Source organism: Nocardioides sp. Z22_16 (genome assembly GCF_058134365.1).
In genome coordinates, this window is the sequence record NZ_JBYTTI010000004.1 from 509,756 (window position 1) to 565,539 (window position 55,784).

The 55,784-nt window shown below is 69.6% G+C and carries 54 protein-coding genes (2 of these 54 running past the window's edge); 18 read left to right on the top strand and 36 right to left on the bottom strand.

Going from position 1 to position 55,784, the window contains the following annotated elements; genetic code table 11:
* From AC3X7R_RS14545 to AC3X7R_RS14575, 7 genes are all read right to left on the bottom strand, one after another.
* Nucleotides 1-256, bottom strand: partial view of a hydantoinase/oxoprolinase family protein gene (locus tag AC3X7R_RS14545; RefSeq protein ID WP_489966377.1) — the start only. Its footprint begins 1,859 nt before the window's first position; 256 of the gene's 2,115 nt are visible here — the first part of the coding sequence; it begins with the start codon at nt 254-256; its stop codon lies beyond the left edge, outside the window.
* Nucleotides 243-731 carry a Zn-ribbon domain-containing OB-fold protein gene (locus AC3X7R_RS14550; protein WP_489966378.1) on the bottom strand — a complete coding sequence of 163 codons (489 nt, stop codon included), beginning with the start codon at nt 729-731 and terminating at the stop codon, nt 243-245. The genes AC3X7R_RS14545 and AC3X7R_RS14550 overlap by 14 nt, the downstream gene beginning before the upstream one ends.
* A 1-nt stretch (nt 732) precedes the next feature.
* Nucleotides 733-1,932, bottom strand: coding sequence for a thiolase C-terminal domain-containing protein (locus tag AC3X7R_RS14555; RefSeq protein WP_489966379.1), 1,200 nt, complete (start codon nt 1,930-1,932; stop codon nt 733-735).
* Between the two features lie 133 nt (nt 1,933-2,065).
* The gene (locus tag AC3X7R_RS14560; RefSeq protein ID WP_489966380.1) at nt 2,066-2,620 is read right to left on the bottom strand and encodes a nuclear transport factor 2 family protein; all 555 of its coding nucleotides are present in this window, start codon (nt 2,618-2,620) and stop codon (nt 2,066-2,068) included.
* 30 nt (nt 2,621-2,650) lie between these two features.
* Nucleotides 2,651-3,955: a TRAP transporter substrate-binding protein gene (locus tag AC3X7R_RS14565; RefSeq protein ID WP_489966381.1), complete on the bottom strand. Its 1,305-nt coding sequence runs from the start codon at nt 3,953-3,955 to the stop codon at nt 2,651-2,653.
* A 40-nt stretch (nt 3,956-3,995) separates the two neighbouring features.
* Nucleotides 3,996-4,676 carry an SDR family NAD(P)-dependent oxidoreductase gene (locus tag AC3X7R_RS14570; RefSeq protein ID WP_489966382.1) on the bottom strand — a complete coding sequence of 227 codons (681 nt, stop codon included), beginning with the start codon at nt 4,674-4,676 and terminating at the stop codon, nt 3,996-3,998.
* 118 nt (nt 4,677-4,794) lie between these two features.
* Entirely contained in the window at nt 4,795-6,042 is a 1,248-nt protein-coding gene (locus AC3X7R_RS14575; RefSeq protein ID WP_489966383.1) for a TRAP transporter substrate-binding protein, read from the bottom strand.
* A gap of 467 nt (nt 6,043-6,509) precedes the next feature.
* On the opposite strand from AC3X7R_RS14575, the gene AC3X7R_RS14580 reads away from it, so the two are divergent.
* Nucleotides 6,510-7,253: an SDR family NAD(P)-dependent oxidoreductase gene (locus AC3X7R_RS14580; RefSeq protein WP_489966384.1), complete on the top strand. Its 744-nt coding sequence runs from the start codon at nt 6,510-6,512 to the stop codon at nt 7,251-7,253.
* Nucleotides 7,254-7,321: 68 nt separating this feature from the next.
* Here AC3X7R_RS14580 and AC3X7R_RS14585 read toward each other — a convergent pair whose 3' ends face one another.
* Together AC3X7R_RS14585 and AC3X7R_RS14590 are read right to left on the bottom strand one after the other, a co-directional pair.
* Nucleotides 7,322-8,842 carry a TRAP transporter large permease gene (locus AC3X7R_RS14585; protein ID WP_489966385.1) on the bottom strand — a complete coding sequence of 507 codons (1,521 nt, stop codon included), beginning with the start codon at nt 8,840-8,842 and terminating at the stop codon, nt 7,322-7,324.
* Entirely contained in the window at nt 8,839-9,426 is a 588-nt protein-coding gene (locus AC3X7R_RS14590; RefSeq protein WP_489966386.1) for a TRAP transporter small permease, read from the bottom strand. Before AC3X7R_RS14590 ends, AC3X7R_RS14585 begins: the two co-directional genes overlap by 4 nt.
* Before the next feature lie 278 nt (nt 9,427-9,704).
* Here AC3X7R_RS14590 and AC3X7R_RS14595 point away from each other — a divergent pair, with 278 nt between their 5' ends.
* The 6 genes from AC3X7R_RS14595 to AC3X7R_RS14620 are packed head-to-tail and all read left to right on the top strand — an operon-like array spanning nt 9,705 to nt 15,437.
* Complete coding sequence (locus AC3X7R_RS14595; RefSeq protein ID WP_489966387.1) at nt 9,705-10,313, top strand: MaoC family dehydratase; 609 nt, start codon at nt 9,705-9,707, stop codon at nt 10,311-10,313.
* The gene (locus AC3X7R_RS14600) at nt 10,306-11,229 is read left to right on the top strand and encodes an HpcH/HpaI aldolase/citrate lyase family protein (protein ID WP_489966388.1); all 924 of its coding nucleotides are present in this window, start codon (nt 10,306-10,308) and stop codon (nt 11,227-11,229) included. Before AC3X7R_RS14595 ends, AC3X7R_RS14600 begins: the two co-directional genes overlap by 8 nt.
* The gene (locus AC3X7R_RS14605) at nt 11,226-12,464 is read left to right on the top strand and encodes a CaiB/BaiF CoA transferase family protein (protein WP_489966389.1); all 1,239 of its coding nucleotides are present in this window, start codon (nt 11,226-11,228) and stop codon (nt 12,462-12,464) included. The genes AC3X7R_RS14600 and AC3X7R_RS14605 overlap by 4 nt, the downstream gene beginning before the upstream one ends.
* Complete coding sequence (locus tag AC3X7R_RS14610; protein ID WP_489966390.1) at nt 12,457-12,945, top strand: MaoC family dehydratase; 489 nt, start codon at nt 12,457-12,459, stop codon at nt 12,943-12,945. The genes AC3X7R_RS14605 and AC3X7R_RS14610 overlap by 8 nt, the downstream gene beginning before the upstream one ends.
* Nucleotides 12,942-14,297 carry an MmgE/PrpD family protein gene (locus tag AC3X7R_RS14615; RefSeq protein ID WP_489966391.1) on the top strand — a complete coding sequence of 452 codons (1,356 nt, stop codon included), beginning with the start codon at nt 12,942-12,944 and terminating at the stop codon, nt 14,295-14,297. The genes AC3X7R_RS14610 and AC3X7R_RS14615 overlap by 4 nt, the downstream gene beginning before the upstream one ends.
* A 39-nt stretch (nt 14,298-14,336) precedes the next feature.
* Nucleotides 14,337-15,437 (top strand): pyridoxal-phosphate-dependent aminotransferase family protein, encoded by a 1,101-nt coding sequence (locus AC3X7R_RS14620; RefSeq protein WP_489966392.1) that lies wholly within the window; start codon nt 14,337-14,339, stop codon nt 15,435-15,437.
* A gap of 226 nt (nt 15,438-15,663) precedes the next feature.
* On the opposite strand, the gene AC3X7R_RS14625 is transcribed toward AC3X7R_RS14620, so the two are convergent.
* The 7 genes from AC3X7R_RS14625 to AC3X7R_RS14655 all read right to left on the bottom strand — a co-directional run bounded on the left by AC3X7R_RS14625 (nt 15,664) and on the right by AC3X7R_RS14655 (nt 22,004).
* Complete coding sequence (locus AC3X7R_RS14625; RefSeq protein ID WP_489966393.1) at nt 15,664-16,755, bottom strand: acyl-CoA dehydrogenase family protein; 1,092 nt, start codon at nt 16,753-16,755, stop codon at nt 15,664-15,666.
* Entirely contained in the window at nt 16,752-17,930 is a 1,179-nt protein-coding gene (locus AC3X7R_RS14630) for an acyl-CoA dehydrogenase family protein (RefSeq protein WP_489966394.1), read from the bottom strand. The genes AC3X7R_RS14625 and AC3X7R_RS14630 overlap by 4 nt, the downstream gene beginning before the upstream one ends.
* Complete coding sequence (locus tag AC3X7R_RS14635) at nt 17,927-18,379, bottom strand: MaoC family dehydratase (RefSeq protein WP_489966395.1); 453 nt, start codon at nt 18,377-18,379, stop codon at nt 17,927-17,929. The genes AC3X7R_RS14630 and AC3X7R_RS14635 overlap by 4 nt, the downstream gene beginning before the upstream one ends.
* The gene (fabG, locus tag AC3X7R_RS14640; RefSeq protein WP_489966396.1) at nt 18,376-19,143 is read right to left on the bottom strand and encodes a 3-oxoacyl-ACP reductase FabG; all 768 of its coding nucleotides are present in this window, start codon (nt 19,141-19,143) and stop codon (nt 18,376-18,378) included. Before fabG ends, AC3X7R_RS14635 begins: the two co-directional genes overlap by 4 nt.
* Before the next feature lie 66 nt (nt 19,144-19,209).
* Complete coding sequence (locus AC3X7R_RS14645) at nt 19,210-19,965, bottom strand: SDR family oxidoreductase (protein ID WP_489966397.1); 756 nt, start codon at nt 19,963-19,965, stop codon at nt 19,210-19,212.
* Between the two features lie 133 nt (nt 19,966-20,098).
* Nucleotides 20,099-21,229: a thiolase family protein gene (locus AC3X7R_RS14650; RefSeq protein WP_489966398.1), complete on the bottom strand. Its 1,131-nt coding sequence runs from the start codon at nt 21,227-21,229 to the stop codon at nt 20,099-20,101.
* Between the two features lie 103 nt (nt 21,230-21,332).
* Complete coding sequence (locus AC3X7R_RS14655) at nt 21,333-22,004, bottom strand: hypothetical protein (RefSeq protein ID WP_489966399.1); 672 nt, start codon at nt 22,002-22,004, stop codon at nt 21,333-21,335.
* A gap of 132 nt (nt 22,005-22,136) precedes the next feature.
* On the opposite strand from AC3X7R_RS14655, the gene AC3X7R_RS14660 reads away from it, so the two are divergent.
* From AC3X7R_RS14660 to AC3X7R_RS14670, 3 genes are all read left to right on the top strand, one after another.
* Nucleotides 22,137-23,345: an acyl-CoA dehydrogenase family protein gene (locus tag AC3X7R_RS14660; protein ID WP_489966400.1), complete on the top strand. Its 1,209-nt coding sequence runs from the start codon at nt 22,137-22,139 to the stop codon at nt 23,343-23,345.
* A 55-nt stretch (nt 23,346-23,400) separates the two neighbouring features.
* Nucleotides 23,401-24,039, top strand: a complete 639-nt coding sequence (locus tag AC3X7R_RS14665) for a TetR/AcrR family transcriptional regulator (RefSeq protein WP_489966401.1) — start codon at nt 23,401-23,403, stop codon at nt 24,037-24,039.
* A 100-nt stretch (nt 24,040-24,139) separates the two neighbouring features.
* Nucleotides 24,140-25,237 (top strand): CaiB/BaiF CoA transferase family protein, encoded by a 1,098-nt coding sequence (locus tag AC3X7R_RS14670; protein ID WP_489966402.1) that lies wholly within the window; start codon nt 24,140-24,142, stop codon nt 25,235-25,237.
* On the opposite strand, the gene AC3X7R_RS14675 is transcribed toward AC3X7R_RS14670, so the two are convergent.
* The 5 genes from AC3X7R_RS14675 to AC3X7R_RS14695 all read right to left on the bottom strand — a co-directional run bounded on the left by AC3X7R_RS14675 (nt 25,209) and on the right by AC3X7R_RS14695 (nt 31,706).
* Nucleotides 25,209-26,504: an MFS transporter gene (locus AC3X7R_RS14675; RefSeq protein WP_489966403.1), complete on the bottom strand. Its 1,296-nt coding sequence runs from the start codon at nt 26,502-26,504 to the stop codon at nt 25,209-25,211. The two genes, AC3X7R_RS14670 and AC3X7R_RS14675, sit on opposite strands and share 29 nt — an antisense overlap.
* Before the next feature lie 151 nt (nt 26,505-26,655).
* On the bottom strand, nt 26,656-27,801 hold the full coding sequence (locus AC3X7R_RS14680) for a sugar ABC transporter substrate-binding protein (protein ID WP_489966404.1): 1,146 nt from the start codon (nt 27,799-27,801) through the stop codon (nt 26,656-26,658).
* Nucleotides 27,802-27,860: 59 nt separating this feature from the next.
* Nucleotides 27,861-28,919, bottom strand: a complete 1,059-nt coding sequence (locus AC3X7R_RS14685) for an ABC transporter permease (protein ID WP_489966405.1) — start codon at nt 28,917-28,919, stop codon at nt 27,861-27,863.
* A complete protein-coding gene (locus tag AC3X7R_RS14690) occupies nt 28,897-30,459 on the bottom strand; it encodes a sugar ABC transporter ATP-binding protein (RefSeq protein ID WP_489966406.1) in 1,563 nt (520 codons plus the stop codon). Before AC3X7R_RS14690 ends, AC3X7R_RS14685 begins: the two co-directional genes overlap by 23 nt.
* 122 nt (nt 30,460-30,581) lie before the next feature.
* A complete protein-coding gene (locus AC3X7R_RS14695; RefSeq protein WP_489966407.1) occupies nt 30,582-31,706 on the bottom strand; it encodes an NDMA-dependent alcohol dehydrogenase in 1,125 nt (374 codons plus the stop codon).
* Nucleotides 31,707-32,025: 319 nt separating this feature from the next.
* On the opposite strand from AC3X7R_RS14695, the gene AC3X7R_RS14700 reads away from it, so the two are divergent.
* Nucleotides 32,026-33,483, top strand: coding sequence for an aldehyde dehydrogenase family protein (locus AC3X7R_RS14700; protein ID WP_489966408.1), 1,458 nt, complete (start codon nt 32,026-32,028; stop codon nt 33,481-33,483).
* A gap of 34 nt (nt 33,484-33,517) precedes the next feature.
* Nucleotides 33,518-34,324, top strand: coding sequence for an SDR family NAD(P)-dependent oxidoreductase (locus tag AC3X7R_RS14705; protein WP_489966409.1), 807 nt, complete (start codon nt 33,518-33,520; stop codon nt 34,322-34,324).
* Nucleotides 34,325-34,354: 30 nt separating this feature from the next.
* On the opposite strand, the gene AC3X7R_RS14710 is transcribed toward AC3X7R_RS14705, so the two are convergent.
* From AC3X7R_RS14710 to AC3X7R_RS14765, 12 genes are all read right to left on the bottom strand, one after another.
* On the bottom strand, nt 34,355-35,218 hold the full coding sequence (locus AC3X7R_RS14710) for an LLM class F420-dependent oxidoreductase (protein WP_489966410.1): 864 nt from the start codon (nt 35,216-35,218) through the stop codon (nt 34,355-34,357).
* Nucleotides 35,219-35,271: 53 nt separating this feature from the next.
* Nucleotides 35,272-36,324 carry an acyl-CoA dehydrogenase family protein gene (locus tag AC3X7R_RS14715; protein ID WP_489966411.1) on the bottom strand — a complete coding sequence of 351 codons (1,053 nt, stop codon included), beginning with the start codon at nt 36,322-36,324 and terminating at the stop codon, nt 35,272-35,274.
* Nucleotides 36,321-37,472, bottom strand: a complete 1,152-nt coding sequence (locus AC3X7R_RS14720; protein WP_489966412.1) for an acyl-CoA dehydrogenase family protein — start codon at nt 37,470-37,472, stop codon at nt 36,321-36,323. Before AC3X7R_RS14720 ends, AC3X7R_RS14715 begins: the two co-directional genes overlap by 4 nt.
* A 25-nt stretch (nt 37,473-37,497) precedes the next feature.
* Nucleotides 37,498-38,289 carry an enoyl-CoA hydratase/isomerase family protein gene (locus tag AC3X7R_RS14725; RefSeq protein ID WP_489966413.1) on the bottom strand — a complete coding sequence of 264 codons (792 nt, stop codon included), beginning with the start codon at nt 38,287-38,289 and terminating at the stop codon, nt 37,498-37,500.
* Between the two features lie 9 nt (nt 38,290-38,298).
* Nucleotides 38,299-39,081: an enoyl-CoA hydratase/isomerase family protein gene (locus AC3X7R_RS14730; protein ID WP_489966414.1), complete on the bottom strand. Its 783-nt coding sequence runs from the start codon at nt 39,079-39,081 to the stop codon at nt 38,299-38,301.
* Between the two features lie 9 nt (nt 39,082-39,090).
* Nucleotides 39,091-39,855, bottom strand: coding sequence for an SDR family NAD(P)-dependent oxidoreductase (locus tag AC3X7R_RS14735; RefSeq protein WP_489966415.1), 765 nt, complete (start codon nt 39,853-39,855; stop codon nt 39,091-39,093).
* Nucleotides 39,856-39,948: 93 nt separating this feature from the next.
* A complete protein-coding gene (locus tag AC3X7R_RS14740) occupies nt 39,949-41,079 on the bottom strand; it encodes a thiolase family protein (protein ID WP_489966416.1) in 1,131 nt (376 codons plus the stop codon).
* 84 nt (nt 41,080-41,163) lie between these two features.
* Nucleotides 41,164-41,919 (bottom strand): SDR family NAD(P)-dependent oxidoreductase, encoded by a 756-nt coding sequence (locus tag AC3X7R_RS14745; protein WP_489966417.1) that lies wholly within the window; start codon nt 41,917-41,919, stop codon nt 41,164-41,166.
* A gap of 104 nt (nt 41,920-42,023) precedes the next feature.
* Nucleotides 42,024-42,818, bottom strand: a complete 795-nt coding sequence (locus AC3X7R_RS14750; RefSeq protein WP_489966418.1) for a crotonase/enoyl-CoA hydratase family protein — start codon at nt 42,816-42,818, stop codon at nt 42,024-42,026.
* Nucleotides 42,819-42,860: 42 nt separating this feature from the next.
* Complete coding sequence (locus tag AC3X7R_RS14755) at nt 42,861-43,664, bottom strand: amidohydrolase family protein (protein WP_489966419.1); 804 nt, start codon at nt 43,662-43,664, stop codon at nt 42,861-42,863.
* Entirely contained in the window at nt 43,661-44,812 is a 1,152-nt protein-coding gene (locus AC3X7R_RS14760; protein ID WP_489966420.1) for an acyl-CoA dehydrogenase family protein, read from the bottom strand. The genes AC3X7R_RS14755 and AC3X7R_RS14760 overlap by 4 nt, the downstream gene beginning before the upstream one ends.
* Nucleotides 44,812-46,215, bottom strand: a complete 1,404-nt coding sequence (locus tag AC3X7R_RS14765; RefSeq protein ID WP_489966421.1) for an aldehyde dehydrogenase family protein — start codon at nt 46,213-46,215, stop codon at nt 44,812-44,814. Before AC3X7R_RS14765 ends, AC3X7R_RS14760 begins: the two co-directional genes overlap by 1 nt.
* A 233-nt stretch (nt 46,216-46,448) precedes the next feature.
* Here AC3X7R_RS14765 and AC3X7R_RS14770 point away from each other — a divergent pair, with 233 nt between their 5' ends.
* The 3 genes from AC3X7R_RS14770 to AC3X7R_RS14780 are packed head-to-tail and all read left to right on the top strand — an operon-like array spanning nt 46,449 to nt 49,178.
* Nucleotides 46,449-47,666 (top strand): acyl-CoA dehydrogenase family protein, encoded by a 1,218-nt coding sequence (locus tag AC3X7R_RS14770; protein ID WP_489966422.1) that lies wholly within the window; start codon nt 46,449-46,451, stop codon nt 47,664-47,666.
* A gap of 3 nt (nt 47,667-47,669) precedes the next feature.
* Nucleotides 47,670-48,689 (top strand): acyl-CoA dehydrogenase family protein, encoded by a 1,020-nt coding sequence (locus AC3X7R_RS14775; protein WP_489966423.1) that lies wholly within the window; start codon nt 47,670-47,672, stop codon nt 48,687-48,689.
* A 54-nt stretch (nt 48,690-48,743) separates the two neighbouring features.
* On the top strand, nt 48,744-49,178 hold the full coding sequence (locus AC3X7R_RS14780; RefSeq protein ID WP_489966424.1) for a universal stress protein: 435 nt from the start codon (nt 48,744-48,746) through the stop codon (nt 49,176-49,178).
* 92 nt (nt 49,179-49,270) lie between these two features.
* Here AC3X7R_RS14780 and AC3X7R_RS14785 read toward each other — a convergent pair whose 3' ends face one another.
* A complete protein-coding gene (locus tag AC3X7R_RS14785) occupies nt 49,271-50,422 on the bottom strand; it encodes an MsnO8 family LLM class oxidoreductase (RefSeq protein ID WP_489966425.1) in 1,152 nt (383 codons plus the stop codon).
* Nucleotides 50,423-50,524: 102 nt separating this feature from the next.
* Nucleotides 50,525-52,168 carry an FAD-binding protein gene (locus AC3X7R_RS14790; protein ID WP_489966426.1) on the bottom strand — a complete coding sequence of 548 codons (1,644 nt, stop codon included), beginning with the start codon at nt 52,166-52,168 and terminating at the stop codon, nt 50,525-50,527.
* Between the two features lie 105 nt (nt 52,169-52,273).
* Between AC3X7R_RS14790 and AC3X7R_RS14795 the strand changes: the two genes are divergently transcribed.
* The gene (locus AC3X7R_RS14795; protein ID WP_489966427.1) at nt 52,274-52,879 is read left to right on the top strand and encodes a TetR/AcrR family transcriptional regulator; all 606 of its coding nucleotides are present in this window, start codon (nt 52,274-52,276) and stop codon (nt 52,877-52,879) included.
* Nucleotides 52,880-53,131: 252 nt separating this feature from the next.
* On the opposite strand, the gene AC3X7R_RS14800 is transcribed toward AC3X7R_RS14795, so the two are convergent.
* Nucleotides 53,132-54,484: a carotenoid oxygenase family protein gene (locus AC3X7R_RS14800; protein WP_489966428.1), complete on the bottom strand. Its 1,353-nt coding sequence runs from the start codon at nt 54,482-54,484 to the stop codon at nt 53,132-53,134.
* A gap of 290 nt (nt 54,485-54,774) precedes the next feature.
* Between AC3X7R_RS14800 and AC3X7R_RS14805 the strand changes: the two genes are divergently transcribed.
* Together AC3X7R_RS14805 and AC3X7R_RS14810 are read left to right on the top strand one after the other, a co-directional pair.
* Complete coding sequence (locus AC3X7R_RS14805) at nt 54,775-55,425, top strand: VanZ family protein (protein WP_489966429.1); 651 nt, start codon at nt 54,775-54,777, stop codon at nt 55,423-55,425.
* Between the two features lie 248 nt (nt 55,426-55,673).
* On the top strand, nt 55,674-55,784 hold the 5' portion of the coding sequence (locus AC3X7R_RS14810; RefSeq protein WP_489966430.1) for a beta-glucosidase family protein. Its footprint extends 2,646 nt past the window's final position; the window shows 111 of its 2,757 coding nt (coding positions 1-111); its start codon is at nt 55,674-55,676; its stop codon lies off the right edge, out of view.

The window sequence follows — 55,784 nt, forward strand, 5'->3', positions numbered from 1 at the left end:
CGAACCGCTCCACCCGGGCGAGGAACTCGTCCAGGGGCAGCCCGACCTGCTCCGCCACCAGTCGACAGGCGCCCAGGACACCACGACCGAAGTTGGCGGGGTCCGTCGGCGACTTCGCGCGCCACAAGGACTCCCCGTCACCGCAGGCGAGGTCGGTGAACGTCCCGCCCACGTCGATACCGATCGAGAACCCACCCGACCCCGACACGCCACTGGCGTCCATCACGAACTCCTTGCTCTCGTCATTCACAGTCATGGACGAATCCGTACACAGTCGCTCCGTCGAGCGCGTCCAGCAGGACGGCCCGGACCGGCGTACCGGGCGTCAACGCCTCGTTGCACCGGCAGATGATCCGGCCGGGGAGGCGCACGCCGGCCTCCATCTCCACCGAGCCCGTCAGGTACGGCGTCATCCGCCGCCAGGGCTCGGGCAGGCTCACGCCGCTGGCGGGGAGCTTCCCGATCGACTCGTGGGCCCGCACTGCCACGTCCACGGTGCCTCGCGGCTCGATGGGCTCCCACGCGTAGTCGTCGCTCAGGCACTCGTGGCAGTGCGTCGAGAGCGGGAACCGGAGAGTCTGGCACTCGCCGCACCGCTGGAGGGAGAGGTGACCGCCCTGCAGCGACTCCCAGAAGCCGGCGGTGTCGGGGTGGACGTTCGGTGCGCTGCCCGGAGCCGCGGTCACGCGCTCCAGGACGGGCACCTCAGCGATGCTCTCGACGTCAGCCATCTCAGTTCGTCCTCTCGTTCGTGAACACCAGGGCGTCGCCCCAGGCGGCCCCCCACTGGAGGACCTTCGCGTCCTGGATCTGGCGTGCGCCGGCCTCGCCGCGCAGCTGCCTGACCATCTCGATCATGTGCCCGTAGCCGTACATGTGCCCCTCGGCCAGGCTTCCCCCCGAGGTGTTCATCGGCAGGGGCGAGTCGAGCCCGATCCCCTTCTCGCGGACGTAGGCGGCGGCCTCGCCGGCGCCGCAATAGCCCCAGCGCTCCAGCGCCATCCAGATCATCTGCGAGTACGGGTCGTAGGTGTAGAGGCCGTCGACGTCGTCGCGGGTGATTCCTGCCATCCTGAACGCGGGGAAGGTGTCGGGCGCGACGTAGTCGTACCTTCGGCTCACACCAGCACCCATGCCGGGCCGGGAGAAGAAGGCGTAGCCGTCGCGCGAGGACTGGATCCCCTGCACCCCGGTGAGGTGCACCATCGGGCGTCCCAGGTCGGCCGCCCGCTCCGGCGTCGTGACCAGCAGGCAGGTGGATCCCTCGACCATCTGGCAGATGTCGGACTCGCGAAGCGACCCGATCAGCTCCGGCTCCGCCAGGTACTGCTCGACGGTGAGCTCCCTGTCACGCAGCAGCGCCTTCGGGTTGTCCCGCGCGAAGCGACGCAGGGCCACGGGGACCTCCGCCATGTCCTCGACGGTCGCTCCGTAGCGGTCCATGTACTGCTGGAGCGCCAGCGCGGCACCGGCGCTGGCGCCGGGAGAGCCGTGCACCGTCCAGTTGGCGTACGGGCCGCCGCCGTCGCGGAACGCCTCGTCCACGGCGCCCAGCGAGGTCGCCATCTGCGGCAGGTGGCGGTAGTAGCCGGTCCCGGTCGTGAAGCTGTTGACCACGGCAACGACCTCGGCCACGCCCGTCGTCACAGCCATCGCAGCCTGCTGGACCGCCGTGGCGGTCCAGCGTCCGTGCGTCCACAGCTGGCTGACCCAGGACAGGTCCAGTCCCGCCGCCACGACGAACTCGTCGTAGTCGACGCCGCGCCAGGCACCCCAGTTGGTGACCAGGCCATCGACGTCGGCCTTGGTCAGGTTCGCGTCACCGAGGGCGGACCGGAACGACTCGAACTGCAGCCGCAGCGGGCTGCGGGCCGCATCGGGGCCGATCACGTCGCTGGTACCCACACCCACGACACAGGCGTTCAAGCTCATCAAGGTTTCCTCTCGCCATCTTCCGGCTCATCGTCGTCAGATGGGCCGGCGCCAAGACTAACTAGACAACTAACTATTCTTTCTGTCAAGGGTCGCCTCCCTCCAGACGGCGCCGACCCCGGTGCGCGTCAGATCACCACGCGGTGTCGTAGATCGGGTCGTCCGGGTACAGGCCCCCGCGAGGCGCGCTCTCCGGCATCCCGCCAAGGATCCCGTCGTAGTCGTCGGACGAGGGGAACTCTGCGACGTGGTCGTGGATCACCAGCCTCCGCAGCACCTTCCACTCCCCACCGCGACGTTCACACAGGTCCCGGTAGCGACCACCCAGGATCTTCGTCGTCCCGCCGCGGGTCACCATCACGAAGGTGAAGGCGGTCTCGCGCTTGGCCTGCTCTCCGTCCAGCTCCACCAGGACATTGGTGATGTAGTGGTGGGAGCGGTGTCGGGACGTCTTCTGGTTCCGGTGGGCCCATTCGCAGAACTCGTGGGCCGATCCGACGAACGCCCCGTGGTTGTCCGTCGCCTCCGGCCAGAAGGTGGACTTCATCAGGTTGAGGTCCTTGCGGTCCTGGCCGCGGCAGTAGAGGGCGATGTTCTCGTACAGCTCCTGCTTCGCCACCAGCTCGGACAGGACGCTGCCTGCGACCCCGGCGTCCGGGGTGGTCGACTGACGCTGCTCTGAACTCATCTCGTGTCCCTTCGTCGGGTGGTTGGGTCGCTACTCAGGCCGGTGGGCGGCCAGCACGTCCTGAGCCACGCGATCGAAGAACGGCTCGAGATCAGGCATCTCGCTCTCGACCCACGCAGGGAACTCGTCCCAGGTCACGTCCTGGGAGTAGCCCAGCTCCTCGATGACTCCGCGCCACGTGTCGAGGGCCTGTCGAGCGTCGTCGACCAACGCCTGACCATCGACCCCGGCCGACGAGCGCTGTGCGATGTCGGCCAGCTTGGCCTCCTGGTGGTCTCGCAGCGCCCCGAGGTCGTCCGTCTCCCAGAGGTGGAGCTCCACGCCCTCCTCCTGCGCGACGGTGAGGGCCTCGGCGGCCGCCCGGAACTGGGTCTCACCGCTGTAGCCGACCAGGAAGTCCTCGAGCCGGTCGACCAGCAGCTGCTGGGCCGCCAGCGGCAGGCTCTCCCACGTCTCCAGGCTCATGTCGAAGGCAGCCGGAGCCGCCGTCAGGGATGCGGTGTCGCTGAAGGTCAGGTGGTCGCCGACCTCGAGGAGGCCGGCCACGAGCTGCCCGACGATCGGTGTCGCGTCGCAGTCCGTCACGCCACGCTGCATCGCGTCGTACGCCTCCCCGAACGGCACGTCCACAGGGGTGAACCCGAGCGCCTTGACCTCGTCGGCCGCGCCGGACCCGCCCGACGCGCGGATCGTCCTGCCGTCGGCGTCCGAGGTGGACGTGACCGGCTCGTCCTTGCACAGGATCACTGGACTGATCTCCGGGAGCAGGGGGAGCAACGGCTTCAGCCCCCGCTCCTCGTGCTCCGCACGCAGGTCGTCGCGCGCGGAGAGCGCGACCGCGGAGCTCAGGAGCTCCAGGCTTCCCGCGACCGGGGACGGCTCGTGAAGGAAGAACGTCTCCTGCGTCGCCGCGGCGACCGGGAAGGAGTCCAGCACCGCGCCGTAGCTCCAGACCCCCATGTCGAGGAGCCCGTCCTCCATCGCCTGCGCCACCTCCGTGATGGGTGCCACGGCACCGGAATAGCTCACCTCGAAGGTGATCTTCCCACCCGACCAGTCCTCGACCGCTTCGACGTAGTTCTCCACCGCCACTGAGTGGGACCGGTTCGGGGGCTGGTTGGAGCTGATCCTCAGCTCGACCGGTTCCATGTCCGCCAGGGCCTCGACGAACGCCTCCTTCGAGGCCCCCGCGGGCACGGACTCCCCCGTCCCACCGGCCTCGGACGAACCGCCGCATCCGGCAAGGAGCATCCCCAGCACGGAGCCGGAGGCCGCGAAGGCGTAGCCGCGAGCCCTCGCCCGGCCGGCCTGGGTTCGTGTCGTGATCTGTCGCATCTGTTCTTCCCTCATCTGGTCGGCGGTCGAGGTCGGTCGGTCAGTACGTGGCGCGGCCGCCGCTGAGGTCGTAGACGGCGCCGGTGGAGAAGGAGACGCTCTCCGAGCAGAGGAAGGCGATGAGCTCCGCCGCCTCCTCGGGCCGCCCCGCACGCCCCATCGGAATGGTCTCGACGATCCGGCGCAGCACCTCAGGAGGTGACTCCACGTTCATGCCGGTCGAGATGAGTGCGGGCGCCACGGCGTTCACCAGCACCCCTGAGGTGGCGAGCTCCTTGCCCACCGCCTTCGTGAGCGCGATGACGGCGCCCTTCGAGGCGGAGTAGGGCGCGAGGGTCGGCTGACCGTCCTTGCCGGCCATGCTCGCGATGTTCACCACGCGCCCCCACCCGCGGTCGCGCATGGCCGGGATGAAGGCCTTCATGGTGTGCACGGTCCCCAGCACGTTGACCGCGAACAGCTTCTCCCACTCCCCCGTGCCGACCTCGAGGAAGGGTGAGCTGGCGCCCATGATCCCCGCCGAGTTCACCAGGATGTCCACCGGTCCGACTCTCTTCGCGACCGCGGCGACCGCGGCCTCGTCGGACACGTCGACCTCGTGGTCGGCACCGCGCAGGTCGAGGGTGACCACGCGGTACCCCTCCTTCCGGAGGCGTTCCACCGTGGCCGCCCCCAATCCGCTGGCAGCCCCGGTCACCAGAGCCGTTCTCGTCTTGCTCATGCCACTTCCTCCTAGGGTGAGGGAAAGGGACCAGGCCTCACGGCCGGCCCCGGAGGACGGCAGGACCGGCGCGACCCCATGGATCGCGCCGGACCCTGCCGTCAGGACAGGCCCGGCCTCACTCCGGTCGGTGCTCCCCGAGGGCGTCCTGCACGACCTTCTCGAACAGGGGCTGAAGGTCGACGTCGTTCTCCTCCAGCCACGCCGGGTAGTCCTCCCAGCTGACGCCCGAGTCGTCGTAGCCGAGGTCGGCGATGATCCCGCTCCACTTCTCCTGAGCCGCCTGCGCCTCGTCGACGATCGTCTGGCCGTCGAGGCCGCCGAACGTCTCCCCGGCGATCCCCTTGAGCATCGCCGCGTGCTGCGCCTCGAGCTCGTCGAGGTCCTCCGCGCTCCAGGTGTGGAACTCCACACCGTGCTCCTTCGCCACGTCGAGCGCCTCCGCCGGGGCGTCGAGCTGTCCGTCCTGGCTGAATCCCACGAGGAAGGCGTCGAGCCTGTCGAACAGCACCTGCTGGGCTGCGAGCGGCAGCTCCTCCCAGACCTCGAGGCTCATGTCGAAGGCACCGGGCGACGCGGTGAAGGGCGTCCCCTCGGAGAAGGTGAGGTGGTCGGCGATCTCGAGCTGACCGGTCGCCAGCACACTGGTGATCGGCGCCCCCTCGCAGTCGGTGACGCCGCGCTGCATCGCGTCGTAGGCCTCCGCGAACGGCACGTCGACCGGAGTGAAGCCGACGGCGCCGAGCTCGTCTGCGAGTCCCGAGCCACCGGCCGCGCGGATCGACTTGCCCTTGGCCTCGGCGGAGGAGGTGACCGGGTCACCCGTGCAGAGGATGACCGCGCTGGAGATGGGGAGCAGGGGGAGCATGGGCTGCAGGCCCTGGCTCTTGATCTCCTCCCGCAGGTCCTCGTTGGCTCCCTGCTCTACGGCAGCGGCCAGGAGGCCCAGCGCGCCGGTCAGGGGGGTGGTGTCGTGCAGGAAGAACGTCTCCTGCGTCGCCGCGGCGATCGGGAAGGTGTCGAACAGCGCCCCATAGCTCCACATGCCCATGTCCATGAGCCCGTCGGCCATCGCCTGGGAGGCCTCGGTGATCGGGGCGACGGCGCCGGAGTAGATGATCTTGAAGGTGATCTTTCCGCCGGACCACTCCTCCACGGCCTCCGCGTAGTTCTCCACGGCGACGGAGAATCCCTGACCGGGAGCCTGGTTGGAGCTGATGCTCAGCTCGACGGGGTCCATGTCGGCGAGGGCGTCGATGAACTTCTGCTTCTCCGCGCCCGCGGGCACCGACTCACCCGATCCGCCCGAGGAGCTGCCCCCGGCTCCGCATCCTGCCAGCAGCGCGACTGCCAGCGTCGCGGCCACCCCGGCCGCGTAACGGCGAGACCGCGTGACGGCCCCGCACCTCCAAGTGTCGTTCCACATCTTCTTCTGTCCCTCTTTCGATTGGTTGCAGCGCCGCTCGACAAGAACACGACGATCGCCTCGTCTCGCCACGCGCACGACACCGAGAACGCGTACGACGCGACGCGTCGGACCCGTCTCCCCAGCCGCGACCTCGTCGCCCCGGACGTCCGACGGACAGCAGGACGTGCTCGATTCACTGGGAAGCCGATGGCCCAACGCACGGTTGGTAGTTGTTGTTCGGTCAGCAAGTAATATTCCCTGTGACCTGGCGCACGTCAAGCCCCTGCCCCGGTCCTGGATACAAAATTTGTTACGCGTCCAGTTAGTGTCGGAGCAGAGTGACGTCGGGCCCGGCTTTCCGGGTCCTTCCGGCCTCGACCAGCACCCAAGCCCCTGCAGGGCCACAGCGCGAGAAGGAGCTCAGGATGGACAAGAAGATTATCGTCGTGGGGGGTGCGAGCGGCGTGGGCGCGGCCTGCGTGCGCTCCCTGGCGGCAGCAGGCGCTTCAGTCGTCTCGCTGGACGTCTCGGAGGACGCCGGCAGGGAGGTGGCCGCCAGCGTGGGGCAGCACTTCCTCCGCTGTGACGTCACCGACCGGGACGAGGTCGGCCGCGTCGTCGACGAGGCGGTCGAGCGCCTGGGCGGACTCGACGCGCTGGTCCACGTGGCAGGAATCCTGCTCCAGGGCCCCGCTGCGGAGCTGTCGGCCGCCGACTGGACACGGGTGATGGACGTCAACGCCCGCGGACCGGTCTTCACCAACCAGGCCGCGCTGCCGCACCTGAAGAACTCCGAGCGGGGCAGCATCACCAACTTCGCGTCCTCGTCGGCGCTGACCGCCTACCCCAACGGTGCCGCCTACGCGGCCTCCAAGGGCGCGGTGACGGCCTGGACGCGAACGATCGCGGTCGAGTGGGCGCCGTACGACGTCCGCGCCAACGTGGTGCACCCCTCTGCCGCGACGCCCATGCTGGAGAACCACCGCAACAAGCTCTCGGACGAGGAGAAGATCGCCTACGACGAGCTGCTGCGCCAGAAGGTGCCGCTCGGGGGCAAGTTCGGGGACCCGGACCGGGACATCGCACCCGTGATCACCTTCCTGGTCAGCGACGCGGCTCGCTTCATCACCGGCCAGAACATCGCCATCAACGGTGGCTACTACATCTGACGCCGGACACAGAAGAACCCTCAGGGCCTCGGCCCTGAGGGTTCTTCTGTGTGGTCCGCGTCGGCGACCTACGGTCCCGACATGTTGTCCGGGATCCAGGTGACGAACCCCGGCGCCGCGATCATGATCCCGATCAGCAGGAGCGGGATCGGCACGACCCAGCAGGCCGCCACGAGGACGGAGGACAACGGGATCTTGTGGCCGACGTTGACAGCCGCGTCCTGCACGATCCCGTGGATGATGTAGGACATGACGCCGACGGGTGGGGTCAGCATCGCCAGCTCCATCAGGATCACCACGAACACCCCGAACCAGATCGGTGAGATCGAGAGCGGCTCCAGCAGCGGAAGCAGCAGGGGGACGGTCAGCAGCATGATCACCAGCGACTCCATGAACATGCCGAGCACCAGGTAGACGACGGTCACCAGCATCAGGAACTGGACCCGACCGAGCTCCAGGTCGATCACCATCTCCACGAACCCGTCGGCCAGACCGCTCAAGGACAGCAGTCGGCTGAACATGTGCGCCCCGATGAGGAGGAAGAAGAGGGCGCCGACGGTGGAGACCGTCGCCCTCGTCGCCTCCGCGACCGCCGCGAACGGCCGGTCCTTGCGTCGCATCGCGAGTCCGATGACGACGGCCCCCAGCGCGCCGACCGCACCAGCCTCGGTGGCGGTGAGCACTCCCCCGTAGATGCCGCCGACGATGACGATGATCAGGATCGGGGCGGGCCAGATGGGGCCCAACGAGCCGAACCTGTCGGACCAGCTGGACGACACGCGCGCCTTGCCGCGGCCACCCATCGCCGGCCTGATGATCGAGAGCCCGACGAACGTGGCGATGTAGAGGCCCGTCAGGACGACGCCCGGCAGCAGCCCCGCCATCAGCTGCGGACCCACCGCCGTCTGCGCCACCCCGGCGTAGATGACCATCAGCAGGCTCGGCGGGATGAGGTGGGCCAGCGTGCCGGCCGCCATGACGGACATGATGGCGAGGCGCTTGTCATAGCCCGCCCGGAGCATCTCAGGGATCCCGGCCCGGGCCAGGGGGAAGATGCTGCCCAGGGTCGATCCCGAGAGCGAGGCGAAGCCGGCACCGGCAAGCCCGGTGCCCGCCGCCAAGCCTCCCGGCAGCCAGCCGACCCAGTGCCTCGCCGCCGTGTAGAGGTGCCGCGTGATCCCGGACTCGAAGAGCATCACGCCCATGAACACGAACATCGGGATGACCGTGAGGGACCAGGACGCCGAAGTGTCGAACGGCATCCGGCTGAGCGTGCCCTCCACCGCCCGTTCCCCCGTCAGCGCCCACAGCCCCAGAAGTCCGGGCGCGGCCAGGGCCACCGCCACGGGGATCTTCATCGCCAGGAACGTGAGCATCATGAGGATCGCGAACGTGCCGATCATCCCCGGCGACACGTCGAGCCACATGCCCACGCCGGTGGCTGCCACGAGCCCCCAGAGCACGATCCGCCAGGCCCAGAGGGAGCCAGCCCGCGGCGCGGGCGGCGCGGGCGGCACGGGCGCGCTCGCCACCACACCGCCCGTCACGTCGTCAACGGGGGGCGTCTTCTCCTGCTCGTACAAGCTCACGGCGTTGCTCCTTCGAGGTCAGTGGGCCTCTTCGCGTCGTCGGGCTCTCCGCTTCCCGGGTCCGCGAGCAGCCCGACCGACCGGAGCAGGTCACGCGCGAGCTGGAGGCAGAAGATCGCGAAGCCCAGGGGCACTATGAACATGAGCGGCCAGATCGGCACCCAGGACGTAGGTGAGCTGCGACCGACCTCCCTGGCCTCCATCGCCTCGAGCCAGCCGAACCACGCGCACGCCAGGCAGAAGACGAGGACCAGCAGGTCGCCGGCGAACGTCACCTCGCGACGGATCTGCGCAGGCATGCGGGTGTACACCAGGTCCGCCGCGATGTGCTCTCGCTTGCGGTGCGCCACATTGATGCCGAGGAACACCAGCACCGGCATGAACCAGTAGGTGCTCAGCTCGATGCTCCCTGCGATCGGCTTGCCAGCGGTGCGTGACAGGGCGTTGGCGACGGCGACGACCATCAGCCCGCCCACGGCGATCCCAGCCGGGATCGTCAGCACGTCGACCGCGGCGTCCAACCGGCTGCGCTGGCGACTCCGGGCGCTCACCGGCGGCACCCCCTGGTCCTCGTGCGCTGGCATGACATGCCTGCGCGGAGCCCCCCGGCCTCCGCGGTTCCGGCACCGCCCTCTAGTACTCGCATGACACTTCCTGGGTTCTCGGGGAAAGTTTGTCGGTTAGACAACTATCGCTGATGCAACCACAGAGGTGACCCCTGCCACAAGAACCCGGGAGTGACAATTTGGACCCCGGAGCGGCCGGGCAAATCGACCGCTCGTCGAGGGCAAGGCCGGGCACCGGGGCCACGCCACAAAACTTGTTCGTTGACAAACTTCAATTTTGGGCAATGATGGTCGTCATGGAAACCGAGAACGGTCAAGCGACGTGGCGGCCGCGCGAGGTCGCGCCGGCCGGCACACGTCCGGCCCCCAGGCCCGAGCAGGACCGAGGTGGCCCCGACCTCGACTCCTTCCCGTTGATGAGCAAGGGGAACAAGTACGAGGACTTCTCCGTGGACCAGGAGCTGGTCCACCACTGGGGCCGGACCTTGACCGAGGCCGACAACGTCGCGTTCTCGACCGCGACCTGCGCATGGCTGCCTCTCCACCTCAACGCCGAGTACGCCAGGTCGTTGGGCCACCCCGACGCCGTCGTGAACCCCATGCTGGTCCTGTGCACGGCTGTCGGGCTGTCGGTCGAGGACCTCAGCGAGGCCGGCGGGCCCTTCCTGGGCATCGACGAGTGCGTGTTCCGCCGCCCGGTCTACCCCGGGGACACGATCTCCGCCACCTCCCGCGTCGTCGAGATGCGGACGTCGGCCAGCAAGCCGGGCGTCGGGATCGTCACCTGGCACACCAGCGCACGTAACCAGGACGGGGAGCTCGTCCTGGAGTTCGACCGAACGAACCTGGTCGTCGCTCGCGGCGACAACCCCAACCCTCCCAACAGAAGGAACGACCATGCCTAGCAACCGGCTGCGACGTAGCGAGCTCTCGACCCCCGGGCACAGCCCGAAGATGATCGCGAAGGCAGCGGCCAGCGACGCGGACCTGGTCTTCCTCGACCTGGAGGACTCGGTGGTGGCCTCGGAGAAGGTCCCCGCCCGGAGCAACATCATCGAGGGCCTCAACACCCTCGACTGGGGCATCAAGACCCGGGCGGTCCGCATCAACCCGGTCAGCACCGAGTGGTGCCACGGAGACCTGATCGACATCGTCACCCAGGCCGGACAGAACCTGGACGTGGTCATCATCCCGAAGGTGATGAGCCCTCGGGACGTGTGGTTCGTCGACGACCTCCTGACCCAGCTCGAGACGCGGCTCGGCCTCGAGGCCGGCCGCATCGGCCTGGAGGCGCTGATCGAGGAGACGCAGGCGCTCGCGTGCGTGGAGGAGATCGCGGCGAGCTCGCCGCGGCTCGAGGCCCTGATCCTCGGTGTCGGAGACCTCTCTGCCAGCCAGGGCATCCGCCTGGGACACATCGGTGCGTCGGCCGAGGGCAAGAACGGCTACCCGGGCGACGTGTGGCACTACGCCCGCAACCGGATGATCGTCGCCGCGCGGGCCCACGGCCTGGACGCCGTCGACGGACCCTTCGGTGGGATCGCCAACCCCGAGGGCTACGAGCGCGAGGCCAACTGGGCCGCGACGCTGGGCGCGGTCGGGAAGTGGGCCATCCACCCCAGCCAGATCGCCATCGCCAACGAGGTCTTCGCACCCACGCCGTCTGAGATCGAGCGGGCCACCGCCGCCGTGCAGGCCGTCCGGGAGGCCGAGGAAGCGGGACTGGGGGCCGCCTCGTTCAATGGAATGATGATCGACGCCGCGACCGCCCGCATCTTCGACGCCGTGCTGGAACGTGCACGGCTGTGCGGTGTCGCATGAGCGGTGCACCCGCGCCCGGAGCGCTGGACGGAGTGAAGGTCCTCGACCTCACCGCGATGCTCGCCGGTCCGTTCGCGACGATGCTGCTCGTCGACATGGGCGCGGACGTCGTCAAGGTCGAGCCCGCCACGGGTGACCGCACGCGAAAGCTCGGCCCTTTCCGCGCTGACGACGACCGGACCGTGGCCCTGGGCGGCTACTTCCAGTCGGTCAACCGGGGCAAGCGCAGCATCGTCCTCGACCTGAAGGACGAGGCGGGCGCCGCGCAGTTCCTGGACCTCGTGCGGGTCGCCGACGTGGTGGTCGAGAACTTCTCCTCCGGGGTGATGGAGCGCCTGGGGCTCGGCTACGAGGTGCTGTCGCAGGTCAACCCCCGGCTCGTCTACGCGGCCCTGCGAGGCTTCGGCGACGCCCGGTCCGGGCAGAGCCCCTACGAGCAGTGGCCTGCGTTCGACATCGTCGCGCAGGCCATGGGCGGGTTCGCCGGCATCACCGGGCCCGTCGGGGGCCCGCCGCTGAAGTCCGGCCCCGGGATCGGGGACATCTTCCCCGGAACCCTGCTCGCGCTGGGCGTCACCGCGGCCGTCCGGCACGCGGAGCGCACCGGCGAAGGGCAGTTCGTCGACGTCGGGATGTACGACGCCGTGCTCGCGCTGTGCGAGCGCATCGTCTACCAGCACTCCTACACGGGGATCACCCCCGAGCCGATGGGGAACGGCCACCCGCTCCTCTCCCCCTTCGACATCATGCAGACCGCGGACGGCTGGATCGCCGTGGCCGCACCCAGCGACAACCACTGGCGCATCCTGGTCGAGGCGATGGGCCGGCCGGAGCTCGCCGACGACCCGCGCTACCTCGACAACGTGGCACGCGTCGCCCACGGGGACGAGGTGCGCGAGATCCTCGGCGGTTGGCTCGCCGGGCACACCACGGCCACCGTGATCGGTCTCCTGGGCGGGCGAGTGCCCATCGGTCCCGTGCACACGGCCGCCGACATCTTCGCGGACAAGCACGCAGGCATCCGGGAGATGCTCGTCGAGGTCGAGCAGCCCGGTTCCGACCGGCCGGTGACGATCGCCGGCTCCCCCGTCAAGTTCAGCGCCACGCCGTCGCGCGTCCGGGGGCGAGGCCCCTCGCTGGGCCAGGACGATCCGGCCACCGTTCTGGACGCATGGTCCACTCCCCCGCACGAGGCAGACACCCGCGACACGACAGGTGGTGAAAGCAGTGACTGATCACGACACCGTGCTCGGACCCTGGGGCTGGTTCGAGGACTTCTACCCCGGTCAGCAGATGCGCCACTCGCGCGCCGCCACCGTCGGCGAGCTCGAGGGGAGCGGGCCGGCCAAGCAGGTGATGAACACCGCGCAGGCGCACTTCAACGACCACTTCATGAAGGGCTCCTCCCTCGGCGACGACCGCCTGGTCTTCGGGCTGGCCACGGCCTCCCTGGTCTACGGGCTCTCGTCGCAGGACACCGCCGAGCACGCTGCCGCGGAGCTAGGCTGGTCCAAGCTGCGGTTCAAGGCGCCCGTCCACCATGGCGACACGATCGAGGCGTTCACGGAGGTGGTCTCCGTCGAGCCAGGCGAGGACGACCGAGCGCCCGGGACGGTGGTCTTCCGGCACTGGGGACGCCGGCAGGACGGCGTCGTGGTGTTCGAAGGCGAGCGGTCGACGCTGGTGCGACGCCGTCCCGCCGGGGTCGGCGCGTGACCGGAGCACCCGGACCCACCCTCACTGAGCAGGTGGTGGTCCGCGCCCGTGGCGTCGACCTGGATCGGGCAGACGTGGTCGCGGGCGCCCTGCACTGCATCCTGGACACGCTCGGCGTCGCGATCGGCGCCGTGCGGGAGCCGGTCACCGACCTGGTCCGCAGCGAGGCCCTGGAGGAGGGAGCCGCCCCAGCGGCGACCCTGTGGGGCACCGGCGAGCGCGTGTCCCGCGCCCAGGCCGCCCTGGTCAACGGCACCGCCGCCCACGCACTGGACTTCGACGACGTGAGCGCCCTCATGGAGGGCCACCCCTCCGCCCCCGTTCTCCCCGCCCTGCTCGCGGTGGCGGAGGGGACCGCCGCGAGCGGCAGGGACCTGGTCTCGGCGTTCGTCACGGGGTTCGAGACCCAGGCACTGGTGGGGCGCCTGATGTCGCCCTCGCACTACGCCAGGGGCTTCCACACCACCGCGACCGTCGGCGCCTTCGGGGCGGCCGCGGCCTGCGCCCGGTTGGCGGGGCTGGACGACGCGCACTGGGCACAGGCGTTCGGCATCGTCGGGACGCGCGCTGCGGGGCTCAAGTCGATGTTCGGCACCATGTCCAAGCCCCTGCAGGTGGGGGCGGCCGCGGAGTCCGGCGTCCGGGCCGTCAACCTGGCCAGGCGGGGAGTCACGGCCCATCCCGACGTGCTGGGCGCGCCGCAGGGCTTCCGGGACACCCAGTCCGAGGCCTCGGGACAGGCTCCCGAGTGGGGGTGGCCGACGCCGGCCGTGACGGCGGTGCTCTTCAAGTACCACGCCGCCTGCTACCTGACGCACTCCGCCATCGAGGGCATGCTGTCCCTGCGCGAGGCTGGCCTGACCCCCGACCAGGTCGAGAGCATCGAGGTCCGGGTGCCTGCGGGGCACCTCAGCGTGTGCAACATCGCCGAGCCCACGAGCCCGCTCGAGGGGAAGTTCAGCCTGCGGTTCACCACCGCGATGGCCCTCGCCCGCGGCGACCTCAGCGAGCAGGCGTTCTCGGAGGAGTCCGTGCAGGCGCCGGAGGTGGTCGCGTTGCGCGACCGTGTCCAGGTGGTCGCCCGTTCGGGCCCGAGCCGTTCCTCGGCGCTCAGGGTCACCCTCACGGACGGGACCGAGCGTGTGGCCGAGGTCGACGTCAACAGGCCGACCCCGGCGGACGAGCTCGACAGGCGGTGGCAGTCCCTGGTCTCCAAGTTCCACTCCCTGGTGGATCCGGTGCTCGGGACGGAGGCTGCCGACCGCATCGTGGCGGCCGTCTCCGAGCTGCCCTCGGCGCCGGACGTCCGGACGCTCCTGACCGCCCTGGCCGGTGGCGGCACGCCCGGCTGAGCCCGGCCCTGGCCCGTAGTCCCTCGAAGGAGGCACCGCATGCTGCACGACAGGCACCTGTTCGGTCCTGGACCGTCCAACCCCTATCCGGAGGCGACGGCGGCGCTGGGCCTGCCCCTCCTCGGACACCTCGACCCCGTCTTCCTGGCCATGATGGACGAGACCTGCGAGATGCTGCGCGAGGTGTGGGGAACGACCAACCAGCGCACCCTTCCCCTGAGCGGCACCGGGTCTGCCGGCATGGAGGCGTCCTTCGTGAACACCGTGCACGAGGGCGACGTCGTCGTGGTCGCGGTGAACGGGCTCTTCGGGCAGCGGATGTGCGAGGTCGCCGAGCGCTGTGGTGCCCAGGTGGTGCCCGTCGAGCACGAGTGGGGCCACCCGATCGACATCGAGCGCGTCCTCGACGCGCACCCGGAACCCACGATCGTCGCGGCGGTGCACGCCGAGACGTCGACCGGAGTGCGCTCGGACATCGCCGCCCTGGGCGCCGCACTGGCCGCCGAGCGCCCTGACACCCTCCTGCTCGTCGACGCCGTCACCTCCCTCGGCGGGATCGAGCTGCGGACCGACGACTGGGGCGTCGACATCGCGTACGCCGGCACCCAGAAGTGCCTCGGGGTGGCCCCCGGGCTCGCCCCGTTCACCATCAGCGAGCGGGCCTTCGAGCGCCGGGTCGAGCGCCCTCGCTCCTGGTACCTGGACCTCGGGCTGCTGGGCGGCTACGTCGGCGAGGCGAGCGGGGCGGTCGGCCGCACGTACCACCACACGGCGCCGGTGGCGATGGTCGCGAGCCTGCACGCCGGCCTTCGACGGATCCTGGACGAGGAGCTGCCCCTCGTGTGGGCCCGCCACGCGGAGGCGGGAGCCCTTCTCCAGCAGGGCCTGCAGGAGATGGGGCTGGAGCTCTTCGCCGCGGAGGGGCACCGGCTTCCAGAGCTCACCACCGTCAGGGTGCCCGAGGGCGTGGACCCGGCCGGCGTGCGCCGCCGGCTCCTGGACCGTCACGGTCTCGAGATCGGGGGCGGAGCCGGGCAGTACGCCGACACGGTCTGGCGCATCGGCCTGATGGGTCACAACGCCCGCCCCGACACCGCCCTGTTCGTACTGGCCGCCTTGCGCGACGTGCTCGGCCGGTAGCCCGGCGACCGCCTCCACGTCCTCCGGGCTGACCAGCTCGTTGCTGTTGACGCCCCCGATCCGGTTGGCCCGACGGGTGGAGCCCCCTGGTGGCCCCACCCGTCGGGCACGCTCACGACACCCCGCCGGATCGTGTCGACGACGGCGACGGGGACCGTGATCTCCCCGGACGCCGACCGCAGACGCACCTCGACGCACGACGCGTCGCGCCTCGGCCTCCTCGTGGTCAGGCCGGCAGCCCGACGAGGTCGCCCAGGTGGTGCCGGTGCTGGCCGGGTGAGCCGAGGCCGATCTGGTCGGCCTTGGCGCGCTTGAGGTAGAGGTGGGTGGGGTGCTCCCACGTCATCCCGGTGCCGCCGTGGAGCTGGACCGCCTCCTCGGCAGCCTGGACCGCGAGATCCCCGCAGCAGGCCTGGGCGAGCGCCGCGGCCACGGCCGCGTCCTCGTCGGCCGTCGCGACCGTGACGGCGGCGTAGCGGGCCGCGGCGGCGGCCGACTCGACCGCGACGTAGAGGTCCGCCAGACGGTGCTTCAGGGCCTGGAAGCTGCCGAGCTGGCGCCCGAACTGACGCCGTTCCTTGAGGTGGTGGAGGGTCGACTCCAGGCACCACCGGGCGATTGCGACCTGCTCCGAGGCGAGAAGGGCGGCCCCGGTCACCAGGCCGCTCCGCACCGGAGCCTCGGCCTTCGCCAGGAGCCGCTCGGCGGCGGCCCCGGAGAACGTCACGTCTGCCAGCTGCCGGGTCATGTCGAAGGAGGTCACCGGCTCGACGACCGCCTCCGCCGACGCGACGGCCCACAGCTCCAGGGAACCCTCCGCCGATGTCACCGGCACCAGCAGCAGGTCGGCCTCGAGAGCCCCCGCCACGTTCCGTACCGTTCCCCGGACCCGGTCGCCCTCGACCGCGAGAGCCGGGATCTCCGCGTCGGGTGCGAGCGACCAGGGCACGACGAGCGCGGCGGTGCGCTCACCGGCGGCGAGCGGGAGCAGCAGGTCCGAGCCGCTGTGCAGCAGCACGGTGGTCGCGATGACGGCACTGGTGAGGAAGGGTGCCGGCGCCACTGCGCGTCCCAGCTCCTCGAGCACCACCGCCGCCTCGCGGGCGGACGCACCGAGCCCGCCCTGGGCCTCGGGCACGAGCAGGCCTGCCAGGCCGAGCTCGGTGACCAGCGTCTTCCACAAGGCCTCGGCGGCAGAGCGGTCGCCCTCGTACATCGCCATCACCGCGTCCACGGGACAGCGGTCGCGCAGCACCGCGCGGACGGTGGCGCGCAGGTCTTCTTCCAGCTCGGAGTGGAGCAGGTCCACCTCGGTCATCGTGGGATCTCCTTCCAGGGGACGTCCTTGTCGTTGCGCTGCTCGCCGGGAAGTCCCAGGACGCGCTCGGCCACGATGTTGCGCAGGATCTCGGAGGTGCCCCCCTCGATCGAGTTGCCCTTCGCCCGCAGGTACCGGTAGCCGACGTCGCGGCCGGTGAAGTCGACGCGCTCGGGGCGGACCATCGTCCAGTCGGAGTAGCGGAGACCGTCACCACCGAGCATCTCCATCTCCAGCCCGGCGAGCTGCTGGCTGACCCGGGCGAAGACGAGCTTCATCCCGGCGCCCTCCGGCCCGTCCTGACCCACGGCCTGACGTTGCCGCAGCCGGAGTCCAGCCAGGCGCGCCACCTCGGCCTCGACCCACAACCGCAGCAGACGGTCGCGGAGCTCCGCCGTGCGGACCTCGGGCCGGGTCCGCCAGGTCTCGGCGACGACGCCGATCATGCCGCCCTCCCGGGGCGTGGCCTTGCCGCCGATCGCGACGCGCTCGGTGTTGAGCGTGGCGTTGGCCAGCGCCCATCCCTGGCCCACCTCGCCCAGCCGCATGTGGTCGGGGATGCGGACGTCGGTGAGGAAGACCTCGTTGAACTCGGCCTCACCGGTGATCTGCCTCAGCGGTCGCACCTCGACGCCGGGGTCCGACATGTCACAGAGGAAGTACGTGACGCCACGGTGCTTGAAGGCGTCGGGATCGGTGCGTGCGAGCAGGATCGCGAACCGGGCCTTGTGCGCCCCGGACGTCCACACCTTCTGGCCGTTGACGACCCACTCGTCACCGTCGCGGACGGCTCGGGTGGCCAGCGCGGCAAGATCCGAGCCCGCACCCGGCTCGCTGAACAGCTGACACCACTTCTCCTCCCCCGTCCAGAGTGGCCGCAGGAAGCGCCGCTTCTGCTCCTCCGTCCCGTACTGCGCGATGATGGGGGCCGCCATGCCCAGCCCGATGCCGTTGGATCGTGGGTCGTTGTCGGGCGCGCCCGCCTCGGCGAACAGCCTGTCCACCTCGGGCTGCAGCGCCCGGCTCGCGTCGAGCCCACCGCAGCCGGCAGGGAAGTGCACCGTGGCCAGGCCGGCGTCGAACCGCGCCCGCAGGAAGTCCATGCGATCCATGGCGGACGGGTCGTTCGCCGCCAGGAAGTCGGCGACGAGTCGTCGCAGCTCCTCGGGGCTCATGGCACCAGCACGCTGACGATCTCGGCCACGCAGGCGGGCTTGTCGCCCCCCTCGCGCTCGATGACCACCTTGGTGGTCACCTGGTACCCGTTGCTCGCGGCGGCGACCTCCAGCACCTCCGCGCCGGCCCGGAGCCGCGAGCCGACGGGCACGGGAGACGGGAAGCGGACCTTGTTGGTGCCGTAGTTGACCCCCATCCGGACGTTCTCAACGCGATAGATCTCCCGAGCGAACATCGGGATCAGGCTGAGGGTGAGGTAGCCGTGGGCGATGGTCGTGCCGAACGGTCCTTCGGCGGCCCGCACCGGGTCGACGTGGATCCACTGGTCGTCCCCGGTGCTCTCCCCGAAGGAGTCGACCTGCTCCTGGGTGATCGTGTGCCACTCCGAGAGGCCGAGCGGTTCCCCGGTCGCCTCCCGGAGCTCGTCGATGCTCGAGAAGACCCTCATGCCTTCGGCCCTCCTGCCACGTAGATCACCTGTCCCGACACGAAGCCGGCGCCGTCGCTGACGAGGTAGGAGACGGCGTGCGCGATGTCCTCCGGGGTGCCCACCCTGGCGACGGGGATCCGCTCGGCGGCCGAGGCCTTGAAGTCCTCGAAGGACATCCCCATCCGGACGGCGGTCGACTCCGTCATCTCGGTGGCGATGAATCCCGGGGCGATGGCGTTGGCAGTCACCCCGAACTTGCCGAGCTCGAGCGCCAGGGTCTTGGTGAAGCCCTGCAGCCCCGCCTTCGCGGCCGAGTAGTTGGCCTGGCCGCGGTTGCCCAGGGCGGAGGCGCTGGACAGGTTGACGATCCGGCCCCAGCCGGCCTCGGTCATGTGCTTCTGGGTCGCCCTCGCCATCAGGAACGAGCCACGCAGGTGCACGTTCATCACCGCGTCCCAGTCCGCGACGGACATCTTGAACAGCAGGTTGTCCCGCACGATGCCGGCGTTGTTGACCAGGACCGTCGGCGGGGCCAGCTCCGCGGCGACCCGGGCGACCGCCGTCTCCACGGCCGCCTCGTCCGCGACGTCCACGCCCAGGGCGATCGCGCGGCCTCCGGACGCGTTGATCTCGGCCGTGACCTTCTCGCAGGCCGCCTCGTCCAGGTCCAGCACGGCAACGGCCATGCCGTCGGACGCGAGGCGCCGCGCGACCTCCGCGCCGATGCCGCGAGCGGCGCCGGTGACGATCGCGGCGCGTGTGGACTCAGTGGGGGTGTTCACAAGTGGACTCCTGTCAGTGGGGTGGGTAGCCGGGACTTCCGGCTCCTTGGTGGTGGGAGGGCGCGCTCATCCGCTTCCGGCCAGAGTGAGGCCGCCGTCCACGACGAGCAGCTGCCCGGTCGTCCAGGCCGCGTCCTCGGAGAGCAGGAACGCGACCACGCCGGCGATGTCCTCAGGCAGTCCCAGGCGCTTCAGCGGGTACCTCGCCGCCACCGCTTCCTCGTCACCCTCGTAGAGCGAGGTCGCGAAGCGGGTCTTCACCACGGCGGGGGCGACGGCGTTGACCCGCACGCCGGGCCCCAGCTCGACCGCCAGCTCCGCCGTCATGTGGCCGAGCATGGCCTTGCTCGCGCCGTACATCCCGATGCCCGGAGCCGGTCGGGTCCCGGCGACGGACGAGACGTTGACGACGGCTCCCCCGTGCTCGCCCATCCACGCCCGGTGCACGTGCTGGGTCCACGACAGGGCGGCGAAGCAGTTCACCTCGACGATCTTCCGGGCGGCGGCGAGGTCCACCTCGATCATGGGTCCGTGGATGGGATTGATGCCCGCGTTGTTGACCAGGAAGTCGATGCTGCCGAACGCGTCGATGGCCCTCTCGACCACCTCGCTCTGGTGCCCGGGGTCGTCGGCCTTGCCCGCTACGGCCAGCGCGTGTGCCGGACCTCCGAGGACCTCGACCGCCTCGTCGAGCGCTTCCTGCTTCCGCGCGGTGATCACCACCTGGGCACCGTCGGCGACCAGTCGCTGGGCGATGCCCAGGCCGATCCCCCGGCTGGCGCCGGTCACGATCGCGGTACGACCTTCGAACCTCTTGGACATGCGACTCCTACTCGTTCGGGGCGCCGTCGGCGCGCCGGGACCCGAAACCGGGCCCGACGCGGTCGAGCTGGGCACGTTGCCGGCGTCCTGCGTGTGATGCGGGGGTGTAGCTCGTTTCCGCTGTGGACGACCGTCAGAGGAGCTCGAGGATGGTGGCGTTCGCCATGCCGCCGCCCTCGCACATGGTCTGGAGGCCGTAGCGGATCCCGTTGTCACGCATGTGGTGGACCAACCGCGTCATCAAGATCGCCCCAGACCCACCCAGCGGGTGACCCACCGCGATCGCCCCACCCAGCGGGTTGAGCCGCTCCTGCTCGGCCCCGGTCTCCACCAACCACGACAACGGCACCGGCGCGAACGCCTCGTTGACCTCGAACGCCCCGATCTCCTCGATCGAGAGCCCCGACCTCTTCAACGCCAGCTCCGTGGCCCGGATCGGACCGGTCAACATGATCACCGGGTCATCACCGGCCACCACCGAGGTGTGGATCCGCGCGATCGGCGTCAACCCGTGGGCCCGCGCGACCTCCGAGGACGTCACCAGCACCGCCCCGGCACCATCGGAGATCTGCGAGGCATTGCCCGCCGAGATCACCCCGTCGGCCTTGAACGGCGTCGCCAACGACGCCAGCTTCTCCACCGTGCCACCACGACGGATCCCCTCATCGGCCACCAGCCCACCGGTCGGCACCAGCTGCGAGGCGAACGCCCCCGCATCCGTGGCCGCCGCCGCCAGCTCGTGCGAACGCAGCGAGTACTCATCGAGGAACGTGCGCGAGAAACCCCACCGCTCCGCGATCATCTCCGCCCCCACACCCTGGTTGAAACCCTGGATGCCGTAGTGCTCGAGGACCGAGTCCGGTACCACCTGCGCACCTTCTGCCGCGCTGCCGAGCGGCACCCGGCTCATCGACTCCACACCACCGGCGACCGCGAAGTCGTAATGCCCAGCGATCACCCCCGCCGCAGCGAAGCTCACCGCCTGCTGGCTCGACCCGCACGCCCGGTTCACCGACGTCCCCGGCACACTCTCAGGCCACCCCGCCGCCATCACCGCGTTCCGCCCGATGTTGCTCGCCTGCTCCGAGACCTGGGAGACACACCCCCAGACCACGTCATCGACCATCCCCGCATCCAGCCCCGTGCGCTCCACCAGAGCCTTCAGCACCACCGCCGACAGATCAGCAGGATGAAACCCCGCCAACGCCCCGTTGCGCTTGCCGATCGGTGTCCGAACAGCATCGACGATGACCGCGTCCCTCATGTGTGACTCCCGCACGTGTGTGTGATGTTATTTGTCGGCTGACCAACTATTTCTCCATCGAACCACAGGTACCTCACGGGCACAAGGGGTGTCAGCCGACGAGTCAGCCAGCCCGTCCGTGAGCCCGACTCGAAGGCTGGGGACGACCGCGGGACGAGCCCCTGCCGGAGCCGGTCCGCAGCCCGAGTGGCGCGCCGATCGCCTCGACATACCCCAGCCGGCGGTGCATGGACGCCGAGTGGCGCCCGAACCCGATGCCCGGCAGGACCGCTGCGCCATGGATCAGGGTCGTCGCGAGGTCACCCAGCGGGTCAGCGACGAACAGAGCGCTCTCGCGCTGCCCCCTGAAGATCCGCAGGAGCGCCTCGAGGTCCTCCGACCGCAGGTGGGGAAGCTCCCCGAGCATGATGGCGACGGGCCCGTCGGGGTTCAGGTCCAGGGCACGCCGGCGACCCACGGCTGCGGCCGGATTGGCACCGGCACGCCGCGGCTCGACCAGCACCTCCACCCCGATGCTTCGCGCGTCGCGGGCAGCCGCGACATCGCTCGTCACGAGAACGACGCGCCCCACGCAGGACGCTTGACGTGCCACGCTGGCCACGTGCAGACCGAGCCACCCACCGGAGTCGTTCGCCGCGCCGCACTGTGCACGTCCGCGAAGCGACGTGCACCCCGGTTCGATCCCGACGACGACCACCGAAAGCCGCCCGTCAGGGCTGCTGCTGCCCTGGCGGCTCGCCGAGGTGCGGAACGGTCCACTCGCGGTCCCGGTCACGACGGCCCCCTGTCTGCTCATACGCGGACCAACATAGTAGTTGGTTAACTAACAACTGTCTATTGCGTTTCCCTCGATCGCCGGGATACGGTGGATGGGTTGCTAGTCGACAATCTATGAATTGAGGCTCCGGTGAACCGACCATTGGTGGACCCGCGTCCGTCGATCCCTTCCGCCCACCGCACGGACGAGCGCGTCGCGATCCAGGAGATGGCGCGGGACTTCGCCATGCGCGAGGTGCTGCCGGTGGCCAACGAGCTCGACCCCGAGAAGGGACTCATCCCCGAGTCCCTCCGGCGCAAGATGGCCGATCTGGGCTTCTTCGGCATCACGATCCCCGAGGAGCACGGCGGTCTGGGGCTCGGCGTCTTCGAGTACGCGTTGATCACCGAGGAGCTGGCCCGTGCCTGGATGAGCGTCGCCAGCATCATCGTGCGCTCGGGCGTCGCCCGGACCCTCGACCCCACGCAGCGCGCGGAGATCCTGCCCAAGGCGGCCCGCGGCGAGTGGCTGGGCGCCTTCGCCATGAGCGAGCCCGGCGCGGGATCCGACATCGCCTCGATCCGCACCCGCGCCGACAAGGTGGACGGCGGCTGGGTGATCAACGGCCAGAAGATGTGGTGCACCTTCGCCGACCAGGCCGACGGCATCATCATCGTCGCGCGCACCACGCCGTACGACCCGCAGAAGCGGCACGAAGGCATTCGCCGGTTCATCGCGTACAAGAACCCCGGGGAGTTCCCCGAAGGGTGCACCGGCACGCCCGTGCGCAAGATCGGCTACCACGGCTGGAACACCTTCGAGCTGTCCTTCGACAACTGCTTCATCCCCGACGACGGCCTGCTCGGCTACGAGACCAGCGGCGTCCCGGACGGCGGCTTCAAGCGCGTCGCCGAAGGCATGCTGACGCCACGCATCCACACCGCGGCGCGCTCCATCGGCCTGGCCCGCGGTGCTCTCGAGGACACGATCAAGTACGTGCAGGAGCGCGAGCAGTTCGGTCACGCCATCGGCGACTTCCAGAACACCCGCTTCAAGATCGCCACCATGGCCTCCGAGATCGAGCTGTGCAGGGCGCTGATGTACGAGGTCGCTGCCGACGTCGATGCCGGCGAGGCATCCGACATGCGTGCTGCGATGGTCAAGTACATGGCTGCCGAGATGTCGGAACGCGTCACGTCCGAGGCCCTTCAGCTCCACGGGGGTGCCGGCTACACCACGGACTTCCCGATCGAGCGTTACTGGCGCGACGCTCGCCTGACCAAGATCTTCGAGGGCACGTCCGAGATCATGCAGCGCCTCATCTCCGACCGTCTGCTGCCCCCCACGCCGTTCCGCTGAACAAAGTGCTCCGAATCCGTAGCCTTAATGCTTGTCATCTATCTAGGATCGGGCAATGACGACGAAGCAGACGCTCAACGGCCACCAGGTCCGGTCGGAGAAGTCCACTCGCCTCCTCCTCAGGGCCGCCGGCGACCTCGTGGCGGAGGGCGGGTACCAGTCGATGACGCTCGCCACGGTCGGCGAGAGGGCCGGCTACAGCCGCTCCCTGGCCACGGCGCGTTTCGGCTCGAAGGCGAAGCTTCTGGAGGCCCTGGTCGACGAGATCGTCATCCGGTGGGACGTCGAGACGGTCGAGCCGGAGCAGCGGGGGCGCACGGGTCTCGACACTCTGCGCGTGCTGCTCACCGAGATCAAGAAGTCCTACGTGAAGCACCCCCGTTCGCTCAGCGTGCTCTACGCGCTGATCTTCGAGGCGACCGGTCCTGTCCCGGAGCTGCACGATCGGTTCGTCGCGTTCCACAGGAACCAGCGCGCCCGGATCGCGACCTACATCAGGAACGGCCTCGAGGACGGGTCGATCGTGCCCGGGATCGACCCGGAGCACCAGGCAGCGGTCATCGTCGCTCAGCTCCGTGGCGTGGGCTACCTGTGGAAGCTGGACCCCGACAGCATCGACGCCGATCCTGTGCTCACCGCCTTCATCGACCAGGTCTGCTCCCACCTCGCCGGCACGGAGGCACCGGCCGACTAAGCCGGTCCCGCCAACCCTCGGGCCGCACCTCCCGACACATCGAGCCTCGCCACCTCCGCGGTTCGCGGAGGTCCTTGGCGCGCCCAGATTGGAGAACGACATGTCAGGACCTCTCACGGGTCTCCGGGTGGTCGAGCTGGCCAGCATCGGACCCGGTCCACACGCTGCCATGATCCTGGCCGACCTGGGCGCGGACGTCGTGCGGGTCGAGCGTCCAGGTCCCCTGGGGCTGGGCCCCCAGGGACGCAACGAGCAGCTGCGCGGCCGCCGCATCGTGACCGCCGACCTCAAGTCGGCCACGGACCGTGAGCGCGTGCTGAGCCTCGTGGCCGGCGCCGACGTGCTGATCGAGGGCTATCGCCCGGGGGTGGCCGAACGTCTCGGGCTGGGGCCCGAGGACTGCCTGGCGGTGAACCCCGGGCTGGTGTACGGACGCATGACCGGGTGGGGACAGGACGGCCCCCTGGCGCAGCGCGCCGGCCACGACATCAACTACCTGGCGGTCTCCGGCATCCTGAACGCCGTCGGCCGTGCCGGCGAGCGCCCCGTGGTCCCCCTGAACCTCATCGGCGACTTCGGTGGCGGCTCCATGCTCCTCCTCACCGGGCTGATGGCCGCGCTCTGGGAGCGCCAGCGCACCGGCGTCGGCCAGGTGGTCGACGCCGCGATGGTCGAAGGAGCGAGCCTGCTCGCGCACATGCACTGGTCCATGTACGGCGGCGGCGCCTGGAGCGCGCAGCGCGGCGACAACCTCTTCGACGGCGGCGCCCCGTTCTACGACACGTACGAGTGCGCCGACGGCGGCTACATGGCAGTCGGCGCGGTCGAGCCGCAGTTCTACCAGCTGCTGCTGGAACACCTGGGAGTGGACGGCGAGGGCCTGCCCGCACAGCGTGACAAGTCCGGCTGGCCCACGCTTCGCGCGCGGTTCACCGAGGTGTTCCTCAGCCAGCCCCGTCGGCACTGGGAGAAGGTCTTCGCCGACGTGGACGCGTGCGTGACCCCGGTGCTCTCCTTCGACGAGGCCAGCCGGCACGAGCACCTCGTCGAGCGCCAGGTGGTCGCCGAGATGAACGGCATCGTGCAGCCGTCCCCGGCCCCCCGGTTCTCCCGCACGGTGGTGGGACCGCCCACCCCTCCCCCGACCACTGCGGTCGACGTGGAGCTGGTCATCGCGGAGTGGGAACGCCCCGCCTGAACCAGGTGCCGTCCCGTCGATGACCGAGGACCGCGAACAACATCGCGAGCAGCACCACCGCGAGTCCCATGCCGCCCAGGGTCCAGCGCAGCCCCACCAGGTCCGCCAGCACGCCCAGCGGGAGTGCCGCGATCCCGAACGCGCCGAAGCTCAGCATGAGCAGGCCCTGGACGCGACCGTGGTAGTCGCGGTGCGACCCGGCCAGCAGCAGGGACTGGTTGGTCGTCTGGAACGCCATCATGGCTCCCCCGACGATGAGCAGGGCAACTGTCGCCACGGCGAAGCTCGGCGCTACTGCCAGCGCACCCAGGGCCAGGCCGAAGAGTGTCCCGGCCATCACGAAGACAGTCGTCTCCGACCAGATGGTCGTCCATCGGCGCAGGAGCAGACCGGCGGTGACGGCACCTATGGCCGAAGAGGCGGACAGGATCCCGTAGCCGGCCGATCCCAGAGCGAAGAGGTCACTCGCCACCGTGGGCAGGAACGCCAGGTAGGGCAGGCCGACCATCGTCACGCTGATGCCGCACCAGAGCAGCGCCAGGAGCTCGGGGTCTCGCCGCACGTATCGGACGCCGTCCGCCAGCTCGTTCACCGGTGACCGGTCCGCCACCTCGCTCGCTCGGCGCCCGGGAGGCAGCCACACGGTCAGGGCCAGGCCGATCAGCGACAGGGCGCCGGTCCCGAGAAAGACCGCGCCCGTGCCGAAGCTGAGATAGCCGATGACGAGGCCCGCGGCCGCCGGGCCGACGACTCGGGCGACCTCTGCGTTGACGAGCAGGAGAGAGACGGCCGTGGAGAGCGAGGCGGGCGGCACAACTTCTGAGATGAAAGCCATGCGCGCCGGGTTGAACAGCGCGAGGCCGATGGCCTGCAGGCCTCCGGCCACGAGCAACATCCAGTACGCGACTACGTCGGCGAGCACGGCGAGCCCGATTCCTGCGCTGCTCACCGTGAGGAAGAGCAACGAGAGTTGCAGGACTATTCGTTTCGGGAATCGATCGGCGGCCACGCCTCCCCACGGCGTAGCCACCAGAAGCGTCAGTCCGAAAGCCAGCAGGACGCCGCCGAGGGCAGTGTTGGACCCGGTGAGGCTGAAGGCCAACCATCCTCTCGCCACGGTCTGCGCCATCACCCCGAGGAAGACGGCACCCGCGCTCACGTACAGCACCAGGAAGGGCCTGATTCGCAGCAGCTCGAACGATCCGGGGGGACGACCTGGCGTGCTGCCCTGGCGGCGTTCCACCTCTGCGCACGCTTCGGAACCCATCAGCGCCCGTCCGAAGATTTCGCCTCGTCATGCGACCCGCTTGTCACTTCCGCACCCCCATGCTCGCCGTTAGTCGGTCATCCCCCAGTTCTTGGGAGACCGCACAGATCTGCGCCGGTGCCGGCCACGAGGACGACACCGGCGCAGGTCGTCAGTTCACCTGCCACAACTCCTGGAACTGCTCGTCGATGTCGGTCGGGTAGTACGGGACGGGGTCGGTGGAGGCGACGTTCTCCTCGGTGAAGATCGCCACGGGCGAATGGTCACCGTCGGTGGGCTCGCCCGAGTCAAGCGCGCGCACCGCGGCGTCCAGGATCACGTACGCGTTCGTCCTGGGGGCGATTCCCAACCAGAAGGCGTTCTCGCCGCGCTTGAGCGACGAGAGGTTCTGGGCGACAGGCAGCATGCCGCCGACGTTCACGTCGAGGCCTGCTTGCTTGAGGGCTGGTTCGATCCCGATGCCCATGTCGCCACTGATGTAGAACGCGAAGTTGATCTCCGGATCGGACTGGAGCTTGGAGACCACGGCCTTGGTGGCGTCGGGGGTACCGATCGCACTGAGCGGCATGTCGTTGTAGGAGAAGGTGCAGCCCTCGCACTCCGACTCCAGGGTGGCTTGGAGTCCGTCCCGAGCCGAGTGCACTACCGGGAAGGGAACACCCCACACCGAGACGTTCGCCTGACAGTTGGTCGCCTGCATCAGCATGTATGCAGCAGGCTCGCCCATGTCGCGGTAGAGACCCCCGCCCAGTGGCGTGGCGCCGAAGCCGGGGACGGACTCGGGCGGCTCGATAGCGTCAGTCATCAGCAGCACACCCTGCTCCTTGGCTGCTTGGATCGGCCGGCTGAGACTCGCGACAGGGACCCCGATCGCCATGACGACATCAGAGTCCTCGATGGCTGCCAGGAGCTTGCGGTTCGCGTCCTCGACGGAACCGTCGGAGGCGACCGTCTTGATGTTCCAGCCGACCTGCGGAGCGATGTCGACCAGCTCTTTTGCGACGAGGACTGACGTCGGGCTGGGCAGGTTGACGAAGGTAAACGTCTTGCCCTCATCGGGAGCCTTGCTCAGTGGCGTGAGCTCTTCAGGGAGGGAGGTGGGCAACAGGCCTCGCGTCTCGAGGTAGTTGTCGGCCTTCTCGACACACTCCTGCTGGGCTGCGGTGAGGTCGCCGCTGTCCTCGGCACCGCCCTCGGCTCCGGACGAGCAGCCGGCGGCAGCCAGAACGACCGCGACAGTGGCGGTCAGGGCGAAATGTGAGCGCCTCGACCTTTCAGGTGAGCGATGAGTTCTCATGGGGTGCGGCTTCCAATCTGTCGTGTGCCAGAGGGGCACTGTCGTGATGAGGGGTGTTGCTACCGAGTCCTGCGCTTGCTGATGACGCGGGCCGTGATGCTCACCGCGACGATGAGGACGAGTCCCTCGACGAGGTTGGCGATCCAGGGCAGATCCGGGAACCGGAGCTGCAGTCCCTTGACCGCGATCGCGAGGAGATAAAGAGCGACGATCGTGCCGCGGATGTTGAAGCGTCCGGTCAACACCTGCGTGGAGCCGAGGAAGGTCGCGGCGAAGGCGGGAAGCATGTAGGGCGCGCCGGCGTCAAAGGCGGCCGCTCCCAGTTGCATCGTGAGCACGACTCCCGCCAGAGCGGCCAGTGCCCCTGTGAGCATGAGCGCGATGGTCGTCAGCCGATCGACCTTGATCCCCGCCAGCCTGGCCGCCTGAGGGTTAGAACCAATGGCATAGAGGTACCGGCCGAGCGGAGTGTGCTCCAGCATGAACCACAGGGCCAGCGCCACCCCGGCAAGGTAGAAGACGGTGATCGGAACGGTGCCGACGGATGACTGACCCACGCCGGTGAAGCTCGGGCCGACCTGCTCCAGGAGGATCGTCTGGCCATCCGCGACCCAGTAGGCCAGCGCCGCCAGCACTGACGACATGCCGAGGGTCGCCACGATCGAGTCGACGTTCAGCCGGGTGATGATCAGGGCGTTGACTGCACCGATCAGGGCCCCGGCCACGATGGTCAGGGCGACGGCGATCGGCCACGCGACGCCGCCCCCGGAGATGAGCAACCCCAGGAGCGAGATCGAGAACGTCATGTTGGCAGCCAGCGACAGATCGAACGTGCCCGAGGCCATCGAGACGGTGACTGCCAGCGTCAAGAGTCCCGCGATGGCGGAGCCGGCGGCGATGACGCGGGCATTGTTCAGCGTGCCGAACGTGTCGGGCAGCATCACCGAGAAGACGACGATGAGGATGCCTGCGAGGTAGAGCCCGGAGTACTTGTCGAAGCCCAGGAAGCTGATCGAGCCTCGACGGGATCCACCACGTTCACCGGGTCTCGGGTCAGGATCGTGCCCCCCGGACGTCCGAGGACCGGCTGGCAGATCAGTTGCTGTGCTTGACGTCATGGCTGACCGCTTCCTTCTCGTTCTCTGGGGCCAGGCCCAGACTCGTGTGCACCAGACGTCGGGTCTGGATGCTCGTGCCCTTCAACTCGCTCACTGCACGACCGTGCCGAAGCACGATCACCCGGTCACACAGCCGCTCGAGCTCGGCTTCGTCGGACGAGCAGACGAGGACAGCGACACCCCGTCCGGCGGCTTCATCGACCAGGCGGTGGATCTCAGCCTTCGCTGCCACGTCCACGCCCTGCGTCGGCTCGTCCAGCAGCAGGACGGCCGGCTCCCCCTGGAGCCACTTGCCCAGCACGACCTTCTGTTGATTGCCGCCGGACAGCGTCTCGATGGGGGCCTCCATGGAGGGGGCGCGCACCGACATCTGTCGGCTCAGCACCCTCGCCTGCTTCGAGTCGGTGCCTCGACTGATCCGCCCGAACCTCGCCAGCCTCCGGGCGGTGGTGAGATTCAGATTCTCACGCACGCCGAGCCCGGGCAGCACCCCATCGCGGAGTCTGTTGGCGGGCACCAAAGCCATGCCACGAGACACGGACACGTCGGGACGAGACGCCGGGAGCTCCTCGTCCCGCAGGAAGACGCGTCCGCCCCGAATCCGTGCGCCGAAGACGAGCGAGCAGAGCTCCTCCCGACCGGAGCCGGTGATGCCGGCCACGCCCACGATCTCGCCGGCTCGTACCTCGAGGTCGAGCCCCTGCACCTCCGCACCCTCGACGTCCTCGAGCACCAACAACGGCGCGCCGGGGACGCGCGACGAGCGCGTGACCCGGGCATCGGCCACCCCTCCGGTCATCAGGTCGACGAGCGCCGCCTGGTCGATCTCCGCGCACCGCCTCGTGGCCACGACGCGCCCGTCCACCAGGACTGTCGCCCGGTCGGCGATCTCCAGGACCTCCTCGAGGTGGTGCGATACGTAGAGGATGCCCACGCCCTGCCGACGGACGGTGTCGATCATCGACAGCAGCCGTCGGACCTCGGCCCGAGGCATGGTCGCCGTGGGCTCGTCCAGGACCAGCACCGACATGTCCTCAGCCGCGCTCTGCATAGCCCGGGCGATCGCGACTGCGGTGCGCTCGACGGGTTCGAGGTCCTCCACCAGGAGACGGACATCCAGGTCGTAGCCGACCCTCTGCAGGGCGGCCTCGGCGACTCCCTTCTGGTCCTTCCAATCGATGCGACCCGTCAGTCGACCACGGCTGTAGCCGTGACCGAGGGCGAGGTTGTCGACCACAGACAACGCAGGGACCAGGCCCAGGTCCTGGTGCACGAACCGGACCCCCCGTTCGTGGACGGCGTCAGGGTCACCGAGCGCAAGCTCACGGCCGTCGACGCACGCCCTCGCCCCGGGGTCGGCCTCGTGGAACCCCGCGAGGAGCTTGATCAGGGTGGACTTGCCGGAACCGTTCTGGCCCATGAGCGCATGGACCTCGCCGGGCAGGACGTCGAACGAGACCTCGTGCAGCACACGGGTGTCGCCGAAGGTCTTCGACAGATTCCTCAGTTCGAGCCGAGGGATCGGCGGTTCATCCGTCACGACTACGTCCTCCTCCTGATCGCAAATGGTCAAACGTCTGCTGCCGGGACACGGCGAGGACGCCTCATGGCGCGCTCCCCCGTCCCTGCGCCAGGCCGGCGCAGGGACGGGACGATCCGTGGCTACTTGTCGAAGTGGATGACGCCGCGGATGTTGCGGCCGTCACGCATGTCCTGGAAGCCTTGGTTGATCTGGTCCAGCGAATAGGTCTGCGTGATCAGCTCGTCGAGCTTGAGCTTGCCGGCGCGGTAGAGATCGAGGAGCATCGGCATCGCCTCCTTCGGAGACTTCATGCCGAACAGCGCACCTTGGATCCGCTTCTGCATGACCGCCATCGTCGCCGCGTTCAGTCCAGGCACGACGCCTTGCTCGTCATCAGGCGAGACACCCGTGATCACGAGGGTCCCTGCCTTGCGGATCGACTGGAGCCCCTCCCCGATGAGGTCGTTGTGCACGAGGGTGGCGCACAGGATCGCGACGTCGGCACCCTGGCCGTTCGTGAGGTGCTGGATCCGACCCATGGCGCTGGGGAACGAGTCGTAGGACTCCGTGGCACCGAAGTCGAGCGCCCACTTCTGCTTGTTCGCGACCGGGTCCACGGCGATGATGTGCGCCGCTCCACGTTCACGCGCACCCTGGACCGCATTCATGCCGATGCCACCGACTCCCGCGACGACGACGACGTCGCCCGGCTGGACATCACCCGCATTGACAGCTGATCCGAACCCCGTCTGAACCCCGCAGGAGACAAGACAGGCGATCTCGAGGGGGATGTCCTTGTCGATCTTGACCAGTGACTGACTGTCGTAGACCTGCATCTCCGCGAAGGTTCCGAGGAGACCGGACTTGCCGATGTCCTGGCCATCCAGAGTGTGCATGCGGAAGGTGCCGTCGAGCTGGGGCCCCTGCATGATCAGCGATCCGAGGTCGCACAGGTTCTGCATGCCCATGGCGCACCAGCGGCAGCTCCCGCACGCGGGGATGAAGGACATGAGCACGTGGTCGCCGACCTCGAAGCCTCTGACCCCTGGACCGAGCTTCGAGACCACGCCGGCGCCCTCGTGGCCGGAGACGAACGGCATGTGCCCGGCCGGCGAGTCGCCCGTGGCGATGTGCTCGTCGCTCCGGCACAGACCAGCGGCCACCATCTTGACGAGGACCTCCCCCTCCTTGGGCTCGTCCAGCTCGACCTCGTCGACGCTCCACTCGCCTGGTGCTTCGTGCAGTACTGCTGCGCGCGTTCGCATGGTTCTCCTTCTCGGGCCGGAAGTGGATCGAAGCATCACGATGAACTGCTGCGAGCCGGGGTGATGTGACAGCGATCACTTGTGTGAAAGATAACTATTCGACCAACTACTTCAGCCTGTCAATGACTTTGCCCTACCAATTTGCTGGTTGGTCATCTATCGTCACCGTGTCGCAGGTCACAGCTCGTCCTGCTCCTCCTCCCTCGGTACTCGAGACCGACGCCGGCCCCTCGGTCGGACGCATGGACGAAGCCGAGCTGTCAGCGTGCGGCCGAGTAGTCCACCGCGCGGTACGTGCCGCCGACCATGAGGAGAAGTCATGAGCGAGACCACCATCCCCGGATCCCGGACTGAGCTCCTGATCGGATCGCGTTGGGAGCCGGACGCGGGACGGGGCTGGATCGAGGTGGAGAATCCCGCCACCGGTGCGGTCATCGGCCGAGTTCCGGAGGCGACCCTGGGCGACGTGGACCGGGCGGTGGAGGCCGCAGTGCGCCTCCACGAGTCCGGCGCCTGGTCACGCACGTCGCTGAAGGAACGGGCGGATCTCCTCAACTCGATTGCGGACGCGATCGACCGGCGCGCCCCCGAGCTACAGGACATCTACATGAGGGACCAGGGCGGCATCTCACGGTTCGCCTTCTTCCCCGCGATGGCCGCAGCCACGGTCTTCCGCGACTGCGCCAAGCTCGCGACGTCCCTTGATCTCGGGCCCACACTGAGGGAGACGACAGCCGGTGCGGTTTACATCGCCCGGGAGCCGGTCGGACCCGTGGCCGCCATCGTGCCCTGGAACGCCCCGATGCTCCTTGGCCCGGTCAAGATCGCCCCTGCACTCCTCGCCGGCTGCCCCGTCGTCGTGAAGGTCTCCCCCGAGACGCCGCTCGGGCTCCTCCTCCTTGCCGAGATCCTCGCGGAGGCAGATCTACCGGAAGGACTCGTCTCCTTCCTCCCCGGCGGCCGGGAACTGGGGCAGCACCTCATCTCCCGTCCCGGCATCTCCCACATCTCCTTCACCGGGAGCACAGCGGCTGGGCAGCAGGTGATGAGGACCGCCGCCGAGCGCATGACCCGGCTCACTCTCGAGCTGGGCGGCAAGTCGGCGGCACTCGTGCTGGACGACGCCGACCCGGACGAGGTCGCTCCCGTCCTGGCCGGGGGCTCGGTGGTCCAGGCGGGACAGGTCTGCACGACCCAGAGCCGCATCCTGGTCCCGGAGGCTCGGAAGGCGGAGTGGATCGCCGCGCTCGTCGCCGCCTTCGAAGCGCTCGTCGTCGGCGACCCTCAGGATCCGGCGACCGATGTGGGGCCCCTGGCGACTCGGGCGCAGGTGGAGCGGGTCGAGGGGTACGTGAAGAACGCCGTCAAGGAGGGCGCCACGGTGCTGACAGGTGGCACTCGACCCGAGGGTCCCGAGTTCGCCGCGGGGCACTGGTTCCGACCCACCTTGGTAACGGGCACGCGACCGGACATGCAGATCTACCGGGAAGAGGTCTTCGGGCCGGTGATCGTGGTCGAGGGCTACGCCGATCTCGAGTCCGGGATCTCGGCTGTGAACGACAGCGAGTACGGCCTGGGCGCCGGTATCTACACGCCCGACGTCGACCGGGCTGTGGCTCTGGCCTCCCGGATCCAGAGCGGAACCGTCTCGATCAACACCACCGGCGGAGTCTTCACGGCTCCGTTCGGCGGGATGAAGATGTCCGGCTTCGGTCGTGAGGGCGGCATCGAGGGGGTGGAGGAGATGCTCCAGACCAAGCAGATCCACCTGGCGTGAGCCCAGCTCCGGAGTTCCCTAGAAAGGAGTGGCGATGACGATAGCGATCTCCCTGGAAGGCAAGTCCGTCATCGTGGCCGGAGCGGGAGGCGGGATAGGCGCCGCCACCGCAAGGCGCCTCGCCGAAGCAGGAGCCGCCGTCGTGGTCGTCGACTGCTCGCTCGAGCGGGCGGAAGGCGTGGTCGCCGACATTCGCGCTTCGGGCGGCAGGGGCACCGCTGTGATCGAGGACCTGGCCGCTCCGGACGCCGCCCGCCGGATCGTCGCGGCCACGATCGACCTCTACTCGGGAGTCGACGTCCTGGTGAACGTCGCCGGCGGGTCGCGCGCCTTCGTGCCCTTCCGGAGGCTCCACGAGGTCACGGATGCCGAATGGTCGCGGGTGCAGACGATGAACCTGGACTACGTGTTCCAGCTGACGCGAGAAGTCCTCAAGGTGATGCTCGAGTCGGGCGGGGGCAACGTCATCAACTTCGGCTCGATCGCCGGAGCCTTCAGCTCGCCCAGCGCGGTGGCCTACGGCGCCGCCAAGGCAGCCGTGTCCTCACTCACCCGGAGCCTGGCTCACGACTACGGGCCCGACAACATCCGCGTCAACTGCGTGGCACCCGGCTGGACCCTGACGCCCAACACGACGACGGCCTCCAGCGACTGGTCCATGGACGCGAGCAGCAACATCCCGCTGCGCAGGATGGCCTCCCCCGAGGAGATCGCGGACGTCGTCCTCTTCCTCGCCAGCCCTCTGGCCCGCTACGTCACCGGCCAGACGCTGTTCGTGGACGGCGGGCTGTACCCCGGAGCCACCGCCTCCCTCCCCCAGGTGTCCGAGGAAGGGAGGTGATGGCCGGAGCGCCTGTTCGCCAGGTGCCTGCTAGAGCTTCAGAGCGCGTGCCAGCGACCGGAACTGCTCCACGGTGGCAGGCAGCGTCTGGTAGGGGTTCTCGGGGGTCGGAGCCTTCTCGGTCACCAGCTGGATGGCCACGTGGTCCGCGCCCGCGTCGTGGTGCGCGCGGACTCCCGCCGCGATCCGGGCGTCGTCGCCGTGCGACACGAGGTCGTCGATGAGCCGGTCGCTGCCGCCGTCCGACACGTCCTGCTCCGTGTAGCCCAGGGTGAGCAGGTTCTTCACGTAGTTGCGTCGCTCGAGGTAGGGGTCCCTGACGATGGCCCGCCCCATCTCCCGCGCCACCGCGGAGTCGGCGTCCACCACGACCTTGTGCTCCGGTGCGAGCAGCGGCCCCGACCCCAGGGCCTCGCGTGCGGTGGCCGTGTGCGCCGGGGTCGTCAGGTAGGGGTGGGCACCGCGCGCCCGTGTGGCGGACAGCTCGAGCATCCGCGGGCCCAACGCCGCGAGCACCCGGCGATCGGAGGGGACGTCGTGCTCGTCCAGGCGGTCGAGGTACTCGCTCACCGCGGTGTAGGGCTTGGCGTACGCCGCCTGCGACTCACGGTGCCCGGCGCCCACTCCGAGGAGGAACCGCCCCGGGAACCGCTCGTCGAGCCGGTGGAAGGCCCGAGCGATGACGTCGGCGTCGGTCGTCCACACGTTGACGATGCCGGTTGCCACCACCACCTGCTCCGTGGCCTCGAGCAGCGACTCCGCGACCGTCAGCTCGCTGTCGCGGGAACCCCCGATCCACAAGGTGCCGAATCCCAGGGACTCGGCCTCCCCGGCAAGCTCGGGGCTCCAGTTCCATTCCACCTGCCACACACCGAAACGGCCTGTGTCTGTCATGATCGCGCTCCCTCTTCTCGGTTGGTTCTCACCGGTCGTCGTCGTTGACGGCGTCAGTCACCGGTCACCAGCGACCAGAGACCGTCCGGTCCCGCCGCCGCTGCCATGCTCCCCACCTCGACAGCCGTCCTCCCCGTGCTGCCGAACTCGTCGCGCCAGCTCCACAGTCGCGTGGTGCTCAGGCGCAGGTCGTGCTCCTCGGTGAACCCGATGGCGCCGTGCACCTGGTGGGCGAGACGGGCCACCTCCCCGGCGGCCTGACCGGCCGCGGTCTTCGCCGCCGGGACGCACAACGCGGACGCCGACTCGTCCTCGAGGGCCTGGGCAGCAGCCTCGGCGGCCACCTTGATCAGGAGCACCTCCCCCGCCATCGCCGCGATGTGCTGCTGGACGGCCTGGAACTTGCTCAGCGGACGGCCGAACTGCTGGCGCTCGGATGCGTAGGTGACGGACAGCTGCAGCGCCCGTCGGGCGGCACCGGACATCAGCGCGAGCCGGCCCAGGATCCCGCGCTGGGTGAGGGAGCGCGGCGTGACGACGGATCCTGGTTCCAGCGCGTGGACCTGCTCCGGGGACAAGGCCACGTCCCGGCCGGTCAGGGTGTCCCGCGGCTCGCCGGCCAGGTTCTCGCCGTGGCGGACCTCGAGCTGTTCGCGGCGCACCGTCACGACCTTGTCGCCGACCAGGGCGACCAGGTGGTCGACGTGGCGACCCCAGGGGACGCGAGGGAACTCGCCGTCCAGGACCCATCCGTCCGTCACCTGCGACAGCGTCACGTCATGACCGCCGTCGGCAGCGGCCAGCGGCCCGTCCGGGACCGGCGCGCCGCTCTCGGCCAGCAGCCAGCCGGCCTGGAGGGCGGTCTCCGCGAAGGGCACCGTGGCACCGTGCTCGCCGAGCACCTGCAGCACCGCGACGGCGGTCCCGAGGTCGCCGCCGGATCCACCGCGTTCCTCGGGGACCGAGAGCAGGACGATGCCGATCTGCTCGAGCGCCCTCCAGAGGTCCGTGTTGAGTGCCACCGGCTCGGATGGCAGAGGCGTGGAGGGATGCCGGCGACAGGCCTCTTCGACCGCTTCGACCAGCGCCTCGGTGATGTCGCTCATGCTGCTCCTACCGCCTTGGCCACGATCCCGCGAAGGATCTCGTTGGTGCCGCCACGCAGGGTGAGGCCCGGGCTGTGGAGCACAGCCTCGGCCAGCATCCTGGGCAGCCGTCGGGGCGAATCCAAGTCGGGCTCGAGATCGGTCAAGGCCCTCACGACGTCGACCAGGGAGCCCTCGAGCCGCGTGCCGAGCTCCTTCACGATCGCGGCCGCCGTGGCGGGGTCCTCGCCCTGCTCGAGCCGTCCCGCGACCGAGAGCGACATCTGTCGCAGCGTCCACACCCGCGAGACCAGCTCACCCAGCCGACCGCTCTCCGGTTGCCGGCCGTCCTCGGCGAGCGTTCGCAGTGCCTCGAGGAGCAACGGGAACGTGGAGAGGATCCGTTCCGGGCCGCTGCGCTCGAGGCCCAGCTCGCTGGTGACCTGCTTCCACCCCGCACCGACCTCGCCGAGGACCCGGTGGTCGGGGACGAAGGTGTCCTGGAACACGACCTCGTTGAAGTGGTGCTCACCGGTGAGCAGCCTGATCGGCCGGATCTGGATGCTCTCGTCGGGCAGCTCCACGATCACCTGCGACAGGCCGACGTGCTTCTTCTCCCCGAGCGGCTCCGTTCGGACCAGGGCGATCATGGCGTGGGCGTGGTGGGCTCCGCTCGTCCAGATCTTCGTGCCGTTGAGGCGCCAGCCGCCCTCCACACGCGTGGCTCGGGTGCGCACGGACGCGAGGTCGGAACCCGTGTCCGGCTCGCTCATCCCGATGGCGAAGTAGCACTCCCCGCGAGCGATGGCCGGGAGGAACGTCTTGCGCTGCTCCTCGGTGCCGAAACGCATCAGCGCCTGTCCGGACTGCCGGTCGGCGATCCAGTGCGCCGCGACCGGCGCTCCTGCGACCAGCAGCTCCTCCGTGACGACGAAACGCGCCAGCGCACCCTCCGCCGAGCCGCCGTACTCGTGGGGGAACGCCATGCCGATCCAGCCCTGCCGCGCGAGACGCCGGCTGAACGCCGGGTCCCACCCGGTGAGCCACTGGTCCGCGCTCGGCGTGATCAGGCCCTGCTCGATCTCCTCGGTGAGGAAGGCCCGCACCCGGTGGCGCAGGTCGACCAGGCGCTCCGGCAAGGACACCGGCGCCAGGTTCAGGAAGTCCATCGTCTCGCCTCTCTCGGCATGGGGGTCATCGCACGGCCCAGCGGCCGCTGTACTGCGGGGCGTCCGTCTTCTCGAGGAAGGCACGGAACGCCGCCGGGGCGTCCTCCGTCGCGAAGTTCACCGCCTGCGCAGCGGCTTCGTTGCGGATAGCGGCCGGAAGGTCGGAGCCGACGCCGGCGTTGAGCAGCCCCTTGGTCTGCTCCAGGGCGATGGGAGGCATCGCCGCCAGCCGTCCGGCGAGCTCCGCGACGAAGGCGTCGAGCTCGTCCGCGGGCTTGACCCACGTCACCATCCCCAGCCGGAGCGCCTCTTCGGCGCCGACGACCTCGGCGAGCAGGGCGAGGCGCTTGGCCTGCTGGAGCCCCACGATGCGCGGCAGCAGCCACGAACCGCCGAAGTCGATGGAGAGGCCGCGCCTGGTGAAGATCTCCGAGAACCGGGCGCGGTCGGAGGCGACGACCAGGTCGCAGGCCAGGGCCATGTTGCAGCCGGCACCGGCGGCGACGCCGTCCACCTTGGCGATCACCGGCACGGGGAGCTCGTAGAGCGCCAGCGCCACGTCACCGATCCGCCGCAGTCGGGGGATCGGGTGTTCGTCGTGCTTGCTCTTCGCCACGTCGGCACCCGCGCAGAAGTCGCCGCCCGCACCCTGGAGCACGACGGCACGGGTCTGCGCGTCGTCCCGGATCTCGGAGAGCACGGTGGCCAGCGTCCGCCACATGGCGCTGTCGACGGCGTTCTTGCGCTCCGGCCGGTTGAGGGTGATCGTCGTGACGCCCTCGGCGGACGTGACCTGCACGGGTGCCTGCGAGTCCATCTCGTTCTCCTATCGTCCTTCGAAGGTGGGGAGACGGCGCTCGGCGAAAGCGGCACGCGCCTCCCTGGAGTCCCGGGTTCCGTGCACCACCGCGAGGTGCGAGGAGATGAGGTCGAGCGCCGTGCGCAGGTCGTTGTGGACCGACTGCTGCGCGGCACGCTTGATCATGGCGACGTTGACCGGGGGCTGCTGGGCGAGTCGCTGCGCGAACGCCTGGTACGCCTCGGCGAACTCGGCGTCCGGGATCACCTTGGTGGCGAGCCCGATCCGCAGCGCCTCGTCCGCGTCCACGAAGTCCCCGGTCCAGAGGAGCTCCAGGGCCTTGCCCATCCCGACCAGGCGAGGGAGGTAGTAGCACCCGCCGTCCCCCGGCACCAGGCCCACCCGGATGTATCCCTCGGACATGCGCGCGGACTTCGCGAGCACGCGGATGTCGCACATCAGCGCCATGTCCATCCCGGCACCGACTGCGACGCCGTTCACCGCCGCGATCACCGGCTTGGAGAGCTCGTCGACGGCGCGCGCCACCTCGTGCACCCCCTCGGTGAGCATCGACTTGAGCGCCAGCGGCTCGTCCCCGACGGCCTCGAGGACGGACAGGTCGATGCCCGAGCAGAATGCGTCTCCGGCCCCGGTGACCACCACGACCCGCACCGCGGGATCGGTCCGCGCGGCGCGCAGTGCGGCGGCCCAGTCCTGGACCATCTCCAGGGTGAAGGCGTTCTTGGCGTGGGGACGGTTCAGCAGGATGGTGCCGACGCCGCCCTTGACGTTGTACTCGAGATCAGGCATCTGCCGGCCTCAGCGGGGGGCCATGCGGAGGGCGCCGTCGAGGCGGATGGTCTCGCCGTTGAGGTAGGCGTTCTCGAGGATGTGGAGCGCGAGGTGTCCGAACTCGTCGGGAGTCCCCAGCCGCTGCGGGTTCGGCACGCTGGCGGCCAGGCCCTCGCGGACGTCCTCACGGAGACGGCCGAGGAGCGGCGTGTCCATGATGCCCGGCGCGATCGTGCACACCCGGATGCCCTTGCTCGCCAGGTCCCGCGCCGCGGTCAGCGTCATGCCCACGATGCCGGCCTTGGAGGCGGTGTAGGGGATCTGACCGATCTGTCCTTCGTAGGCCGCCACGGAGGCCGTCATCACCACGGCACCTCGCTCGCCGTCGACCGCCTCGTGCCTGGCCATCCGCGCCGCGCCGAGCCGCAGCGCGTTGAAGCTGCCGACGAGGTTGAGCCGGATCACGAACTCGAAGTCCTCCAGGGACCCGGGACTGCCCTCCTTGTCGAGCAGCCGCAACCGGCGTCCGGCGCCGGCACAGTGGACCAGGCCGCGCAGCGGGCCCCTGGCCTCCGCGGCGTCGAGGGCAGCGGCGAAGGCCGTCTCGTCGACGACGTCTCCGGGCGTGAAGACGGCGTTGTCACCGAGCTCCTTCGCCGCGACCTCGCCGTCGGAGCCGGGGAGGTCGATCAGTGCGACCTGCGCACCGGCCTCGACCAGACGCCGAGCCGTGGCCAGTCCGAGGCCTGACGCACCGCCGGTCACCGCGATGACTGATCCGTTCACCTGCATTGCTGTTTCTCCTGATCTGTGAGCCCGGCGCCGAGGGCCGGGAGACCGACCCTCCCGCGAGGGTCGGAGTGCGGACGAGTCGCGCGGGGATGGTCAGAGGAGCTCGAGGATGGTGGCGTTCGCCAGTCCCCCGGCCTCGCACATGGTCTGGAGGCCGTAGCGGATCCCGTTGTCACGCATGTGGTGGACCAACCGCGTCATCAAGATCGCCCCGGACCCACCCAGCGGGTGACCCACCGCGATCGCCCCACCCAGCGGGTTGAGCCGCTCCTGCTCGGCCCCGGTCTCCACCAACCACGACAACGGCACCGGCGCGAACGCCTCGTTGACCTCGAACGCCCCGATCTCCTCGATCGAGAGCCCCGACCTCTTCAACGCCAGCTCCGTGGCCCGGATCGGACCGGTCAACATGATCACCGGGTCATCACCGGCCACCACCGAGGTGTGGATCCGCGCGATCGGCGTCAACCCGTGGGCCCGCGCGACCTCCGAGGACGTCACCAGCACCGCCCCGGCACCATCGGAGATCTGCGAGGCATTGCCCGCCGAGATCACCCCATCGGCCTTGAACGGCGTCGCCAACGACGCCAGCTTCTCCACCGTGCCACCACGACGGATCCCCTCATCGGCCACCAGCCCACCGGTCGGCACCAGCTGCGAGGCGAACGCCCCCGCATCCGTGGCCGCCGCCGCCAGCTCGTGCGAACGCAGCGAGTACTCATCGAGGAACGTGCGCGAGAAACCCCACCGCTCCGCGATCATCTCCGCCCCCACACCCTGGTTGAAACCCTGGACGCCGTAGGCCTCCAGCACGTGGTCAGGGACGGGCTGGCCGCCCTGAGCGGCGCTGCCCATGGGCACCCGGCTCATCGACTCCACACCACCGGCGACCGCGAAGTCGTAATGCCCAGCGATCACCCCCGCCGCAGCGAAGCTCACCGCCTGCTGGCTCGACCCGCACGCCCGGTTCACCGACGTCCCCGGCACACTCTCAGGCCACCCCGCCGCCATCACCGCGTTCCGCCCGATGTTGCTCGCCTGCTCCGAGACCTGGGAGACACACCCCCAGACCACGTCATCGACCATCCCCGCATCCAGCCCGGTGCGCTCCACCAAAGCCTTCAGCACCACCGCCGACAGATCAGCAGGATGAAACCCCGCCAACGCCCCGTTGCGCTTGCCGATCGGTGTCCGAACAGCATCGACGATGACCGCGTCCCTCATGTGCAACTCCCGCAAAAATCGATGGTTGTTGACCAACTACTAATTACTAGTCATGCAACCACACTTCTGCATGGTGCGCAAGGGTCACTGCTTGGCGGTCTCGCCCCCGTCGATCACGTAGACGGCTCCGGAGACGAACTTCGAGACCGGCGAGGACAGGTAGCAGACCAGCCCACCGATCTCGTCGGGCTCGGCCATGCGCCTGGCGGGGATCTTGCGGACCCGCTTGGCGAGGACGTCGGGGTTGCCGGTCACGTAGGCCTGCGCCTCGGTGGCGAAGGCACCCGGCGCGATGGCATTCACCTGGATGTCGTGGCGGGCCCACTCGGCCGCCAGAGCCTTCGTCATCTGGATCGCGGCACCCTTGGAGGCCGAGTAGGCCGCGAGGGTCGCCTTGCCGAGGATGCCCGAGGTCGAGACGACGTTGATGATCCGACCCCCCTCCCCCGCCTTGACGAAGTGCCGGCCCGCCGCCTGGGAGAGCACGGCGATCGAGGCCACGTTGACCTCCATGACCTCGTCGAAGAGGGCCATGTCCATCTCGAGGAAGTCCGCGGCGGGTGCGATGCCCGCGTTGTTCACCACGACGTCCAGACGTCCGAGTCGCTCGACCGCGACGTCGGCCAGGGCCGCGACCTGCGCACGGTCGCGCATGTCGCACACGTGGGGATGGATGGTCCCGGGGAACTCCTCCGTGGCGAGCTCCTCGAGGCTGGCCTCCGTCCGGGCGACCGCCAGGACGTTCGCGCCTTCCGCGGCCAGGGCCCGTGCGGCGGCCCGTCCCAGTCCCTTGCTCGCGCCGGTCACGATGACTCCGCGCCCGTTCAGCTGCATGTCCATGCTGTCTACCTCGCCAAGATCAGCGGCGCCGAACGACGCCGGATGTGCGTCCGGTCGGTCGACCGGACGGGGGTGGGCTGCCGCCCGGAAAGTGCCAGGGCCGTTCAGGCGCCGGTCCAGACGGGGGCGCGCTTCTCGGTGAAGGCCAGCGCCCCTTCCTTGGCGTCCGAGGACTCCCGCACGGGAGTGGTCAGCTCGTTCTGGCGCTCGAACGCCTCCTGGGCCGGCCACGAGGGGCTGTCCTGGAGGATCTGCTTGGTGGCCGCGACGGCCAGGGGGCCACATGCGGCCACCTCCGCCGCGAGCTCCAGGGCGGCCGGGATCGCGCCACCCGGCTCGACCACCTTGTTGATGAGGCCCAACCGGTGCGCCTCCGACGCGGAGATCTGCTTGCCGGTCAGCGCCAGCTCCATGGCCAGGTGGTAGGGCAGTCGCCCGGGCAGCCGCAGCAGCCCGCCGCCGTTGGCGACGAGGCCACGCTTGACCTCGGGGAGAGCGAAGAAGGTGTTCTCGGAGGCGACGATCATGTCGCAGGCGAGCACGATCTCGAAGCCGCCCGCCACGGCCGGACCGTCCACGGCGGCGATGATCGGCTTGCGCGGCGGACCCTGCACCAAGCCGGCGAAGCCACGCCCGGGTGTGATCGGACGCTCGCCGCGCAGGAACGCCTTGAGGTCCATGCCCGCGCAGAACGTCGGTCCGTTCGCAGCAAGCACCCCGACCATCAGGTCCCGACGCTCGTCCAGCTCGGTGACCGCCTGGTCCACCGCCGTGGCCATCTCGAGGTTGACGGCGTTGCGCGCGCCGGGCCGGTTGAGGGTGATCGTGCGGACACCGTTCTCGTCCGTGACGAGCACCGGCTGCTCGTCGGTCTGGGGCAGGGCTTCAGAGGTTGTCATCGATGTGCTCCGTACGGTGGTGGTCAAGGGTGCGGTCGCGGCTCAGGCGGTCGCGGCGGCGTCGATCCCGAGGAGCCGGGCGAGGTTCCCGCCGAGGATCGCGCTCTCCTCCTCGGCGCTCAGCCCGAGGGCCCGGATCGCGGCGATCTCGGTCGCCGGGTCGGTCATCGGCCAGTCGGAGCCGAACACGACGCGATCAGCACCATGGCGGCGGATGATGTCGACGACCCGGTCGGGCGCCAGGGTGCCCATGCTCGGCGGCCACGACGTCTCCAGGTGCACGTCGGCCCCGACGGACCACTGCTCGGCCTCGTCCAGCACCTGGTAGCCGCCGTAGTGCGCCGCGATCAGCCGCAGGCCCGGGATCGCGGCCATCATCGCGTGGAGGTGCTTGGGCGCACCCCGCTCGTTCTGCTCCGCGTCGCCGCCCGAGCCGACGTGGGCCAGGACGGGGATGTCGTTCTCAGCCAGGGCTCCGAGGATCTCCCGCGTGCGCTCGTCGGCAAAGGCGACGGCCTGGAAGAGGGGGTGCAGCTTGACCCCGACGACACCGTTGTCCAGGAGCGCCGAGAGGTTCTCCTCCACCGAGAGGTCCGGGTGGACGGTGCCGAAGGGGATGAACCTCGAGCGGTCGACCTTCCCGATGAACTCGTTCGTGCGCCCCACGGTGCGTCCCACGTTGGCCACGGCCAGGGTCAGCGCCATGTCGATGCCCGCGTTGTCGAGGGTGCGTCGCAGCCCGTCCAGCGTCCCGTCGTGGACCGGGTCGAGCCCGACCGGGCGGTCGGCCAGGACCTTGCGTGCGATCTCGTCGGGCCAGACGTGGCAGTGCGCGTCGATGATCATCCGCGGTGCCCCCTCACCAGCTGCTTGGAGAGTGCGTCGAGCAGGACCTCGGTCGCCCCCTCGTAGACGCGCATGGGCCGGGCCGCCCGGTAGAGGCGCTCGATGCGCGACCCGCGCACCAGGCCGAAACGACCCATCACCTGGACGCTGCGGTCGACCACTCGTCCGGCGACCTCCGTCGCCCCGATCTTCGCCATCGAGGACAGGTGCAGACTCCCCATCGGGTCCGCGGCGGCCGCCTGAGCCACCTGGTAGGTGAAGCTCCGCGCCATCTCGATCTCGGTCCACGACATCGCCAGCATCTGGGGCACGGGCCCCAGTCGCGCCAGCGGAGTGCCGAACTGCTCCCGCCCCGTGGTGTGCGTCAGCGCGTCGTCCAGGGCGGCCTGCGCAGTTCCCACCGCGGCGCCGGCGACCGAGACGCGGAACGTCGCGAGGGTGGCCAGCACGAGCCGGAAGCCCTTCCCGGCCTGGCCGATCCGGTGCGAGGCCGGGACCCGGACCTCGTCGAACCGGATGTCGCCCAGCACGTGGGGTGCCATGATCTGGTACGGACGACTGGTCGTGACTCCCGGCGTGTCGGCGGGCACGAGGACGAGCGAGTAGCCCTCGTCGTCGCCGGTCCTCTCCTTGCCGAGCACGCAGTAGAAGCTGGCGTCGCCCCCGTTGGTGATGAAGCTCTTCGTGCCGTTCACGACGAGCTCGTCGCCCTCGGCACGGATCGTGGTGCTGAGCGCCTTGAGGTCCGAGCCCACGTCCGGCTCGGTCAGCGCGAGCGCGGCGATCGCCTCCATGGCCGCCACCCTCGGCAGCCAACGCTCCTTCAGCTCCTCCGAACCTCCGACGGAGATCGCGTAGCTGCCGATCCCCTGCATGGCGAAGAGCGAGTCGAGGTGGCTGGACGAGGCAGCCAGCTGCTCGCGCACGACTGTGACCGCCAGCGAGTCGGGGGCGGGGAACTGGCCACCATAGGCAGCCGGCACCTGGACGGCCGCCAGGCCGCTGGCCTTGAGGAGCTCCAGCACCTCCGCGTCGACCGAGTCGGACTCGTCGGCGCGCTCCGCGTGCGCGAGACACTCGTCGGCCAGCGCACGGGCCCTGTCTCGCAGCTCCTGGTGCTGTGCGCCCAGGGCGGGGAACGCGGCCATCAGAGCCTCACCGCCACGAACTTGGTCTGTGTGTAGTGCTGCAGAGCCTCCACGCCCTTCTCCCTGCCGTATCCGCTGTTCTTGATACCCCCGAAGGGGCCTTCCACGAGCCCGGTGAGCCAGTCGTTGACAAACACCTGGCCCGCCTCGAGCCGCGACGCCACCCGGTGCGCACGCGCCACGTCGCGCGTCCACACCCCGGCGGCCAAGCCGAAGTCCGAGTCGTTCGCGATAGCGACGGCGTCGTCCTCGGTCTCAAACCTCAGCACGGCGAGGACCGGACCGAAGATCTCCTCCCGCGCGATCGTCATCGTGTTGTCGACATCGGTGTAGACGGTCGGCTCGACGAGCCAGCCGTCCCCGGCCGCGGCGCCACCGGCCGCCAGGGTGGCCCCGTCGGCGCGCGCGACGTCGAAGTAGGAGCAGACCTTGTTGAACTGGTCCTCCGTGGTCATCTGGCCGTACGACTCGCCGGGGCGGATCTTGGCCACCTCCTCGAGGAGCAGACCGACGAACTCGTCGTGGATCTCCTCGGCCACGAGCAGCCTGGTCCCGGCGCTGCACACCTGGCCGGCGTTGGCGGTGAAGGCACGCACCGCGCCCGCGGCGGCGGCCGGGAGGTCGGCGTCCGCGAAGACGATGTTGGCCGACTTGCCGCCCAGCTCGAGGGTCAGCGGAAGGATGCGGTCCGCAGCCACCCGGCCGATCTCACGACCTGCTCGCACGGACCCGGTGAAGGCGACCTTGCGGATCTCCTCGTGCTCCACCAGGGGCTGGCCGACGGCCAGCCCGGTACCGGTCACGACGTTGAACACACCTGCGGGGAGTCCGGCCTGGGAGGCGATGCGGGCGAGCTCGAGCGTCGTGGTCGAGGTGAACTCGGACGGCTTGACCACCGCCACGTTGCCCGTCAGCAGGGCGGGCGCGACAGCCCGTGCGGCCTGCGCGAGCGGCGCGTTCCAAGGCGTGATGATGCCGATGACCCCGTACGGCTCGCGGGTCGCGTAGCCGTGCATGCCTGGTCCCAGGTCGATGACGTCACCGGAGGGGAGGTTCGACAGTCCGGCGTAGAAGTCGAAGTAGGCCGCGGAGCCCTCGACCTCGCGCAGAGCCTGGGCCAGGGGCTTCCCGGCCTCCGCCGCCTCCAGCTCTCCCAGTAGCTGGGCCTCAGCGCGCATGCCGTCCGCGATGGCCGTGAGGAGGCGCCCGCGGGCACCGGGCTTGACGGCGCGCCAGGCCTGGAACGCCGACGCGGCAGAAGCCACGGCCCTGCTGACGTCGTCCGGCGTCCCGTCCGCCACCTCCGCGATCAGCTCACCGCTCCCGGGTGACGTGGAGACGAGATGGCGGCCGTCGACCGGCGCGACCTCCTCGCCGCCGATCCAGTGGCCGTATGTCTTCATGGAGCTACCTCTCACGCGGCGGACACTTCTGGGTGCATGACTCAAGCATGCGGAATAATCTTTTTTTGTCAACCAACAAAGATCCTCTTCCCATCGCCCGCGAGATCAGGTAGGACTATCGCAGCGGGGCTCGATGGGTGCTTGATCCTCGGACCGGCCGTAGTGGTGCTGCGGCCCGGAGCGAGTCGGAGAAGCGCGACCTGTCCCCTGCCCGCACACGAGAGAGGCGACTCATGGACTTTGACGACACACCCGACCAGGCAGCGCTGCGTGCCGAGGTGCGGGAGTTCCTGCGCCGGCACGCGGACGAGATCGCGCACGGCGACGGCGCCTACCTCGAGGAGCCCGGGACCGACCGCGTCGAGGAGCTGCGACGCACCCAGGCGATCCTCTTCGACGCGGGTCTGATCGGACTCACGTGGCCGCAGGCCTACGGCGGTCGGGGCGGGACCAACGCCCAGCAGGCCGTGGTGAACGAGGAGCTGCACCGGGCGCGGGTCGCCGGACCGATCGGGCACGTCGGGCTCGGCATGTGCGGGCCCACCGTCCTGCGCCACGGCAGCGAGGACCAGAAGCAGCGCTACATCCGCCGGTTGCTGCGCGCCGACGACATCTGGTGCCAGCTGTTCAGCGAGCCCGGTGGCGGCAGCGACCTGGCGGCCCTGCGTACCAAGGCAGTGCGCCAGGACGACGGCTGGCACGTGACGGGGCAGAAGGTCTGGACCACCCTGGCCCAGCACAGCAGGTACGGCATCCTGCTGGCACGCACCGACCCCTCCGCCGCGAAGCACCGTGGACTGACGATGTTCGTCCTCGACATGCACTCCCCCGGCGTGACGGTCCGCCCGCTGCGACAGATGAACGGTCACGCGAGCTTCAACGAGGTCTTCCTCGACGACGTGGTGATCGACGACTCGGAGCGCCTGGGCGCCGTCGACGACGGGTGGCGCGTCGCCCTCACGACCCTGATGAACGAACGGATGGCCGTGGGAGGTGGCGGCGGCGAGATCGGCATCCGCAGTGACGCACTGGTCGCGCACGCCGCCCGTCGGCTGCCCGAGCTGGACGCGGACCGCCGTGCCGTGGCCACGCAGGCCCTGGGCCGGGTGCTCGTCGAGTCCCTGGCGGCGCGGTACTCCGGCTACCGCCTCCAGACGACGCTGGAGAAGGGCGGTCAGCCGGGCCCCGAGGCGAGCGCCGGCAAGCTGACGGCGGTGCGGGTCGCACACGCCACCGCGGATCTCGGCCAGCGGCTGCTCGGCGAGGACGCCGTCACCGCCCGCTCCCGGGAGGGGGACTGGCGCTGGGCCACGTCACAGGCATCCACGCCGGGCATCGCCCTGGCCGGCGGGACCGACGAGATCCTGCGCAACATCATCGGCGAGCGCGTGCTGGGACTCCCCTCTGATCGCCTGCCCGCCCCCACGAGCGCCAACCCCGAAAGCAGGTAGACCGTGAACTTCGACATCGATGAGGAGCAGCGGTACTTCGCCGAGCACGCGGGCACCTTCTTCTCGGAGCAGGCGGGCCCCGAGCACGCCCGGACACTGCTCGACGAGCCCGGTGAGCCGACGCCCGGTCGGAAGATGCTCGCCGAGCTCGGATTCTCCTCGCTCACCATCCCCGAAGAGGCAGGCGGCGTCGGCGCCGAGCTGCTCAACATGGCCCTCGTGGCCGAGCAGGCGGGCCGGCATCTGGCGGGTCCCTCGCTCGCGACCGCCGCGCGGGCGGCGGTCCTGCTGCAGGACGACGTCGCCAGGCTGCGTGAGGTCTGCGACGGGACGATGACGCTGTCGGTCGTCGACGGACCCCCCGCAGACTCCCACCCGTCCCTCGACGCCCTCAGCGCCACGCACTTCCTCGCGCTGGACGGCGACGACCTGGTCCTCGGCGAAGGTCGGGTCACTCCCTGCGAGCCGATTGACGCGACCCGGGGGCTCGGCTACGTCGAGCTGACCTCGTCCACCGTCCTGATGGCCGACGCCCGCGAGAGGTGGGAGCGTGCCAGGCAGGTCGCGTGCGTGGTGCTGGCCGCCGAGGGTCTCGGCGCAGCCGGACGGGTGGTCGAGCTCGGCATCGAGCACGCGAAGAACCGAGAGACCTTCGGACGCCAGATCGGCGCCTACCAGGCGGTCAAGCACCGGCTGGTCGACGACTGGGTGGCGGTGAACGAGCTTCGTTCGCTGGTCTGGTGGGCCGCGTGGTCGGCCGACCACGCCCCCGACCAGCTCCCGATGGCGGCCTCGGCGGCGAAGGCGTTCTGCGCCAGGACCCTCGAGACGGCCTGCGAGTCGCTCATCCACGTGCTCGGCGCGATCGGGTTCACCTGGGAGCACGACGCTCACCTCTACTGGCGGCGCGCCAAGGTCGACCGGCTCCTCCTGGGCGACGAGAGCGAGCACCTCGCGACGGTGGTGCAGCTGAGCCTTGCAGCCTCCGTCGAGGCGTCCGACGCACAGCCGACCTTCGCGTAGGGCACCAGCCCGACGCCGCTCCGAGTGCCGGGGCATCACCCACAGGGAGAGAATGTGAACACCACCATCGTCACCGGTGTCGACGGCAGCGACACAGCCCTCGAGGCCGCGCGCCAAGCCGCACGACTCGCGACCGCTCTACAGGCACACCTCCACGTGCTGGCCGCCTACGGCAACGTGGAGAGCCGTCGCGTCCAGGCCGAGGCGGAGACCTTCGTGCTCAACCCGAAGGCCGACGCCCTTCAGGCCGCCGAGCAAGCGGCGGAGCAGCTCCGCGCCGAGTTCCCGGGTCTGGCCGTGGAGGCGTCTGCCGCCGAGGGAAAGCCGGCAGACGCGCTCGTCCACGCGGCGGAGCAGCTCGACGCGAACCTGATTGTCGTCGGAAACAAGAGGGTCCAGGGGCTGGCCCGCATCCTTGGCAGCATCGCGACGGACGTGGCTCACAAGTCTCCCTGCGACGTCTACATCGCCCACACCCACCAGCACTGAGGGCAGGCGCGCCTGGCCCGCGCGGTGGCCGGGCCCGATCGGGTCGGTCGGCGATGCGTGTGACAACGCGCTGACGGAGTCGGCAACGGCCTCTACAAGGCCGGGTGCCTCCGACGGGAGTCCGTGCGGGCAGCGTCGCTGGGTGTGAGTGCGAAGACCTCGGCGAGCAGCTCGTGGGAGCGCATGCGGTCAGCAGGATCGGCGATGAGGTTCTGGATCATCAGCTCGTCGGCACCGCTCTCTTCGACCATCTGCTCCAGGGTCGCGCGGACGTCGTCGGGGCCACCGGCGACGAACCGCGGCCACTGACCGTCGGTGATGCTGGTCGGCTCCGCCTGCTGGGCCGGGGTGAGCTCACGGGCAGCCTCGTCAGCCGAGGGGATCGTGGCCCCGCCGCCCATCCGGCCCAACCGGGCGTAGAAGCCCTTGGCCGAGCCCACCAGTCGCTCACCGTCGGCCGCGGTCTCGCCGACGGTGACGTTGACCGCGAGGATCGCACGCGGCGACTCGAGGCCGAAGCCCTGAGGACGGAACGACTCGCGGTAGTGGCGCAGGGCCGGGGCAGCCCCAGGCGGGTTGATGAATCCGGCGAACGTGTAACCGATACCGAGCCCTGCCGCAAGATTGGAACCGTTCGGGCTCGATCCCAGCAACCACGTCTGCGGGACATGGGGCACCGTCGGCATGAGGGGGTTCCCGGCGAACGCGTGGTCCTCGGGGAACGTCCCGTACAGCCAGGACAGCGTCTCCAGGACCTGCTGCTGGTGGTCCACCCGAAGCCGTTTCTGGCGGTCCTGCTGAAGCGCGAGGTCGATCACCGGGCCGGCCGTGGCACGTCCCATCCCCAGGTCTACGCGGCCCGGGGCCATCGCCTCGAGCTGCTGGAAAAGCTCGGCGACCTTGAACGGGCTGTAGTGGTTCATCAGCACCGCCCCGGAGCCCAACCTGATGCTCGAGGTGTGCACGGACGCTGCGGCAATCAGCAGCTCGGGGTGGTGCGAGGCGCCGGAGCGACTCAGGTGGTGCTCGGCGAACCAGACCCGGTGGAAGCCGAGCCGCTCCGCATGGCGAGTGACCTCCAGCGAGTCAGCCAAGGCGTCGCTCTCGGAGGTACCGGGCGCGACGGTCCCGAGGTCTACGATCGACAACTTCAAGGTCGTGCTCCTTGCAGGTGGGTGGGCATCGACCATCTCAGGTCGGCACAGCGGGGCTGCGAAGTGCTCGCTGTCGTCGGGGACGTGCACTCACACCGAGCTACGTCATCCCAGCCTCTCCTCTCCGAGCTGCGCCACCGGTTCACCGCCGCTGTTCAGCTCGCGAGCTGAACAGCGGCGGCGACGTAGACGTCAGTCCGAGAGCCGCCCAGCGGCGTGGTTGGCGGCGATGTAGCCGAACACCAGACCTTGGGCGATCGTCGCACCCGGTCCGGGGTAGACCCTGCCGAAGGCGTTGCCGGCTGCGTTGCCTGTCGCATACAGGCCCTCGATGACCGATCCGTCTGCACGCAGGGCGCGGGCGAACTCGTCGGCCTTCACGCCGCCGCAGGTGCCGAGGTCGCCGGGGACTACCTTGACCGCGTAGAACGGGCCTTGGTCGATCGGGCCCAGGCACGGATTCGGTTTGACGGCGGGGTCGCCGTAGTAGCGGTCATAGGCGCTGTCGCCGCGGCCGAAATCGTCATCGTGCCCGGAAGCGCACAAGGTGTTGAAGCGTTGGACGCTTTGCGGCAGCGCCGCCATGCCCAGCTCTGCGGCCAACTTCTCCAGCGAGTCGGCCTTCTTGACCACGCCGGCGTCGTACCACTCTTGCGGGAAGGACTGGCGCGGGAAGATCGACCCGCCGAACACGTACCGGTTGCGGTAGCGCTGGTCGAAGACCATCCACACCGGCAGGTCCTCACGAAGCATCTCCTTGCCGGCCGACATGTAGTTGACGGCCTCGTTCATGAAGCGCTCACCAGCCTGGTTGACGATGATCTGGCCGGGCAGTGAACGCTCGGCCAGCAGCGTGCCGGGCATGGGCCCGGGGATCGGCACTGCCGGGAACCACCAGGACTCCTCCATGAAGGCCAGGTCCGCGCCGACCGCCTGGGCGGCGATGGTGATCGCGTCACCGGTGTTCGCCGGGTTGCCCAACGCCCAGTCGGTGTCGAGCTTCTCCGACTGGTAGGTGTGCCGCATCGCCTCATTGCGGTCGAAACCGCCCGCCGCGAGAACCACGCCGTGCTTCGCCCGGACGCTGATGTCCTTGCCGTCACGGTGCACCACCACCCCGACGACGCGATCATCCTCGACGAGCAATTCCTTCAGTGGCGAGTCGAGCCACACCGGGATGTTCCGGGCCCGAACCCCGGCGTACAACCCAGCGGCCAACGCGCCACCACCGGCGATGTACTCGCGGCCGATCGCCAGACCGCCCACGCCCATACCCAGCAGGCGCGCCGCGACGACGATGCCGCGCGGAGTCCGGGCGACCAGGTTGAGCCACTTGTAGCTACTACCGGTCACCGGCATCGGGAACGGCGCTTCCAGCGCGGGTGGACGCAACTTGTCACGGTCGGCACCCAGCTTGCGGGCGTTGAAGGGCTTCGGCTCCATGGCCCGCCCGACCGCCGACCCTCCGGGGAGCTCCGGGAAGTAGTCGGCGTAGTCGGCCATGTGACCGAACTTCAGCGGTGTCAGGCGCCGCAGGGCATTGACTGCCTCGGCGCCATGAGACAGGAACGACTTCCAGCGCGCCTCGGGCGCTTCCCCGCCCGTCACAGCAGCCAGGTACTCGGTCGCTTGGGACATCGAGTCCGGCGCTCCAGCCTCGGCCAGCATGGGGTTGCACGGCACCCAGAAGCCACCGCCCGACAGGGCAGTCGAGCCGCCCACGTACTCCGACTTCTCCACGAGCAGAACCGACATTCCTGCCTCGGCCGCCGCCAACGCGGCCAGCATCCCGGTTCCGGTCCCCACGACCACCATGTCGAATGACTTGTTAACCATCTCACACTCCTTTGTCCAGCAATACTTACCACATGGCAGGGTTTCGTTTTGGCCGAACTCCCTGCGCGTCCCATAAGTGGCACCGTGGTGGGAGATACTGGAGGAGTGACGAAGTTGGGGCGCGGGCCGTACAAGGTCGGACTGGCGAAACGGGCCGCGATCCTCGACGCGGCGTTGGAGGAGTTCTCGCAAGCGGGTTTCGAGGCCGCCTCACTTCGTTCCATCGCCGCCCGAGTCGGGATCACCCACAGCGGCCTGCAGCACCACTTCGCATCCAAGAACGAGCTTCTGCTGGGCGTGCTCGTCGCTCAGGAGGAGGCTGATCGCCAGTTCTTCGACGAGGGCGCTCTGCTGGACGTCGACGACCTCGTCAGTGCCTACGCACGCGTCGCCGAACGCCGTCGCTCCACCCCTGCCTGGACCCGGCTGTGGATCAGCCTCAAGCTGAACGTCGCAGCGCAACCCGACCACGTTGCCGCGGTCTTCGTCCGACAGCGTGCCGCGGCCTGGGACCAAGAACTGACCGACGTGTTCCACCGGGCGCAGACCGCCGGTCTCATTGCCGCCGACGTCGATTGCGCTGCGGCCGCCCGCGGCTTCCTCACCCTCCATGAGGGACTCATGATCCGACAGATGCTCGACCCGAGTACTGACGTGGACGGTCCACTGCGCTGGACGCTCACCCAGCTCCGCGCAAGCGACCGGGAATAGTGCGCGACCGCCGAGCAAGCACAAGACTGCTTACCGGTAGGAAGCACTGGGCCTCGCCTTGCACCCCAGCAATCTTGGCAAGGCCGAAACCCACGGTGATGCTCAGGGACGCCCCTGGCGTGCGTCAGCGACGCAGCACAGCGCGGACGAGACGCGTAGTGCGGGCAGCGGGTGCCGGGCACAGGTGCTCCGCGGGACGCATCGGTATGCGGGAGTGCCCCCGCGTCAGGGGCGGATTCCGAAATTCATTGCTCAGGCGAGGGCGGAGTCGGGGATCCAGCTCCCATGGAATCCCTGCGGCACCCGGGCCGGCAGGTGGACCGTGGCCACGGGATGTCCGAAGTCGTGGGCATCGATGATCACCAGGTCGCTGGCGCCGCGCGTGGCGTCGTACACGTAGCCCATGAGCCAGCCGTCGTCCTCGCCAGCCGCGCTGTCGGCCGGGACGAACGCCATCTCGCTGGCGATGCGGCCGGAGCCCAGGTCCACCTCGACGGTGGTGCCGGCGAGAAGGTCGTGCTTGCGCACAGCGGTCCGAGGGTCGTCGCCCAGGGCGCCCAGGTCGCGCACCGAGGATGCGCCGATCGTGTAGCCGTAGCGGTGGCGGCGGCCAGTGAGTCGTTCGTCCCCGCGTGGGAACTCCGTGCCGCGATCGTCGATCGTCTCGGTGAGGACCTTGCGTGCCCGCGGGTCGATCGTCCAGCGCTCCAGCCGGGGGCGATCGGAGACGGGCTCGCCGTCCTCGGCGAAGGCATGGTCGTGCACCACCAGGTCGATGATCACTCGATCACCGTCGTCGAAGGCGTTGAGGGGGTGGTAGACGAAGCACGGCTCGACGTCGATCCACACGACGTCGGACCCGGTGCCCGCCCGGGGCAGGAGCCCGACCCGGGCCCCGTTGTCGGGGCGCCAGCGGAAGGGCAGGGCCACGCTCTGGAGGGCGAGCTCCAGGTCGAAGAGCACAGGCAGGTCGAAGAGCACGACCCGGGAGCCGGTCAGGCCCATGTCGTGGAGCATGACCGGGGCCGGAAGGTCGATGTCGACAGTGCTGAGGAGCTCCCCGGCAGGGTCGATCACGTGATAGCGCAACGCGGGGTTGTCGAAGCCGTAGCTCATCACGTGCATCTCGCCGTTGTTCGGGTCGAACTTGGGGTGAGCGGTGATGCCGGCAGGGAGAGGGCCGCCGAAGTTGCGCGTGGCGACCGTGTCCAGGTCGCCCGTCAGCTCATAAGGCAGCGAGCCCTCGGTCACGGCCAGGATCCGGCCGGCGTGGGCGAACACGTTGGTGTTGCCCGAGCCGGAGTACCAACCGCCGTCCTCGTGGGGCACAGGGGGCTCATCGAGGTGCGCGCTGGCCTCGGGGCTGCGCACCCAGCGGTTGCGGTACCAGCGTGGCCGGCCGCCGTGCAGGTCGACGCCGTGCACCATCCCGTCGCCCGCGAACCAGTGGTACGTGTCGGCCTGCGCTGCGAACGGGTTGGGCCCGGTGCGGATGTACCTGCCCGCCAGGCCCGGCGGCACCGCGCCCGTGACCTCGAGCTCCGTGGCGGTCAGCTCAGTGGCCACCGGCGCGAAGTGGCCGTCGAGGTACGTCGCTGCAGTCATCGTCTGCTCCCTAGCATCGGTCGCCGAGCCGACCCCACCAATAGACACCCCCCTGCGGCTACGCGTCAATCCGTGTGACGCGATCCCGTCACCCGGCTCCTTGGCCGGCTTCCTTCCCCGGGTGCGCAACTACCCGCCTCTCACCCCATCCCCTTCTCGACAGGGCTGCAGCAGCGAGCAGGTCGGCGGCAACAGCCGTTCCGACGCTCACTGGGGTCCTGAGACGCGACGTGCGTTCCTCCGTCAGTTCGGCCGGGCTACGGCTAGGGTCTCTGGCCCGCTGGGAAAAAATGTCCCTGCCCCGCCTGTCTGGAGCCGCATTGTCCGATCTGTACCGACAGGTCCCCACGATGTTCGTCGTCGGTCCACTGGCCCTCGTGCTCCTCTCGCTCCTGCTGGGTCAGTTGTACCGGCGGCAGGGCCTGACGTCCCTGCGGGTGCTGGTGGCCGTCGTTGTGTGTGGCTACGCCGGCGGCGTCGTCGCCAACACCGTCCTGCCGATCTACCTCGACAAGCCGGACTACGGCGTGCCGTGGGACGCGTACCTGCACCTGACGCCCTTCAGGGGCACTGAGGTTTCGGACTACGTCCAGAACGTCCTGGTGTTCCTCCCGCTGGGCGTCCTCCTCCCGCTGGTCACGCGCACCCGGTCGGTCCTCCGTGTCCTCCTGGGCGGATTCGCCCTGAGCCTCCTGATGGAGACGGCGCAGTTCGTGAACTGCGTCGCGCTCCAGGGCGGCCACGTCGCCGATGTCAACGACCTGATCGCCAACACCCTCGGCGCACCGCTCGGGTACGGCCTGTTCGCCCTCGCCGTGCGGATCCCCGTCCTCGGCCGCCTGGTCCACGACGCGACCTGGCCGCCTGCGGCGGGCCCAGCCGCGGCGGATCACCCCGAGGACACCGCCCCTCCCCCTGCCCGTCAAGCCCGGTCCTGCTGACGTACCGAGCGGAGGCGGTGGGCGCGCGTTCCTCGTCTCGTACCCCACGTCACCGGCCCGGGCAATCCTGCGGCAGCCACCACGTGCGTCCTTTGGCGCGGGTTCTGCCGAGTTTCGGTGGGTTCTCCTGCGGTCAGCCGTGGTCTCACCCAGAGTGCTCCGGACGCCGTGACGCCGTCCTTGTTGTCCCCTCGGACGAGGCGCATGCTGAGTGATTCACGTCATACCTCTGAATGGGGACGTAGCTCATGAAAAAGCCACTCATCAGCGCACTCTCCGCGCTCGCCCTCGTGGTCACGACCGCCGGGGCCATGCTTGGAATCCAGCAGTCGGCCACGGCGCAGGACGAACTCCCGTGG

Excerpts from the sequence above, each read along its gene's own strand:
- AC3X7R_RS14770 (WP_489966422.1), top strand. The coding sequence starts at position 46,449 with ATGGACTTTGACGACACACCCGACCAGGCAGCGCTGCGTGCCGAGGTG.
- AC3X7R_RS14750 (WP_489966418.1), bottom strand. The coding sequence starts at position 42,818 with ATGACAACCTCTGAAGCCCTGCCCCAGACCGACGAGCAGCCGGTGCTC.
- AC3X7R_RS14595 (WP_489966387.1), top strand. The coding sequence starts at position 9,705 with ATGGAAACCGAGAACGGTCAAGCGACGTGGCGGCCGCGCGAGGTCGCG.
- AC3X7R_RS14765 (WP_489966421.1), bottom strand. The coding sequence starts at position 46,215 with ATGAAGACATACGGCCACTGGATCGGCGGCGAGGAGGTCGCGCCGGTC.
- AC3X7R_RS14740 (WP_489966416.1), bottom strand. The coding sequence starts at position 41,079 with ATGAGGGACGCGGTCATCGTCGATGCTGTTCGGACACCGATCGGCAAG.
- AC3X7R_RS14720 (WP_489966412.1), bottom strand. The coding sequence starts at position 37,472 with ATGGACTTCCTGAACCTGGCGCCGGTGTCCTTGCCGGAGCGCCTGGTC.
- AC3X7R_RS14565 (WP_489966381.1), bottom strand. The coding sequence starts at position 3,955 with ATGCGACAGATCACGACACGAACCCAGGCCGGCCGGGCGAGGGCTCGC.
- AC3X7R_RS14760 (WP_489966420.1), bottom strand. The coding sequence starts at position 44,812 with ATGGCCGCGTTCCCCGCCCTGGGCGCACAGCACCAGGAGCTGCGAGAC.
- AC3X7R_RS14710 (WP_489966410.1), bottom strand. The coding sequence starts at position 35,218 with ATGACAGACACAGGCCGTTTCGGTGTGTGGCAGGTGGAATGGAACTGG.
- AC3X7R_RS14625 (WP_489966393.1), bottom strand. The coding sequence starts at position 16,755 with ATGACCGAGGTGGACCTGCTCCACTCCGAGCTGGAAGAAGACCTGCGC.
- AC3X7R_RS14630 (WP_489966394.1), bottom strand. The coding sequence starts at position 17,930 with ATGAGCCCCGAGGAGCTGCGACGACTCGTCGCCGACTTCCTGGCGGCG.
- AC3X7R_RS14725 (WP_489966413.1), bottom strand. The coding sequence starts at position 38,289 with ATGGACTCGCAGGCACCCGTGCAGGTCACGTCCGCCGAGGGCGTCACG.
- AC3X7R_RS14700 (WP_489966408.1), top strand. The coding sequence starts at position 32,026 with ATGAGCGAGACCACCATCCCCGGATCCCGGACTGAGCTCCTGATCGGA.
- AC3X7R_RS14560 (WP_489966380.1), bottom strand. The coding sequence starts at position 2,620 with ATGAGTTCAGAGCAGCGTCAGTCGACCACCCCGGACGCCGGGGTCGCA.
- AC3X7R_RS14730 (WP_489966414.1), bottom strand. The coding sequence starts at position 39,081 with ATGCCTGATCTCGAGTACAACGTCAAGGGCGGCGTCGGCACCATCCTG.
- AC3X7R_RS14735 (WP_489966415.1), bottom strand. The coding sequence starts at position 39,855 with ATGCAGGTGAACGGATCAGTCATCGCGGTGACCGGCGGTGCGTCAGGC.
- AC3X7R_RS14620 (WP_489966392.1), top strand. The coding sequence starts at position 14,337 with ATGCTGCACGACAGGCACCTGTTCGGTCCTGGACCGTCCAACCCCTAT.
- AC3X7R_RS14800 (WP_489966428.1), bottom strand. The coding sequence starts at position 54,484 with ATGACTGCAGCGACGTACCTCGACGGCCACTTCGCGCCGGTGGCCACT.
- AC3X7R_RS14570 (WP_489966382.1), bottom strand. The coding sequence starts at position 4,676 with ATGAGCAAGACGAGAACGGCTCTGGTGACCGGGGCTGCCAGCGGATTG.
- AC3X7R_RS14580 (WP_489966384.1), top strand. The coding sequence starts at position 6,510 with ATGGACAAGAAGATTATCGTCGTGGGGGGTGCGAGCGGCGTGGGCGCG.
- AC3X7R_RS14680 (WP_489966404.1), bottom strand. The coding sequence starts at position 27,801 with ATGAGAACTCATCGCTCACCTGAAAGGTCGAGGCGCTCACATTTCGCC.
- AC3X7R_RS14685 (WP_489966405.1), bottom strand. The coding sequence starts at position 28,919 with ATGACGTCAAGCACAGCAACTGATCTGCCAGCCGGTCCTCGGACGTCC.
- AC3X7R_RS14550 (WP_489966378.1), bottom strand. The coding sequence starts at position 731 with ATGGCTGACGTCGAGAGCATCGCTGAGGTGCCCGTCCTGGAGCGCGTG.
- AC3X7R_RS14590 (WP_489966386.1), bottom strand. The coding sequence starts at position 9,426 with ATGCCAGCGCACGAGGACCAGGGGGTGCCGCCGGTGAGCGCCCGGAGT.
- AC3X7R_RS14635 (WP_489966395.1), bottom strand. The coding sequence starts at position 18,379 with ATGAGGGTCTTCTCGAGCATCGACGAGCTCCGGGAGGCGACCGGGGAA.
- AC3X7R_RS14695 (WP_489966407.1), bottom strand. The coding sequence starts at position 31,706 with ATGCGAACGCGCGCAGCAGTACTGCACGAAGCACCAGGCGAGTGGAGC.
- AC3X7R_RS14645 (WP_489966397.1), bottom strand. The coding sequence starts at position 19,965 with ATGTCCAAGAGGTTCGAAGGTCGTACCGCGATCGTGACCGGCGCCAGC.
- AC3X7R_RS14805 (WP_489966429.1), top strand. The coding sequence starts at position 54,775 with ATGTCCCTGCCCCGCCTGTCTGGAGCCGCATTGTCCGATCTGTACCGA.
- AC3X7R_RS14790 (WP_489966426.1), bottom strand. The coding sequence starts at position 52,168 with ATGGTTAACAAGTCATTCGACATGGTGGTCGTGGGGACCGGAACCGGG.
- AC3X7R_RS14600 (WP_489966388.1), top strand. The coding sequence starts at position 10,306 with ATGCCTAGCAACCGGCTGCGACGTAGCGAGCTCTCGACCCCCGGGCAC.
- AC3X7R_RS14745 (WP_489966417.1), bottom strand. The coding sequence starts at position 41,919 with ATGGACATGCAGCTGAACGGGCGCGGAGTCATCGTGACCGGCGCGAGC.
- AC3X7R_RS14555 (WP_489966379.1), bottom strand. The coding sequence starts at position 1,932 with ATGAGCTTGAACGCCTGTGTCGTGGGTGTGGGTACCAGCGACGTGATC.
- AC3X7R_RS14675 (WP_489966403.1), bottom strand. The coding sequence starts at position 26,504 with ATGGGTTCCGAAGCGTGCGCAGAGGTGGAACGCCGCCAGGGCAGCACG.
- AC3X7R_RS14705 (WP_489966409.1), top strand. The coding sequence starts at position 33,518 with ATGACGATAGCGATCTCCCTGGAAGGCAAGTCCGTCATCGTGGCCGGA.
- AC3X7R_RS14650 (WP_489966398.1), bottom strand. The coding sequence starts at position 21,229 with ATGAGGGACGCGGTCATCGTCGATGCTGTTCGGACACCGATCGGCAAG.
- AC3X7R_RS14670 (WP_489966402.1), top strand. The coding sequence starts at position 24,140 with ATGTCAGGACCTCTCACGGGTCTCCGGGTGGTCGAGCTGGCCAGCATC.
- AC3X7R_RS14715 (WP_489966411.1), bottom strand. The coding sequence starts at position 36,324 with ATGAGCGACATCACCGAGGCGCTGGTCGAAGCGGTCGAAGAGGCCTGT.
- AC3X7R_RS14755 (WP_489966419.1), bottom strand. The coding sequence starts at position 43,664 with ATGATCATCGACGCGCACTGCCACGTCTGGCCCGACGAGATCGCACGC.
- AC3X7R_RS14605 (WP_489966389.1), top strand. The coding sequence starts at position 11,226 with ATGAGCGGTGCACCCGCGCCCGGAGCGCTGGACGGAGTGAAGGTCCTC.
- AC3X7R_RS14665 (WP_489966401.1), top strand. The coding sequence starts at position 23,401 with ATGACGACGAAGCAGACGCTCAACGGCCACCAGGTCCGGTCGGAGAAG.